This is a genomic window from Pseudoalteromonas sp. BSi20439, from assembly GCF_000241165.1.
Classification (GTDB): domain Bacteria; phylum Pseudomonadota; class Gammaproteobacteria; order Enterobacterales; family Alteromonadaceae; genus Pseudoalteromonas.
In genome coordinates this window covers 1-40,772 of sequence record NZ_BADW01000022.1, presented here as the reverse complement: position 1 = coordinate 40,772, position 40,772 = coordinate 1, and the positions used below count along the sequence as shown (strand labels likewise).

The following is a 40,772-nucleotide window of genomic DNA, read 5'->3' as shown; positions in this document are numbered from 1 at the left end:
CTGATAGCTCTTTAGAAGGATTTGTTTATGAAACTCGAAGATATTCGTCGTGAATACCTGCAAGATGCGCTCAGTGAAGACAACTTGCTTGATGATCCGTTTAAGCAGTTTGAAACTTGGCTTGAGCATGCTGTTGGTAGTAACTTGCCTGATCCTACAGCTATGGTCGTCGCTACGGTCGATGAAACCGGTCAGCCTTCACAGCGTATTGTGTTGCTAAAGCATTTAGATGATAACGGTTTTGTGTTTTTTACTAATACCGGTTCACGTAAAGCACAAGAACTTAAAGGCAATAATAAAATTTCCTTGCACTTTCCATGGCACCCTATGGAGCGTCAAGTAATTGTGTATGGTGAAGCGCAGCCATTACCTACAGCGGCAGTCGCTAAATACTTTTTATCTCGCCCTAAAGAAAGTCAATTAGCCGCATGGGCGTCGCAACAAAGCCGTCCAGTTTCATCGCGCAAGGTGCTAATGGAGACCTTTGCCAACATGAAAAACAAATTCGCTAAAGGCGAAATTCCGCTCCCTGATTTTTGGGGCGGGTATTGTGTTGTGCCGCAAAAAATCGAGTTTTGGCAAGGCGGAGCGCATCGTCTGCATGATCGCTTTATGTATCAGCGTCAGGCCGATAATAGCTGGCAAATAACGCGCTTAAACCCTTAGTTGGCCGCTAGCTTTGCAATTTATAGACTCACACTGTCATCTCGATTTTAGTGAGTTTGATACAAACCGCGAATCACTCATTAATGCCTGTGTAGCAAAGGGCGTTAGACAATTTATTGTGCCAGGTATTAGCTTGGCGCAATCTCAAAAATTACTTGAGTTTAAAGCAACCTACCCACAAGTCAGCATAGCGGCAGGGCTACATCCTTATTTTTTAGCGCAACATCAGCAATCGCACTTAGAATCGCTGTATAACTTTGCTAAAACAAACAAAACTCAGCTGGTGGCTATTGGGGAGTGCGGGCTCGATCGCAGTATTTCCAATCTTGAAAAACAAACTTTTCTGTTTGAGCAACAAATAGCGCTTGCTAATGAGCTTGAGTTACCGCTGATTGTGCATCACAGGCAAAGCCATGATTTAATAGCGCAATCGTTTAAGCGTTGTAGGCCAAAAAATGGCGGTGTGATCCATGCTTTTTCAGGCTCAATACAACAAGCACAGTATTATATAAAAATGGACTTTAAGCTTGGAGTGGGTGGGGTTATAACCTATAAACGGGCTGCTAAAACACGTGCGGTTGTAGCAAAGCTTGAGCCACAGCATTTAGTGCTTGAGACTGATTCACCTTCAATGCCGCTAAATGGTTATCAAGGGGAAATAAATACCCCTCTGCATATTCCTAACGTGTTTAATACGCTTCATAGTTTAAAACCAAATAGCGATAAATATCGATTAGCTGAGCAGCTTTATGATTCGTGCTCTGAGGTTTTTTGTATATAGCGATTTACTTGCCAGCGTTTTAACCCTCGGCCTAATTGCCAAGTAAAAATACAGGCAATCACTAGCATAAGTAATACTTGGCGACCTAAATCGTGAAAATGATTATGGCTTGAAGATACCGCAGCACGCGTTAAATAGGTAATAGATACAAAGCCAATAGGGCGATTGTCGTCAGAAATAACTTGTTCAACAAACGGTGTTTTTAACTTACTAATGCCAGGCGATGAGTCTGGTAGTAAGCCATATACATGATGTGATTGCCAGTTATCGCTGCTTGCAAGCACTACACCTTGTTTATCATAAATGGTGGCTGAAAGAACAAACTCATCTTTACTAATATTGTTGCACAAGGTGGTGAGCTGCGATTTGTTTTTCTCTATCAGCGGGTTTTTGGCATTCAGTGCCATAAACTGAGTGAGTGACTTGGCTGCACTATTAGCACTATCATACAGTAGTTGATGGCTTTGAAAGCTACTGTTTATTCCTACCCAGCTTAATAATACAAAGCAGCCAGCGGCCAATAATAAACGAATTAAACGCTTTTTTTGCGAGGCTGTAAGTGGATTTTTAAGATGGTTATTTTTCATAGTCACCGTTTATGCTGCTGACAGCATTTTGATTTGATGTTACAACTACACTATAACCCTAAATCCCCCCTGATGGCGAATTTTGTATCTCATATCCTTATTATCAATGAGCTAAATGTCAGGAAATATAAACGGAGATCCCATGTCGAACGCGAACATGGCACAGCAAAGCGCTGAGCTATTATCATCATCACTTATTCTTAATAAGTGGTTTAGCTACCAACAAGGTGTTTTTACACCACTAAATACAACACCGAACAGAAACCAAGGGCTATTTGGTATTGCATTTGGCGGTGACTTTAATACGCAGCATATTAATAGCATTATTGAATTTTTTGCGGCTCACCAGCAAAATGTAACAGCAATTTGTCAATATCAGCCAGATTTAGGGTTATCTCCGGCATTGTGCTTCTACATAGAAAATGCAGAGCGCGCAATAAATCCTCTCGAACTTCAAACTTTTGCAAATACCTTGGCATGCCAGTTAGTGCAAGTTACCACCCCTCCTGACTTACAAAAACCGGGATTATTGGTAATGGATATGGATTCAACAGCCATTACTATTGAGTGTATTGATGAAATTGCACGTTTGGCTAATGTATACGACGAGGTTGCCAGCGTGACCGCGCAGGCAATGGCAGGCAAGCTTGATTTTAGTGAAAGCTTATACCAACGTGTTGCTAAGCTTGAAGGCATTGAAAAGAGTTTAATTGATGAGCTTAAAAGTACACTGCCTTTAATGCCGGGAATTAAAGCGTTATGCCAAATTTTAAAACACCACGATTGGTATTTAGCGATTGCATCGGGCGGTTTTGTGCCGTTTGCTGAGCGAGTGCAGGAGCTGATTAATTTAGATGAAGTGCATGCCAATGTGCTTGAATTTAAAGACGATAAACTAACAGGTAAGGTGTTAGGTGGGATTGTTGATGCTGAGCAAAAAGCGGTTGTTTTAAATGCCTTACAACAAAAACTGGGGCTTGAAAAAAGTCAAACTGTTGCCATTGGTGATGGCGCAAACGATTTAAAAATGATGGCTCATGCTGGCTTAGGCGTTGCTGTGCATGGTAAACCTAAAGTAGTTGAACAAGCCCAAGCTGCTATATGCCAAGGCTCGTTATTACAACTGTTATATATGCTGGCGGTTCCGCTAAACCCATCACAGGTTTAACGTAAACGGTTTAACCAAATTAGTTTGCGCCTAGACATTTGCTCAACCTGTTGTTGGTTGAGCGATAAATGCTCAAGCGCTTCATTACTTACATCAATAATGTCGCCAACACCTGATACAGACCACAAGGCATCCTCTAAGTCTTTGGCTTTGTGAATTGCGTATTGGCTTACGTATTTTAGCTCGTTTGCTAAGTAATCAGTATCGAGTCGACCAGTACGTGAAATATATAAACGCATTATAAAAACCAGTTCAGACTTCAGCCCTTTACTTATTTGCTGCTTAAACTCGCTGCAGTCAGTACCTAAAACACATTGACTGGTAATAGCATCGGCTATATTTTCTTTTTTAGGATCGAAGTTAATTACCAAACTAAACTCTAACGGTGGATCTTGGCGGGTGCGATCTTTAATATTAGGTGTGATCACATCAATTATGTGTGCTTTAGTAATAATATTCGATAAGTCTGTTTGAGCATTTAACAGAGCAAAGTTTTGCAAAATAACATGTAATGGGCTTGGGTATAAACCAAATCCCATGGCGCCAATTTCGAAATGTGCCATTGATTTATGTAGATAAATTGGGAACTGACACAGCGTTTTGGTCACCATATTTCTGAGTGCCGTAGAAAGCCCGGGTACTTTAGGTGACTCTTCAGCTACTTTTAATTTTTGTTTATTACTATTAATTAAAAGGGTAAAAAAATCGACCCCAGTATGAGGTGAGCCTTTATCTACATGCGCTTTCAAATTAATAGTAGTCAGCGATTTGCTTACTGCCATTACTTCATACTGAATGTGGCTGAGGGAATAACTTTTGGTAATTTTTTGCAAATCGGGAAATGATAACGAAACAATATCGCCTTTTTTAAAGTTCACTTCTTGATTGCACTCTAGCTGTAAGCCAAATATTGAAAAATCACGGGTATGCCCATGTAGTACCGCATCACGGGTATTAATTACCACATTAGTTTTGTATAAATAGCGCTTATTAGAGCGAAGATTTACATATTCTAGAGGCACAGTATTTAGCTCAGGAGGAGATTCATGCTTACTGTGGCCAAAAAACTTCAGCTTGTTAGCTAAGGCCTTATTAAACTCGTAATGTTGATAATGCTGTTGTTCATGTTTATTACCTACTTGGGTAAGCAGCATTAAATATTTTACGTCTTTTATAGCGCCCTCAACACGCGGTGAAGGCGGCTTGTTTAGTTTTTCAATATTTTTACCCAACGAGTTAGGTAAAGATAAAGGAATATAAGCATCCTCAGTGTGACTTGGCATTAGTTGTAATTTAAAGCAGCGCCAACTGTCTCTGCGGCTACCAAAACCAAAAAATAACGCTTTTAATTGTGCGTGTTGCTCAAGCTCGGAACGAGTTGCTGAGTAGTAATAAATTTTTCCTGCAGAGACATGAGTAAAGGTATATAAGTACTCTTCTTTTACAGCCACTGGTTTTAGTGCCAAGGTACGAATGCGTTTATGGTTTAACACACTGTATAGGCAAGATTTTTTGCCTTCGTCAGTAAAGTAACGCTGAATAAATAAACTGTTTTCGGTGGTTAAGCTCAGGCTCGGATAATAAACGCCGTTTTTCTGGCTAATAAAAACATATAGAGAATTAACCCTAGGGATGTAATATTGTTCATACCCCTTAGAAATAACCGCATCAAGGGTGTTATCTAAGTTCACTTTATAACGGCGTTTATTACCATGAATAAAGCTTTCTAAAAACCGATCAAACGCGCTGTTATTTTCTTCAAATGTACGTTTTAAGCGGATATGATTAAATTCATCTGAGGTGTTTTCTATCGCCACAACTTCATATTTAACACCACTTTTAAGGCCTAACTGAAAGTCTTGCTCTAAGCCTACTAAGTGCATAGTAATAGGCTGACCTTTTTTTAAGCTATATCGCGACGCCAACTTAATTTTACAGCCACTGAGAGAAATATCAGAGGTGCTAGCGTCAATTTTTGCTTGCCTGTCATACTCAATGGTAATTTTTATTGAGTAATTCATTCGCTCTTCACTACGACTTTCATAGGCTGCAAACTTAATAACATTGGTAGTTAGCTTGCGTTGCGGTTCTACTTTTTTTGCTGTGGTTGATTGCTGTTGTAATACCCGATAATTATTGTCGGTATTCATTACCGCTTCGTAAACTGCCAGGGTGTAGCCTTTATGTTGCTTTATTGCCGCTTCGAATACTTCAATTGCGTTGTCATCCATAAAGTGTTGCTTGTTTTTGTATTCATAAGGCTTTACTTGGCCGTTGACTAAACCACGTAGATCAATAAAGCGGTCTATCGGCTGAGATAAACGAGACATTTCCATTTTTATTAAAAACTGCTCGGGTTTAGTTAACTCGGTAGTTTTTGACTTGAAAATGAGATCAAACTTAGCATTTCCCAAATACTGTTTTAATTCATTTACAAGCGCTTCATGCTTAAGCAATACGTCTTCAGCCATTTATAAATCATCACCGTCTAATTTAAAAAGTAGGTATACTTTTGCAACCATTTATTAGAGTATTTAATAAATAGAATCTCGCAAAACCGTCAAATGCGGCCTCGATACTCTGCGTAACTATACTTGTGTTTAACCTGAACTCCGGATAATTAAATCCATCTCAAGCAGCTATTTTCAGCGCTAACTGCGTTTAATTTACTTGCAATAGACTAGAGTTATTGACGCGTAATTTCGCCTTGTTTCACTAAAAATCTCTAGCTAGAGAATAATAAGCACAAATATCTTTTTGATTCAACATGTTAGTAAATATCTTAACCAAAGTTTAGGTTATTTATTGTTATTTTCTAATAGCCAATTAATTGGCAAGGGTTTATTAGTTTTTTAAAGCAAGAAACATGCCTTAAAGTGGACTAAGTGAAACTACATTAATATAGTATCAGTGTGAGACTAAATGCGCTGTTCCACAAGACGTTGTTGCTAAGACAAAGCCTGCAATGGCAAAATAAGCGCTTAACACTGTGTATTTCAAAATAAAGAATAGTAGGTAAGATTTTAAATGGCTAAAGCGGCAAAAGTAGAGTTTGTTTGTACAGAATGTGGCATGAACTATCAACGTTGGCAAGGTCAGTGTCGCTGTGGCGCATGGAACACTTTAGCAGAGTTCAAACCTTCTGCAGGGCAAAACAAAAAGGTAGCTGCTCGTGCCAGTGTAGGTGGCTATGCTGGTGGCATTGGTGGTGGCTCTAAAAAAATTAATGATGTAGCTACCGCAGAGGCTGAAAAACAGCTTACCGAAATTGGTGAACTTGACCGTGTGTTAAGTGGCGGTGTAACCACCGGCTCAGTTAATATTATTTCTGGTGATCCAGGGGCGGGTAAAACAACACTACTATCTGATTTGGTGGCAAGAATGTCTCAGCGTATGCCATCACTTTACTGTACTGCGGAGGAGTCATTATCCCAGTTTAAAAACAGGGTTAATCGGTTAAAACTAAATTACAACGAAGATGAACTCTATTTATTGTCAGAAACCAGTGTTGAAACCATTATTGAAGAGCTTGATAAAAACAAAATTAAGTTTGCCGTTATCGACTCTATTCAAGCTGTTGTCACCGATACCGCTAATGGCAGCCCAGGTTCACCTTCTCAGGTAAAAAGTGCAGCTCAGGCATTAACTCAATATTGTAAGCAAAACGACGTGACTATGTTTATTATTGCTCACGTAAATAAGAATAATGAAATAGCTGGCCCGCAAACCTTAGTACATATAGTTGATGCACTGTTACATATTGATACCAATGATGGTCAAGTGCGTACTCTGCGTGCTAATAAAAATCGCTTTGGTGATATAGACACCGTCGGCATTTTTAAAATGTGTGAACGCGGTATGCTCAGTGTGGATAACCCCAGTGAAATTTTCTTATCGGGTTCAACCACTGAATCACCGGGGTCGACAATTACCTGTATCCGTAAAGGAAATCGTAATTTACTGCTAGAAATTCAGTGTTTAACCACTGAAACCGAAGCAGAGTTTCCACAGCGAGTATGTGTTGGTTTAAATATGAACCGGATCAAAATGCTCACCGGTATTTTACGTAAGCACACCAAAACTAAAATATTCCACGATACGTTTTTTAATATTGTCGGTGGTTTAAAAATTGATGAATCAGAAACCTGTATTGACTTAGCGCTTGTTACTGCACTTTTGAGTAGTTTAAACGAATTCGTTGTTCCACGAACCACCTGTATTATGGGGGAGTTAAGTTTAAATGGTGATGTACGCCCAATCGACAGTGGTGTGCCCCGTGTTAAAGAAGCGGCGCAACATGGGTTTACTGAAATATTTATCCCATTTCGTAACTACCATAAATCCATGGAAGGGCTGGGCGCTAAAATAACGCCAGTTAAAACCGTGCACGAACTACTTAGTTTAATAAATTAACACACAAAAAAGTGCTTAACGACTCATGTTCTCAATGTTAGTCTTGCAAAAGCCACTTATATAAAGAGTTGAATAAGGAAATAACATGAAAAAATTAGTGATTGCAGCCGCGATTATTGCTGCAGGTGTGGGTGGCGTAAGCTATGCAAACTATGTAGCAACACAGGAGGTACGTGCTGAGGTTGATAAGCAGTTGGCTTTGGTTAGCGAACAAACAGGTGCCAGCTTTAACTACGCAGAGTTATCGGCGAGTGTTATTTCAAACAGTGTTGCCATTAGTAACATAGAAGTGACCAGCCCTGAGGGGAAAAATATTGCCACGGTTGAGCATGTTGAAGTGATTGGTTACGAAACCGATAAAATATCGCCACATACCGCTTTTACACTAAAGAACTTCCAATTTGATAAAAGCTTTGTCGATACACTTCCAGCAGATACTAATGCACAACTTGCCTCGGCCAGCTATGATTTACACTCATCATTAGATTACGATGAACAATCTGGTAACAGCGATATAGTTGTTAAATTACACGCCAACGATATTGCCAGCATTGATATGAATATGGGGTTGGCTAACTCTAAAGCGCTTATGGATGCTTCGCTTGAAATAAGCAAAGCTCAGCAAGCTGCAGGTAATACACCGCTTACTTATGAGCAAGAGCTACAACAGCAAACACTTATTATGCAAGCAATGAGCAAGTTAGAGCCACGCACTATGAGTGTAATGCTCGATAACCAAGGTGAGTTAAGTACTTTGCTAGAAAGTGAATTAGCCAAACAAGGTATGACACTAGAGCAGATGCAAATGATGCTAGCTCAACAGTTACAGCAAGCGCCGGTAACCGAAGAAATAGCGCAAGCATTAACTGACTTTGCTAAAGGTCTAAATTCGCTTAGTGTCTCAGCTAAACTACCTGAAGGTAAAACCATGATGGAAGTAAATAAGCAGCTAATGATGTTAGCAGGGCAACCCGAAGAGCTGGTTAAGTTTATAAATTTAGAAGTAAAAGGCAAATAATAGAATAAGTTGCCAGCTTCCAGTTTAATGTAAAAAGCCGTACTTGATTATTCAAGTACGGCTTTTATTATTTTAGCTGATAGCTGATAGCTGATAGCTGATAGCTGATTACTTAGTGCAGAATACGAGCTCTAATTGTGCCTTCAACTGCACTAAGTTCTTTTAGTGCTACTTCAGATTGATCGGTATCTACGTCAATAACCACGTAACCAATTGCTTCATCCGTTTGTAAGTACTGCGCGGCAATATTAATACCGTGCTGAGCAAACGCTTGGTTAATTTGCGTTAGCACGCCAGGGCGGTTGTGATGCACGTGTAACAAGCGGCTGCGGTTGGCAAGTTCTGGCAGTGATACTTCAGGGAAGTTAACTGCAGTAATGGTTGAGCCATTATCTGAGTACTTAGCAAGCTTACCTGCTACTTCAATACCAATGTTTTCCTGTGCTTCTTGAGTTGAGCCCCCAATGTGCGGCGTTAAAATAACGTTGTCGAATTCACGCAGTGGCGAAATAAACTCTTCATCATTCGATTTAGGTTCAACTGGGAATACATCAATGGCTGCACCGCTAAGTTTCTTCTCTGTGAGTGCTTCAGCTAGGGCGTCAATGTCAACCACAGTACCGCGAGAAGCATTGATTAAAATAGCGCCTTGCTTCATTACCGCCAATTCAGCCGTGCCAATTAGGTTTTTAGTTTGCGGAGTTTCTGGAACATGTAAGCTAATAATATCAGCACGTTGCAACAGCTGCGTTAAGTTATGTACTTGTGTGGCATTACCTAAAGACAGTTTGTCTTCAATGTCGTAATACTCCACGTTCATACCAATATTTTCAGCCATAATGCCCAACTGAGTACCAATGTGGCCGTAACCAATAATACCTAAGGTTTTACCGCGCGCTTCAAACGAGCCGTTGGCTGTTTTTAACCAACCGCCGCGGTGGGCAGCGGCATTACGCTGAGGAATACCACGTAATAACAGCAGTATTTCACCAAGTACAAGCTCAGCTACAGAGCGGGTATTTGAAAACGGGGCATTAAATACCGCAATACCGCGCTCACGTGCTGCGTTTAAATCTACTTGGTTTGTACCAATACAAAAGCAACCTACAGCGACTAGCTTTTCAGCTGCGTTTAATACAGATTCGTTAATATGAGTACGAGAACGAAGCCCTACAAAGTGCACATCTTTAATACGCTCTATAAGTTCGTCCTCTGGCAACGATGTTTTAACGTAGTCGATATTGCTATAACCGTTACGTTTTAGCGTTTCAACAGCGCTTTGGTGAACACCTTCAAGCAAGAGAATTTTAATTTTGTCTTTTGCTAACGATACCTTACTCATAACCATATCCTATTTAATTTGTGGCCCATTTTTAGTGCCGATAATTACTTTATCAGCACCGCGCTCTGCAAATAGGCCGTTGGTGACTACGCCAACAATTTGATTTATTTGTGTTTCAAGCTGTTTAGCATGGGTAATTTTTAAATTATGTACGTCTAAAATAACGTTGCCGTTATCGGTTACAACACCGTGGCGATACACAGGGTCACCGCCAAGTTTTAATAATTCGCGGGCAACATAGCTGCGCGCCATCGGAATAACTTCAACCGGCAGTGGGAAGTCTCCTAAGGTATCGACTAGTTTTGTATCATCAACAATGCATACAAACTGTTTTGCTACTGCTGCCACTATTTTTTCGCGGGTAAGCGCCGCACCGCCGCCTTTGATCATTTCATTTAAGGCGTTAATTTCATCTGCGCCATCTACGTATACGTCGAGTGCTGCTACATCGTTAAGCTCAAACACTTCTATGCCAAGCTCTTTTAAGCGCGCTGTAGATGCTTCTGAACTTGATACTGCGCCAACGATGGTGTCTTTAACTGTGCCTAGGGCATCAATAAAGTGATTAACGGTTGAGCCTGTACCTACACCTACTATGGTGTTTTCTTTTACAAACTCGAGTGCAGCCCACGCAGCTGCTTTTTTTAATTCATCTTGTGTCATTGTTGTCTGCTCATTGGTGTCAAAATAGCTGTTAGTTTACAAGATTAGTTGTTACCAACAGTAGGTTTTATCGGGTGTTATGATCGTTTTTAGTGGTACATCCCACGATTCAATCGGTAACTCATCGACTTGTTGGCACGCATGTGCGAGGCCAATAAGTTGCGGTTGTTGCCAGTGTTGTTCGTATAAACGTGCCAATGTTCTATCGTAAAACCCACCTCCCATTCCAAGGCGATTACCAAATTTATCAAATGCCACTAATGGCATTAAAACGTAATCAAGCTCAGGTAATGGGCATATTTGAGAGCAATTCAGCTTAGGCTCCAAGATACCATAGCGATTTGCTCTCATGGGTGAGTTTTTTTCATAGCGTTGAAATAGTAAATTAGCCCCATTAAATGGATGGATTATGGGCAGGTAAATAGCCTGGCCAGTGTTCCATAATTCATTAATTAACAATGAGGTATCTAATTCTCCATCATTACTTAAATAAAGCGCGATATGGCTTTTTTTGGCCGAATTTACGCTTTTTAAGTGTTGAATAAAATTCACTTTAAGCGATTCGGCGGCTAATTCTTGCTGGTTTTTTGATAGGTTATTACGTGCTTTACGAATATCGTGTCTTATTTGTGCGCGATTATTACTCATTAAATAACTTAACCGTAATTAAAAAGAGAATAAATTAGGAAATAATAAGTACATAGCAAGTACAATAAGCAATATTACGGCTGTAGAAATCAGCGAATATAAAACAAGGTTGCCGCGTTTTTTGGGCTCAGTAGAGAGAGGCTCATCAAGCATTAAATCGTCATCTTCCCATACTTCATTATTTTCATCAGGTAATGATAATTCAACTTCAGGGAGGCGTTGCTCAATATCTTCTAGTTTTTCTTCAAGGCGAATTAGGCTACTGGTAATGTAATCTAGGGCGTCAAATAAGCGCTGATCTCGTTGGCTGTCGTAAGCTGTTTGAGACGCCGTTTGTGTAGCCGCAGTTTGCTGAAGTTTACTTTTAATCCCAAGCGTTGAAAGTAACTTGGCTTGCTTGAGTGCTTTATCTTTAGGGCATGGGGCAAATAACGGTTTGCCATTAAAAAATGCAGCCACCTTCTCTGGCGAGGTTTTCAGCTTTTCTGTCAGTGCAGTGGTTACTGCCTGGCTGTCTGCGCCTTCTGCAAGTCCTACAAATATAACACGAAAATTGTCGGCCATTTTTTATCCCTAATACGCTTTATTGTATAAGCAGAGTATATACCTAAAATGTTAAACAGTTCGAGACTGTTTTACGACTAACTTAGTGCACATAGCAAAACGGCCCTAAAAAGGGCCGTTTAAATATTAGCTAAGTGGCTTATAGCCCAGCTGCTGCGCGAAGTGCGTCTGCTTTATCTGTGCGTTCCCATGGGAATTCGTCACGACCAAAGTGGCCATAAGCCGCTGTTGGAAGGTAAATAGGGCGCTCAAGGTCAAGCATTTGAATTAGGCCGTAAGGGCGTAAGTCAAAGTGTTCACGAATAAGTTCGATTAAACGCGCTTCTTCTAATTTACCAGTACCAAATGTTTCAACACTGATAGAAGTAGGCTCTGCAACGCCGATAGCGTAAGACACCTGAAGTTCACATTTATCGGCAAGACCTGCAGCAACAATGTTTTTAGCAACATAACGTGCAGCATAAGCCGCTGAACGGTCAACTTTTGATGGATCTTTACCAGAGAAAGCACCACCACCGTGACGAGCCATACCACCGTAAGTATCTACAATGATTTTACGACCAGTTAAACCACAGTCACCCATTGGGCCACCAATAACAAAACGACCCGTTGGGTTAATGAAAAATTTAGTTGCGCTAGTAATAAGCTCAGCAGGAAGTACTGGCTTAATAATTGTTTCCATTACCGCTTCTACTAAGTCATTTTGCGATACATCTTCGCTGTGCTGAGTAGAAAGTACAACGGCATCAATACCTACTGGCTTGCCATTTTCGTATGCAAATGTAACTTGTGATTTTGCATCTGGACGTAACCAGTTAAGCTCGCCGCTTTTACGAACTTCAGCTTGACGCTGCACTAAACGGTGAGAATAAGTAATTGGAGCAGGCATTAATACTTCAGTTTCGTTACATGCGTAACCAAACATTAAGCCTTGGTCGCCAGCGCCTTGTTCTTCAGGGCTTGTACGATCAACACCTTGGTTGATGTCTGGAGACTGTTTACCAATCGTGTTTAAAATTGCACACGAATCGGCATCAAAGCCCATATCTGAGTGTGTGTAACCAATTTCACGTACTGTTTTACGTGTAATTTCTTCGATATCAACCCATGCGCTAGTCGTGATTTCACCACCAACCATAACCATACCGGTTTTAACGTAAGTTTCACACGCTACACGGGCATGAGAGTCTTGCTCTAGGATAGCATCAAGTACCGCATCAGAAATTTGATCGGCGATTTTATCCGGATGACCTTCAGAAACAGATTCAGAAGTAAATAAATGTTTTGCCATTGTAATTATGCTCACAAATATTGCGCTTCACAAACGTCGGTATTAGCGCTAAAAAATTAAGGCGCGTATTTTATCTAAAACAAGCGAACTTGCATAGTTTTTTTACGCCTAGACGTCTAAATAAAATATCTAATAGTAAATGGTTCTTAAAAAATATTCATAATGTCCTATTTTTATGGGTTTTTAATTGCACACAGCCCCTACAATAAGTAAGAATGGAGGTATATAAATACCCGCGCAAATACATATAAAGGTAGGAGAATTCATGCCATCTCGCAAAGAACTTGCAAATGCTATTCGCGTCTTGTCAATGGACGCAGTACAAAAGGCCAAATCTGGTCACCCTGGAGCCCCTATGGGCATGGCTGATATCGCAGAAGTATTATGGCGCGATTATCTTAAACATAACCCAACAAATCCAGAGTGGGCTGACCGAGATCGATTTATACTCTCAAATGGTCACGGTTCAATGCTAATTTATTCTCTATTGCATTTAAGTGGTTATGATTTACCACTGGACGAAATTAAAAACTTCCGCCAAATGCACTCTAAAACGCCAGGCCACCCAGAATATGGATATGCGCCAGGAATCGAGACTACTACGGGTCCATTGGGTCAAGGGATCACAAATGCCGTAGGTATGGCAATTGCTGAAAAAGCATTAGCCGCTCAATTTAACCGTGAAGGCCATGACATTGTTGATCACCACACTTACGCATTTATGGGTGATGGTTGTTTAATGGAAGGTATTTCTCATGAAGCCTGTTCGCTTGCTGGCACATTAGGCCTAGGCAAGTTAGTGGCATTTTGGGATGACAACGGCATTTCAATCGACGGTGAAGTTGAAGGCTGGTTTAGCGATGACACACCTGCACGTTTTAAAGCATACGGCTGGCATGTAATTAGCGACGTTGATGGCCACGACAGCGATGCTGTAAGTGCTGCAATTAGCGAAGCAAAAAGCGTGACCGACAAACCAACGCTAATTTGTTGTAAAACAGTAATTGGTTATGGCTCACCTAATAAATCAGGTAGCCACGACTGTCATGGCGCACCACTAGGTGATGACGAAATTAAAGCATCTCGCGAGTTCTTAGGTTGGACGGGTGATGCATTTGAAATCCCTGCTGACATTTACGCACAGTGGGATAACAAAGAAAAAGGCCAACAGCTTGAAGCAAGCTGGGATGAAAAATTTGCCGCATACGAGCAAGCCTTCCCAGAGCTAGCAGCAGAATACAAACGCCGTACAAATTCAGATTTACCCGCTGATTGGGCTGAAAAGTCACAAGCGTATATTGAGCAGTTACAAGCAAACCCAGCAAACCCAGCATCACGTAAAGCATCACAAAATGCATTAAACGCGTTTGGTCCGTTACTACCTGAGTTTATGGGTGGCTCTGCCGATTTAGCAGGTTCAAACTTAACAATTTGGGATGGCTCTAAAGGCTTAACATGCGATGATGCAAGTGGTAACTACATTTACTACGGTGTACGTGAGTTTGGTATGTCGGCAATTATGAACGGTATTGCACTTCATAAGGGCTTTATTCCTTACGGTGCAACGTTCTTAATGTTTATGGAATACGCACGCAACGCGGTACGTATGGCTGCATTAATGAAGCAACCAAGCATTTTTGTATACACGCACGATTCAATTGGTTTAGGTGAAGATGGTCCAACTCACCAACCAGTAGAGCAAATTGCCAGCATGCGTTTAACGCCTAACCTTTACAACTGGCGCCCATGTGACCAAGTTGAGTCGGCAATTGCGTGGCAACAAGCTATTGAACGTAAAGACGGTCCTACATCATTAATCTTTACTCGCCAAGGCTTAGAGCAACAAGCACGTGATGCACAGCAATTAAGCGACGTTAAAAAGGGTGGTTACATCCTAAGTTGTGACGGCAACCCAGAGCTTATTCTTATTGCTACCGGCTCTGAAGTACAACTAGCGCAAGACTCTGCGAAAGAGCTACGTGCGCAGGGTAAAAAAGTACGTGTTGTATCTATGCCGTGTACTGATGCGTTTGAAGATCAATCGCCTGAGTACAAAGAAAGCGTATTACCAGCAAGCGTTTCACGTCGCGTAGCGATTGAAGCGGGTATTGCTGATTACTGGTACAAGTACGTCGGCCTAAATGGTGCTGTAGTCGGTATGACTACTTTTGGTGAATCAGCTCCAGCTAACGAGCTATTTGAATTCTTCGGCTTCACCGTAGAAAACATCGTTAACAAAGCAAACGCATTGTTTTAAGCAACTGCTTTAACATTTAAAAGCCCGCGCTGTGTAAACAGGGCGGGCTTTTTTATGAGTTATACTTTTATCACTTCCTCTAAAGCGCAGCGTCTCTTCGTCCTCTTTGTGCATAAATTACCAAAAGATCTGTTCGAAGCTCGTAGCCCGTTGCTCGAAGCAAATTTCCCTATAAAATCGTTAATTTTTTAACCTTTTGGCTTCTAAATGAGTAATTTTCAAAGCACTTAACTTGCAAGCCTTTCTCGTATCAGGCACTGTGAGCATAATTAAAATTATAAACTTAAATAAACAGGAGTGAGGATGTCTCAGTTTGATAATGTAAGTGTCGTTAAACAGGCCAACGTATATTTTGACGGTAAAGTATCGAGTCGTACCGTGGTATTTGGTGATGGCAGTACAAAAACATTAGGTTTTATGCAACCCGGTGAGTTTGAATTCGCAACCAGTAAAAAAGAATTGATGGAATTAAATGGCGGCCAATGGGAAGTGTTACTGCCAGGTGAGAGTGAATGGCAAACAATGTCGGCAGGTGAATCATTTAACGTAGATGCTAATGTTAAATTCCAAGTAAAAGTCGCTGACTTTGCAGATTACTGTTGTTCATACACCGAATAAATATATAGTTGATTAAATTATCAGCACTTCTGAAAGGCCGCTATCACGCGGCTTTTTGCATACTTAATGCTAAATGAATGATCTAAATCAGGTGCGGTAATAAATAATTGCTAAATTTAGCTATTTTCTCTTGTGTTAATTCGTTTAGCCCCCAATACTAACTATGAGGTAACATAAAAAAGGATACCCTATGAAAATTAATCTTTCTGGTCACCATGTTGACGTTACTGATTCTATTAAAGAACACATTAACGAAAAGTTTTCTAAAATTGAGAGTCATTTTCCATCATTGATAGCGCTCGACATTATTCTTTCAAAAGAGCATCACAAGTTCCAAGCAGAAATTAGTACAAATTATGAAGGTGCGCGAATATCAGTTAAAGGGGAAAACGAGGTTATGTACCCAGCCATTTCAAGCGCAGCTAAAAAACTCGATGCCGCACTAAAGCATCGTAAAGGGCAAATAAAAGCAAACTTACATGAAAAGCCTGTAAGTACCACACCTGAAATAGCACACGAAATCATCCAAGAGATGGATTTAAATTAATAACTAACAATGTGTTATTTTTAAAAAGAGCCTAAGGGCTCTTTTTTATTGCCTTTAAATTAGGTAAGTTATGCATTCACACAGTTTATTGATGATTAAAATTAATAATAAAAGCACATAACACACCAAATTTGAGAAGTTAATGCAGTACACACAAAGCACATGGAAGTCTCGGTTAGGGGCGCTCGGCCCAGGTATTTTAATGGCCACCGCTGCCATTGGTGGCTCACACTTAGTTGCATCGACCCAAGCTGGCGCATTATTTGGCTGGCAGCTATTTTGGCTTATTGTGGTGGTTAACGTTTTAAAGTACCCGTTTTTTCGTTTTGGTATGGAATACACACTCGCCACCAAAAACAGTTTAGTGGAAGGGTATAAAAACCAAGGGCCTGGCTATTTTTATAGTTTTATTGCATTGAATATTATTGCCGCAGTGGTAAATACCGCAGGCGTATTGTTGCTTACTGCGAGCTTATTACACTATGCATTACCTATTAGTATTCCTGTTACCTTATTGTGCTGGGTAATATTGGCCGTGTGTTTAATTATATTATTACTGGGGCATTTTAAAGCGCTCGATAACGTTGCAAAAGCTATTATGGGGCTACTTACTATAGCAACCATAACTGCATTAGTTATTGCTATAAATAACGGCCCTGTAGCGTCTGTAAACTATGTTGGCCCCTCACCGTATGAACTTGCCATGTTAGGCTTTATGGTTGCCTTAATGGGCTGGATGCCAGCGCCTATTGAAATTTCGGCTCTGAGCTCGTTGTGGCTTAAAGAAAAACAAACTCAGCAAAGTGTGACTAAAAGCCAAGGCTTATTCGACTTTAATGTAGGCTACTGGTTAACCGCAGGGCTTGCGCTGGTATTTTTTAGTTTAGGTGCGTTAGTGCAATATGGGCAAAGCAGTAATATAGAGCTTGGCGGTGTAGCCTTTGCTAAACAGCTGATTGATATGTATGCACTTACTATTGGCGAGTGGGCAAGGCCTTTGGTATCTGCCATCGCGTTTTTGTGTATGTTTGGCACCACACTCACCGTGCTTGACGGTTACGCCCGAACACTTAACGAATCGCATAAACTTCTTGGTTTTAAGCAATCAAAACACAGCTTAAATACGTGGCTTATATTACAAGCATTGGCTGGTATGGCGGTGATCTTATTTTTTAAATCAGCTCTTGGGCCCATGCTTACCTTTGCCATGACGCTTGCGTTTGTAACTACACCCGTTTTTGCATGGCTTAACTTCAGCCTAGTTCGCTCAGAGCCTGCGATTAAACACAGTCTACTTTTGCGTGGCTTAACCTGGTTAGGCTTGGTGTACTTGGTTGGTTTTGCTGTGGCGTTTGTTGTGTGGAAGTTGATGTGATTTTATATTCGAGGTTCGAGGTTCGAGGTGAAAGGAACAAATCAAACAACCTCTGCATAAATGTCGTTTGTTGTAGACCGTGATAGGCTGCAGCGAACAAGGGTCGACGATCAAAAATTATGATATCTATCCAAATTAGTTAAAATATGAATTAGATAGGGCTGAGCGAATGTACGATAATAATCCAATTGAGTTTATACACCGCTTATTTGGTATTCCTTACTCAGGAAGACGATACTAAAATGGCAAGCTCGGCTAATCAACTCTCACCTACCAACCCTAAAAAGGGGTGGTTTTCTATAGGCGTTTTATGTTTAATCATTACTCTCTATGCCTACAGCTTTAAATTAGAAATTAGCACATTAAGTCTTATTGCTGAAAATGTAATTTCGTTAAAAATTAAACCTGTAGTAATTCCTTTGATAGTTATGATGCCCGCTTTTTTTGTACTCATCTACGGGATTTATCAAAGAATGCATGGTGATATATCAGAGAAATCGATGCGAAGGGGGCTATTTGTTATTATAGGATGCTTCCCTCTATTTCTGATTACCTGGTGGATTTATAGCTGGCAACTTAGTGATAAGCTTGAAAGTGAAGGCTATTCCATTTGTCACTGGTATTCAGGAGCTTCGTTAGGAGCTCCAAAAATTTGGCTTTCAGATCCAGGTTACTGTATTGAAGACGGTTATTTAGTAAGGATTGAATTACTTGAATGGCTCAAGCTGCAGCAGTTAAGTGGAAAAACACCACCCATTGAAGTCTTCGAGAAGCAATTAGAATTCATGCTCAGTGAATACCATCAAAAATATGGTGTATAAATTACTTAAAATGCATTAACTAAGCTCTTTTATCGCTTTACTTACCCCATTTAAACTAAGTGGGTACATGCGGCTGTTCATTAACGCGGTGCGTCGGATTGTTTCTGGTGAATTCATCTTTTTTTGTCGGATGGCGTGGCTTCGCCACTTATTCGACCTACGTCAAAAGGTAGGTTGGTTAAGCCGAAGGCGCCACCCAACAAAGTTATGGGTTCACGCCTGAAGCTCTGCTGTTAGCACTGAACTGTCGTAAATTAACATCTAGCTCAGCTCTTTTATCGCACTGCTAATTCCATCTAAACTCAGTGGGTACATGCGGTTGTTCATTAGCTGCTTTATAAAATCAATTGATTGGTAGTGCGGCTAATGTTCAACGCGTTGTGAGTTAAACGAATCTAGCCTAATTGTTACTCATTTGAGTAAACAATAATTTCATCAGAATTTGGTAATTTATAAAATCCAACATTTTTTGATTGCTTACCCATGAAATCAATAGCATATTTCATCTCTGCAATTGTTCTTACTGTAGAAAATTTATCTTTAAAACATGCTGAGAATTCGTATGTGAAAGATGTTGACTGATCATAACCTCCCAGCTCTAAAAGGTTATATTCAACAAAAGGATCTGGTCCTAAAATTTGATGAGATGTAATAAAAGGCACTCTAAAGTCTTGTGATTTCCAATCATTCAAACATTTAGCTTCAACATTGCTTGCTAATAAATAAATGCTTTCATTTTCTTTAGAATCACTTATAAAGATAGTAATAAAAACCATATTTATAATAAGTGATGCAAACAAAACTAATTTTAATATATTCCTATTACTCATTCTAACTCAGCTCTTTTATCGCGCTGCTTATTCCATCTAAACTCAGCGGGTACATGCGGTTGTTCATCAGCTGCTTTATAAAATCAATTGATTGATAATACGGCCAGTGTTCAACCGGTTGTGGGTTGAGCCACGCGACTTTATCAAAGTGATTAGTGATTCGTGCCAACCACGCACTGCCGGGTTCTTCATTCCAATGTTCTACCGAGCCACCAGGATAGGCAATTTCATATGGGCCCATGGTGGCATCACCGACAAATATGACCTTGTAGTCGCTGGTGAATTTATTGATGAGCGTCATGGTATCGATAACGTTTGAGTGGCGGCGTTGGTTATCTTGCCAAACATGTTCGTATAAACAGTTATGAAAGTAGTAAAACTCTAAATGTTTAAATTCGCTGTGGGCGGCGCTAAATAATTCTTCGCAGGTATGAATGTAGTCGTCCATTGAACCGCCAATATCAAACAGCATCAATACTTTTACCGCGTTGTGGCGCTCGGGTGCCATTTTTACATCAAGCATGCCGCCTTGTTTGGCGGTTGCGCGAATAGTCTCGTTTAAATCAAGGGTGTCGCTTGCGCCAGTGCGGGCAAATTTACGTAGTTTTTTAAGCGCCAGTTTTATGGTGCGTGAGCCAATTTCGCGATCGGAATCTAGGTTACGGTATTCGCGCTTATCCCACACTTTTACTGCTTGGCGATTGCGGTTGCCGTCTTGACCAATGCGTACGCCCTCAGGGTTATAACCATACGCACCAAAGGGTGATGTACCGCCGGTGCCTACCCATTTATTGCCGCCTGCGTGGCGTTTTTGCTGTTCTTCTAGGCGCTCTTTTAGGGTTTTCATTAGCTCGTCTAGCCCGCCCATGGCTTTTAGTTGGGCTTTTTCTTCATCACTTAGATGCTTTTCAAACTCTTTACGCAACCAATCTTCAGGTAAGTTGTGTTGCTGTTTTAAGCTCTCGAGCAGGTCTAAGTCGGCAATACCGCTAAAGTAATCGCTAAAGGCTTTATCGAACCGGTCAAAATGGGTTTCGTCCTTTACCATAATAGTGCGCGCTAAATGATAAAACCCGTCTACATCAGCAAATATAACGCCTTGTTTTAAAGCGTTAATTAAATCGAGTAGTTCGCGCAGGCTCACAGGCAAGCGGTATTTGCGTAGCGTGAAAAAAACTGTACCAACATATTAGCGACGGCTCATAAACGCAAGTTTTTCGATTAGGCTTATGTCTTGCTCGTTTTTAAGCAGCGCACCAAACATCGGCATTAAACCGCCTTTTTGCGCTTTGTCGTGCAGGGTTTTGGCATCTATATCTTCAGCCATTAATAGTTTTAACCAATCCAGTAACTCGCTGGTAGATGGCTTCTTTTTAAGGCCGTTGGCTTCGCGTAAGTTAAAAAATACTTCTAGCGCTTGGCGAACTAAATCTTGTTTAACATGCGGGTAGTGCACATCAATAATTTGCTGCATTTCGTCGCTATTTGGAAAATCAATATAATGGAAAAAGCAGCGGCGTAAAAACGCATCAGGCAGCTCTTTTTCATTGTTTGATGTGATGATCACAATAGGACGCTCTTTGGCCACAATGCGCTCACCGGTTTCGTATACATGAAATTCCATTTTATCGAGTTCGAGTAGTAAATCGTTTGGAAACTCAATATCGGCTTTGTCTATTTCGTCAATAAGCAGTACTGGGCGTTTGCCGTTTAATTCAGCGTACATGAAGGCTTGCCACAGCTTACCTTTAACTATGTAGTTGCTAATATTGTGAACGCGCTCATCACCTAGCTGGCTGTCGCGCAAACGCGATACCGCATCGTACTCGTACAAACCTTGCTGCGCTTTAGTGGTTGATTTTATATGCCACTGAATAAGCTCAGTATCTAAACTTTTCGCTAACTCTTCGGCCAGCATGGTTTTACCTGTGCCAGGCTCGCCTTTAATTAAAAGCGGTTTTTGCAGCATAATAGCGGCGTTTACTGCCTGTTTTAATGCTGAGCTTGCGATGTAATTATCAGTAGAATTAAATTGCACGGGTTATCCTTTATCTGGTCTGAGCAGTAATTATTATGCGTTATAATGCCATAGTTAATCGGCTTCACCAAGGTAGGCAAAACGGGCGATAGTTTTACCGTCTTTTTCTACGGTTTCAGTAAACATACTTAGTGGGCGTGCCCATATGCCGTACTCACCGTATAAGGCTTGGTAAATAACCAACTGCTCGTTGGTTTCGCTGTGGGTCGCCACATGCATAACTTTATATTGTGGGCCTTTGTAGTGTTGATATAAACCCAGTTTTAGTGCTGTAGTCATAGTCTGTTATCTTGTATAATTTGCCTTCGCTTTTTATTATGCCAAAGAATACAGCAATACTATGAATTATATTTCTCTTGATGATTACAAAAAAGCCTGGGTATTTCGCCATAAAGATATTCCGGTTTCAGATATTGATGCAGCCAATATTAAACCTATGACCAGCGAGCGTGCCGCCGTACTGTGGACAACCATGGTGAGTCGCGAACATGATCATCCAGACTTTTTTGATAAAACCGATTGGTGCGCGCAAGAGCAAAACTTTAGCCAAGAAATTAATTGGGAAGATGCTTGGGAAAGCGAAGAACCCCAATTTCCAGATGCTATTTTGAACCACTTAGATTGGCAGGCTAATACCACAGTGTATTTTTGCATGGCACGCGACAATATTATTGAAACGACATTTGATGTGTTTAAACGTAACTGGCAAAACTTTATGTTTTTGGCTGATGGCAGCTTATTAATAGGTAAAAAGCGCAGCACTATGGTGCAATTTTTAGAATCAGGTATTGCAAAATTAGGTGAAAAGCCAAGCGCTTAAATTACTACAAGTGCTTAAAAACTGTGCGTTACTGTGTTATAAAACAGTATTAAAATGTTTTTTTGAGTACAGCGATTGGTTGCTAAAAATAAGCAGTTTAACACAAGCCAGCAAGTTGAAATGTGGCAAACTGATGCACAAAAAGTGCTTTACGCACAATTATGCAATGCTTTTTATCAGCGTGAAGTTCAGCGCTTAGTGGCTGAACCTAATGGTGACCGTTTACGCAGGCAATTAAAAAGCCTGCCTTATTATATTGAACGTGCCGCAACACGTGTAGCGAATGCACCATTGCCTTTTACGCTTGATGCGCAAAATGGAGGCTGGCTTGAAAAACAAAAACCTACACCGCCAGAGGCTAATCCTGCAGCGAATGAACTTTTTTATCAAGCGCATGCCAAAGTAGGGCTAATAATTCCGGTATTATTACAAAGTCACGGTCAAATTCGGGTTAGAATAGATAGCATTGATCAAGTAGCTGATACGCAACTGCATTGTAATGAACTTGGCTGGTTTGATTTTTTAGGCCAAGGACTTGAGCAACAAAGTGCGCAATTGCTTAAACCTAGTAAAACGAGCCTTGCAGCGGCGTGTTGTGGCCACCAGTGGCAGTTTTCAAAGCGTAGCACGCCACGGGTTTTGTCATTACGGGAAATGTTACTAGCTGCCAATATTAATTGGCGCAATGTTAAGCGGCCGCTAGCATAAGTAGATAATTAAAAATTAAAATAAGGAGTGTTTAATGCGATTTTTTCAATTTGGCTTGTTGTGCTTAGCACTTTTTATCCAGTATCGCCTTTGGTTTGGTCATAACGGGGTGCAAGACTACACCCGTTTAAAAAATGCGGTGGCATCGCATCAACAAACTAACGAAAAACTAATAAAGCGTAATAAAGTATTAAAAGCGGATATAGAAGATTTAAAGCTCGGCCACGAAGGCATTGAAGAGCGTGCCCGCAACGAATTAGGAATGATTAAACCGGACGAAACCTTTATTCGTGTTTTACCGGCTCAACACCATGACAAATAAACAAACTATTGCTGCTATTGTTCCTGCCGCAGGTGTTGGCAGTCGAATGCAACACACTACACCAAAGCAATATATTTCCTTAGCAGGAAAAACCATTTTAGAGCATACGCTCGCTAAGTTATCGCAGTTACCGCAGTTAAACTCTATAGTGGTGGCTCTGAGCGAAACCGACCCCTACTTTGACGACCTTACGCTAGCTGATCCTCGCATTGTGCGTGCTATTGGCGGTAAAGAGCGCGCAGATTCAGTGTTAAACAGTTTATTGTTTTTAGCTGCCAACCCACCTGCTTGGGTTTTGGTGCACGACGCAGCAAGACCTTTAGTGGATATTGCTGATATAGAGCGCTTGATAGCACAGTGTATGCAGGCTGATGAAGGCGGCATTTTAGCCAGCAAAGTAAAAGACACTATAAAACGGGGGCAAAGCCATGCACAGCAAACAGTGCCTCGTGATGATTTATGGCAAGCGCTTACCCCGCAACTGTTTAAATACGACGAGCTTAAAACGGCATTGCAAAATGCGCTTAACAGCGGCGTTACTATTACTGATGAAGCCAGTGCAATGGAGTGGGCAAATAAGCCGGTAAAGCTGGTAGCAGGGCGTAGTGATAATATTAAAATCACCACCCCAGAAGATTTAGATTTAGCAGGCTTTTTACTGCAAAAACAAAACAATGAGAGTGCAAAATGATACGAATAGGCCATGGTTTTGACGTGCATAAATTTGGAGGCCAAGGGCCTTTAACTATCTGCGGCGAAAAAATTGATTATCCACAAGGCTTTTTAGCACACTCAGATGGTGATGTAGCTATTCATGCCTTATGTGACGCTATTTTAGGATCATTAGCGCTGGGCGATATTGGTAAGCATTTTCCGGATACGGCCAGTGAATATGAAAATATCGATAGCCGTATTTTACTTCGCCATGTAGTGAACCTAGCCAAGCAACAAGGTTATGTATTGGGCAATGCGGATGTCACTATTGTGGCACAAGCACCAAAAATGCTGCCGCACATTCAAGCGATGCGTGGCAACCTTGCCAGTGATTTAAATGCCGAGCTTTCACAGGTAAATGTAAAAGCTACCACTACCGAAAAACTCGGTTTTGAGGGGCGTAAAGAAGGCATTTCAAGCCATGCCGTGGTCATTATGAGCAAACAAAACGCATGAGCGAATTAAATTATTTATATGGCGCGCCGCTTTCCAAAGCCGACTTTAAAACCACCGCAGAAGACTTTATGGTTGATGAGGATCTCGGTATAGAGTTTACCGGCAGTGGTGAACACGTGTGTTTGCAAGTGGTTAAAAAGGGTGAAAACACCCAATATGTTGCCAAGCTGATTGCACAAAAAGCGGGTGTATCGCCACGTGATGTAAGCTATGCCGGTATGAAAGACCGCCATGGAGTATGCTCGCAGTGGTTTAGCGTAAAAGTACCGATTAAAAAGCATATTGATTTTACTGAGCTGAACAGTGAAAGCGTGTTTGTGGTATCGCAGCAGCGCCATGAGCGAAAATTGCGCACCGGTTGCCATAAAGGAAATAGATTTACTATTACCTTGCGCAATGTTACCGAGCCGCTTGATATTTTGTGCCGTATAAACGCAGTACGCGCAGGTGTGCCTAACTATTTTGGTGAACAGCGCTTTGGTCGTGATGGACACAACCTAGTGATGGCCGAAAAAATGTTTGCCGGTGAGCGTATTCGCGATAAAAAACTACGTGGCATTATTATTTCTGCTGCGCGTTCACATGTATTTAATCAAATTGTTAGTTTACGCGTGGCTGAGCATGGCCTTGCTAAAACCATGCACCGCGAAGTATTTATGCTCAGTGGCAGTAATGCATTTTTTGAAGATGCGATCAGCGATGAAAATATTGCACGGCTTGCCTCTGGCGACATTATGATGTCGGCGCCCATGGTGGGCAAAAGTGAAAAAGGCTTAACCGAACAAGAAAAAACATGGTTGGCACCGTATCAAGCATGGTGTGATGGCTTAGGGGATTTAGGGCTTAAAAACGAGCGTAGAATGCTGCGTTTAATCCCCCAAGAGCTAAGCATAGAAACACTTGATGAACGCACATTAAAACTCAGCTTTGGTTTACCCAAAGGCTGTTTTGCAACGGCTTTACTGCGCGAACTGGTTGATTATACTGACGCCAGCCCACGCGAGCGAAAAGAAAAGGATAACGCAGATGAAGATTCTATTAAGTAATGATGATGGTGTTAATGCCAAAGGTATTGCTGTTTTATATCAAGCATTAACACAAATTGCTGAGGTAACGCTGGTTGCTCCAGATAGAAACTGTAGTGGTGCAAGTAACTCATTAACGTTAATGAACCCGCTGCGTGCTACAACGCTCGACAACGGCTTTATGTCGGTAAACGGCACGCCTACTGATTGTGTGCATTTAGGTGTTAATCAATTAGTGGATGAAAAACCCGATTTGGTTGTTGCTGGTATTAATCATGGCGGTAATTTAGGCGACGATACACTTTACTCTGGTACAGTTGCTGCGGCGACTGAAGGTCGTCATTTGGGTTTACCAGCTATTGCGGTATCTTTGTGCTCTCATCATGGTGAGCATTTTGAAACAGCGGCAGCCGTTACTGTAAATATTATTAAAGGACTTGCCTCGCATCCGTTGCCGAAAGATCAGATCATTAATATTAATGTTCCCGATATTCCGCTCTCTGAGCTCAAAGGCGTTCAGGTAACTCGTTTAGGGGCTCGTCATAAAGCAGAAACCATGACCAAGCAAACCGATCCATGGGGACGCGATATTTTTTGGTATGGCTCACTAGGGCTTGAAAGCGACGCCGGCGAAGGTACTGACTTTTATGCGATTAATAATGGTTATGCATCAGTGACCCCGTTAAGCGTTGATATGACCGCTAAAGACAGTATTAAGGCCGTGGGAGAATGGTTAGCCGAGTTGGAGATTAACCGTGCTGGCTAATTATACCCGCAGTGCACAAGCGCTTTCAGACCTTTTACAGCGAGAGGGCGTAGAAGATAAAGAGGTTTTAAAAGCAATAGCGCAAATTCCTCGGCATATTTTTATTGATGATGTACTCAAGCATAAAGCGTATCAAAATACCGCGCTACCTATAGGGCAAGGGCAAACTATTTCTCAGCCTTATATTGTTGCCCGCATGACCGAGCTAATGCGATTGGCAGGTGTACAACATAAGGTGTTAGAAATAGGCACAGGGTCTGGCTATCAAACGGCGGTTTTGGCTAAAACCTTTGATAAAGTATATTCGGTAGAGCGTATTAAAGCTTTGCAATGGCAAGCTAAACGCCGATTACACCAGCTTGATTTGTACAATGTCGCCATGAAACATGGCGATGGTTGGCAAGGCTGGCAGTCACAAGCGCCATTTGATGGCATTATCGTGACCGCTGCGGCAACCACCATTCCCCCCGAGTTACTCGCACAACTTGCCGATGGAGGCGTATTACTCGCCCCTATTGGTGAGGCGGAACAAAAATTAACCATGGTTATTCGCCAAGGCGATAGCTTTACAGAGCATGTAATTGCGCCAGTTAGATTTGTACCTTTAGTCCCTGGTGATATTGAATAGGAATTCATTTTGAAGTTGTTTACCAAGTTATACGATATGGCGCTAGTGTGGGCTAAACACCGCCATGCAGAACGTTATTTAGCAGGAATGAGCTTTGCCGAATCGGTATTTTTTCCGGTCCCACCCGATGTAATGTTAGCCCCCATGTCGCTAGCGCAACCGAGTAAGGCATGGCGATTTGCAAGCTTTGCCACGGTTGCGTCTGTGCTCGGCGGCGTGCTAGGTTACCTGCTTGGATTTTGGTTGTTTGAACCGGTTGTAGAGCCCTTTATTGCGCAAATGCAATGGCAAGATAAATTTAATACGGCGCTTGCATGGTTCAAAGATTATGGTGTTTGGGTGGTATTTATAGCGGGATTTTCGCCTATTCCTTATAAAGTGTTCACCATTGGCGCTGGTGTATTACAAATGGCGTTTTTACCTTTTATTATTGCTTCTGCTGTTGGCCGTGGCGCGCGTTTCTTTTTAGTTTCTGCTTTAATGAAATGGGGCGGAGTTAAAATGGAACAAAAATTACGTCAATATATTGAAGTACTTGGCTGGGCAGTGGTTGCTTTAATCGCTGTTGCGTACCTATTGTTGCGATAATAGCCATAATATAATGATATTAAAACAGAGGGCAAAACACATTGAATAAACAAATACGCTGTTATGTTGCTTTATTTATTAGTGTTTTGCTTTGTGCATGCTCGTCTCGCCATGTTCCCGCTCCTGTAAGTAGTTTAAATAATAATATTAATGACTATCCTTCACGGATTAATATTAACGGTGGTAAGTACACGGTACAAAAAGGCGATACACTTTATTCGATTGCTTTTAGTGCTGGAAAAGATTTCAGAGAACTTGCAAAAAATAATTCAATTCCATCACCTTACACTATTGTTCCTGGTCAGGTTGTATCCATTTTAGAACCAAGCAGGTCAAGGGTTACACAAAAAAAGCATAAAAAGAAAGCTGCTAAAAAGCCTTCTCATTTACAAAAAAGTAACAGAAAATTAAAGAAAGAGCTTGATAAGCCGAAAAAACGTAGGTATGTTCAAAAACAAGCTAACCAAAAAATTAGTCAGTCTCAAGGTTCTTCAACTAAAAAGTTGAGTTGGTTTTGGCCTGCTAAAGGTAAAATAACAAAACGCTTTTCTAACAAGGAAAATGGTTATAAAGGCCTACAGATTGCTAATAAAAAGGGTACTACCGTACTCGCCGCGGCAAAAGGAACAGTAGTTTACGCGGGAAGTGCGCTAAGAGGTTACGGTAATTTAATTATTTTGAAACATAACGATGATTACCTAAGTGCTTATGCACATAATTCAACGTTACTTGTGAAAGAAAAGCAAATAGTGAAGGCGGGACAAAAAATAGCAGAAATTGGTAATTCAGAGTCTTCAGTAACGGCACTTCGTTTTGAAATTCGTTATCGAGGAAAAGCTGTTAACCCAGCTAAGTACCTACCCTGAACTGAAGGAATTGATTGACTGTTCTGGAGAAGGCTCATGGCTAATACAGCAAAAGCTAATAAAACGACTACAGACCTTAATCATAAAGTTATTGATAGCTTGCTCAGGAGAAGTCTTATGGCTGATGTAGCAAAAGCTGAGAAAACCCCCACTGATGATAAGTTTGACGACTCTAAAGTAGAGGAGACAACGAAGTTACTTGATGACGTGGAAGATGAAGATGTATTTGTAAAAGAAGAAGTCACTAAAAACCTCGACGCCACCCAGTTATACTTAGGCGAGATTGGTTTTTCCCCTCTATTAAGTGCAGAAGAAGAAGTATTTTTTGCACGAAAATCGCTGAAAGGCTGCGAAGCCTCCCGAAAACGCATGATCGAAAGTAACTTACGCTTAGTTGTAAAAATTGCGCGTAGATACAACAATCGTGGGCTTGCTTTACTTGATTTAATTGAAGAAGGTAATCTAGGGCTGATCCGGGCGGTTGAAAAGTTTGATCCTGAACGTGGTTTTCGATTTTCTACTTATGCCACATGGTGGATACGCCAAACTATTGAACGGGCAATAATGAATCAAACCCGTACTATTCGTTTACCTATTCATGTAGTTAAAGAGCTTAACGTTTATTTACGTACAGCCCGTGAGCTAACGCAAAAGCTTGATCATGAGCCAACCGCAGAAGAAATAGCAGAAAGCTTAGACAGACCAGTCGAAGATGTAACAAAAATGCTTCGCCTAAATGAAAAAATAGCGTCTGTAGATATGCCTATTGGTGGTGAAAACGACAGTGCATTGTTAGATGTGATTGCCGACGAAAAAAATGTCGGTCCTGAAGGTGAAGTACAAAGCAATGATATGAATACGCATATTATTGACTGGTTAGGTGAATTGAATCCTAAGCAGCGCGAAGTACTGGCACGTCGCTTTGGTTTACTCGGTTATGAGCCTTCAACGCTTGAAGATGTGGGCCGTGAAATTGGGTTAACCCGTGAAAGAGTTCGCCAAATACAGGTTGAGGCGCTACGTCGGTTAAAAGATATTTTGCAACAAGAAGGGTTAAGTACTGAGAGCTTATTTGAACAGTTCGCTTAATCTAAACACGCAATAAAATTAAATACAGCCCGACTTTTTAAGTCGGGCTGTTTGCGTTTAAAACAGTGCTTTTAATTTATAAAGCAGTTCATGCGCCTGACGCGGTGATAGGTTATCAGGGTCTATCGCGCTCATTTGTTGCTCCAATTCACTTGGTTGAGTGGTTTGTGGTTCACTATCAAACGGTAAAACCTGCTGCTCTGTGGTGACTGTTGTGACACTTTGATGGTTTTCAAGCAAGCTTAGCTTTTGTTTTGCTTGGGCTATAACCGCTTTAGGCACGCCGGCCAGAGCTGCTACTTGTAAACCAAAACTCTTACTCGCTGCGCCATCTAATACAGTATGCATAAAGGCAATGGTATCATTGTGTTCAATAGCATCTAGGTGCACATTAACCAGCCCAGGTGTTTGTTCTGCAAGCTCAGTGAGTTCAAAGTAATGGGTTGCGAACAGAGTTTTAGCCGCGATTTTTGAAGCGAGATGATCCGCCGTCGCGTATGCCAGTGATAAACCATCGTAAGTACTGGTTCCTCGGCCTATTTCATCCATTAATACCAATGATTGTGCGGTGGCATTATTTAAGATTGCCGCAGTTTCTGTCATTTCAACCATAAAGGTAGAGCGCCCAGATGCTAAGTCGTCACTAGCGCCAATACGGGTAAATATTCTATCAATATTACCAATTTTAGCGCTATCGGCAGGGACATAACAGCCAATGTGCGCCATAAGCACAATAAGGGCAGTTTGGCGCATGTAAGTTGATTTACCGCCCATGTTAGGGCCGGTAATTATCAACATTTTACGCTGGCTATTGAGTTCTACAGGATTGGCAATAAACGGGTCTTTCATTACTTGCTCAACCACAGGATGGCGGCCTTGTTTAATGCTAATATTATCGTTATCGCAAAGCTCTGGCTTGGCATAATTAAGTGTTTGGGCACGCTCTGCTAAATTGTTCAGTACATCTAAATCGGCAATGACTGAGGCCATTATTTGTAGCTGCTCAATATGCGGCGCTATAAATTCAAATAACTGTTCGTATAGCTGTTTTTCCAGTGCCAGCGCTTTTGATTGGCTGCCAAGCACTTTATCTTCGTGCTCTTTAAGCTCTGGAATTATATAGCGCTCGTTATTTTTTAACGTTTGACGACGAATGTAATCTGCAGGGACTAAATGCGAGTTAGCGCGGCTCACTTCAATAAAAAAGCCATGCACGCGGTTGTAACCAATTTTAAGCGTACTAATGCCCGTGCGTTCACGTTCGCGTTGCTCTAGTTGTTCAAGCACATCGGTTGCACCTTGGCTTAAATTACGCCACTCATCGAGTTCGCTGTTATACCCTGGCGCAATAACACCACCATCACGAATTAACACTGGTGGGTTATCAATCACTGCACGTTCAAGTAATGCTTGAAGCTCGGGGAGCTCTTTAGAGTGGGCAATAATATGAGAAATACGCGCATCTGTGGCATCGTTTAATAAGCTATGTAGCGGTGCTAATGCTTGAAGCGTACTACGAAGTCTTGTTAAATCACGTGGGCGAGCAGTGTGTAATGCCAAACGAGCAATTACACGTTCTATATCACCAATATCTCTAAGAGCGTCATGCAGCTCACTGCATAATTGCACATCTAAAATAGCACTAATGGCATTTAGACGAGAATTTAACTCGTCTTTATTACGAATAGGGGTATGAATACGGCGCTTCAGTAATCGTGAGCCCATCGCTGTGGCTGTTTTATCAAGCACTTGAGCAAGGGTATTTTCAAAGCCACCTGATAGATTAACGGTAAGTTCAAGGTTTTTGCGAGTTGGCGCATCCAAAATAACCGCATGTTCGTTATGCTCAAGAGTAATTGCACGAATGTGTGGTAATGCAATACGCTGGGTATCTTTTACGTACTGCATTAAACAGCCTGCCGCTACCAAGGCGCTATGTGCTTTATCGACACCAAAACCAACTAAATCTTTGGTACCAAACTGCTCACAGAGTAAGTGTTGCGCGGTATCAAGGTCAAACTCCCAATCAGGGCGACGACGTGCTCCCTTAATATGTTCAATTAAATGAGTGTTTTCAAAGTGTTCACTATATAGTAATTCAGCAGGGGCTAAGCGTTGTAGGGTTGAGCTAAATGCTTCATCAGTGTTTACTTCAACAACATTGAAGCGCCCAGAGTTGATATCAAGATACGCAACACCGTATTGACCTTTTTTATTTTGCCAAACACTGGTTAGTAAGTTGTCTTGGCGCTCTTGTAATAAGGCTTCGTCAGAAATAGTTCCTGGGGTTACAATACGGACTACTTTGCGCTCAACAGGGCCTTTGCTGGTGGCAGGGTCGCCCACTTGTTCACAAATAGCCACCGACTCGCCCATTTGTACTAAGCGGGCTAAGTAGTTTTCTACCGCATGATAAGGCACGCCCGCCATAGGAATAGGATCGCCCCCTGCTTTGCCTCGGTGTGTTTGTGAAATATCAAGCAACTGCGCGGCGCGTTTTGCGTCATCAAAAAAGAGTTCATAAAAATCCCCCATCCGATAAAACAATAAAATATCGCGATGCTCTGATTTTATTTTTAGATACTGCTGCATCATAGGGGTTTGTTGTTTTATAGTGTGCGGTGCATAAAGATCAAACGACATGTATTTACCCAAAGGCTGAATATGGAATTACATCAAGAGATTAAGACACTTGCTGCGCAATTAGGCGCTATTTTAACGGATAAACGCTTATGGATCACTACCGCTGAATCATGTACTGGTGGTGGAGTGAGTTATTCGCTTACCGATACCCCAGGCAGCTCAGCATATATTGACCGTGCATTTGTCACTTATAGCAATAACGCAAAGCATGAATTACTCAATGTGAAGCATGATACCCTAGAGGAATTTGGCGCGGTGAGCGAACAAACAGTCATTGAGATGGCAGCAGGCGCTTGTAAGGCTGCAAATGCTGATATTGGCATTGCTATTTCAGGGATTGCAGGACCCGGTGGTGCTACTGAGGGCAAACTGGTAGGGCTCGTGTGGTTTGGACTGCAAATTAACGGTAAACACTGGACGTTTGAACAAGTATTTAATGGTAACAGGGCGCAAGTTAGGCTGCAAGCTATTGTATTTTCTTTAAAAATCATAATAGAGAAGATAAAATAATAAAATTAGCTTGATACTGTGATTTCATACAGTATACTTGTCTGCATTAGCTGGATTTGGAGAAGAAAATGAACGATAACAAACAAAAAGCGTTGGACGCAGCTTTATCACAAATTGAACGTCAATTTGGTAAAGGCTCAATCATGAAATTGGGTGACAATAAAGCGTTAAACATTGACGCTGTATCAACAGGCTCGCTAGGTATTGATATTGCCTTAGGCATAGGCGGCTTGCCGATGGGGCGTATTGTTGAAGTATATGGCCCAGAGTCATCAGGTAAAACAACGCTAACATTGCAAGTTATCGCTGAAGCTCAAAAAGAAGGTAAAACCTGTGCCTTTGTTGATGCTGAGCATGCTCTTGATCCAATTTATGCACAAAAACTAGGTGTTAACATTGATGAGTTACTGGTATCTCAACCAGATACAGGTGAGCAAGCACTGGAAATTTGTGACATGTTAGTGCGTTCAAGCGCGGTTGATGTAGTGATTGTCGATTCGGTTGCAGCATTGACACCAAAAGCTGAGATTGAAGGCGACATGGGTGATTCACACATGGGTCTACAAGCACGTTTAATGTCACAAGCATTACGTAAGCTTACAGGTAACATTAAGCGTTCAAACACACTATGTATTTTCATTAACCAAATCCGTATGAAAATTGGTGTAATGTTTGGTAACCCTGAAACAACAACTGGTGGTAATGCCCTGAAATTTTACGCCTCTGTACGTATTGATATTCGCCGTATTGGTTCGGTAAAAGAAGGCGATGAAGTTGTTGGTAATGAAACGCGCGTTAAAATTGTGAAAAACAAAGTTGCACCGCCGTTCAAACAAGCTGAATTTATCATTATGTATGGCGAAGGTATTTCTAAGCAGGGCGAGCTGATTGATTTAGGTGTTAAGCACAAAATTGTTGAAAAAGCGGGTGCTTGGTACAGTTACAATGGCAACAAAGTTGGCCAAGGTAAGTCTAATTCGATTAAGTTCCTTAAAGAAAACCCTGAAATTGCAGATGAAATTGAAGGTAAATTACGAGAGATGCTATTGCTAAAAGCAACGGTTGAGCCAGAAGATGGCGAAGACGTATTAGGTGATGAAGGCGACCTTTAAGCCCATTTGTTTTAAAGCTTGATTTGACCCGAGCTTAAAAAAAAGCGCTAACCATTAGGTTAGCGCTTTTTTATTGTTTGCTATAAAGTGACTTAAAACCTAGTTAACCTGAACTCTGGTTAAGAGATTTACTAACATATTGAATCATCGTTATATTTAATTTTATTTTCTCTAGCCAGAGGTTTTCAGTGAAAACAAGGCGAATTTACGCGTCAATAGCTGGTCTATTGCAAGTAAATTCAACGCAGTTAGCGCTGAAAACAGCTGCTTGAGATAAGTTTATTATCCGGAGCTCAGGTTAGTTAGCTTTATAGCTGCCAGTTAACTGACAATGAGTAGTTACGCGGTGCCCCGTAGTAACCTTGCTCCCAATAAAGGCTGTTTATGTACTTTTCATCAGTACTGTTATTAACATTAAAGGTAACACCGACGTTTTGAGTAATTTCGTAGGTGGCCATTAAATCTAATAAGCCATAAGCATCTTGTTTTGTAGTTGCCAATGCGTTGCCTGCTGGATCTTTTACTTGCACACGGCTAATAGAATCTTGCCAGCGGTAATTAGCACCTAAGGTTAAACCATCAATAAATGGCACTTGATAAGTGGCTGCCATTTTTAATTGGTTTTCTGGGGTGTAATCTTTAACGAGTTCATCACCATCAATACTTAAATTACTGAAGCTGATGCTGGCACTTAAATCATCAGTTAAGCGACCGCTTAATTCAATTTCGAAACCATCACTGTTAATACCATCTGCAGCGTAATAACGCGTATCGCTTGGAAGGGAGCCCGGAAGTGCAACAGCAAGTCCATCTTGCTTAGCATCAAAATAGGCCAGTGTTACAAATACTTGCTCATCTAAAAGTTGTGCTTTTAAACCAACTTCAGCACTTTTACCAATAACCGGAGCCAGTTGCTCAGCGTTAATGTCTAACTCTTTTTGTGGCACAAACGTTTCGGTGTAGCTAGCATACGCTGATAACGACTCAGTAAAATCGTACACCGTACCAATGTAAGGAATAACCTCTGAGTCATCGCGGGTTTGCACGACACTATAAGCAGTACCTTTAGTTTCCCAATCGGTATAGCGAACGCCTGCCAAAATGCTTAATGGCTCTGCTAGTTTAATACGAGTTGAAATATAGGCAGATCTTTGTGTATTTTGTACATCACTGCCGTTAGGCGAATCAACCAGTGTTGCCTCAGGGATAACACCATCCCAAGTCGCTAAATCAGGCATCGCAGGGAAACCATTTCCTGTGCTGTAGTCATAAAGCGATTGGTCATTAAAGTCCATGTTTGCTTGGCTAATACCGAATGATAAGTCGTGCTCTAGTGAAAATAACTCAAATTTACCGCTGGCATATAAGTCAAACAAATCTTGGGTGTCTTTGTAATCATAACGACTCGCATAGCCGGTTAAACCTAAACCAGTTTCTTTATCTGGGGTACCATACACATAAAATAATTCAGAATTTTGTTCATTCTTTATGTGGGCATAACGGGCTTTAGCGACCCAGGTAGCCGATAAATTTTGCTCAAGAGTTACATAGATACGTTCAGCGCTATTATCCCAATACGAGCAATCTGCAGCTGTACTAGTTGACTCATCATAGTTAGTGGGGGAGCCATCTGTGTAATAAAGCGGTAGCGCGCCCCATAGAGGGCTGTCGGCATCTTTTTGTTGGTTTACGTAGTTAATGTTCAGAAGTGTATCGTCGGTTAGCTTTCCTTCATAGGCAAGGTAGGCAATGGTTTTATCGGTTTCGTAGCGGTCTAGATATGACTCTTTATCTTGCTTAGTAAATACAGCACGGACAGCATGCTCGTCGTTAATCGGTGTGGAAACATCAATATCTACACGTTTGTTATTCCACGAACCATAAGAAACCGATGCATGAACTTGTGTTGTGTAGGTTGGCTTTTTTAGCACCATATTAACAGTCGCTGATGGGTTACCTGCACCGGTCATCATGCCATTGGCACCACGTACAATTTCAACACGGTCGTAAATTGCAGTATCAAGTGTCCCTTGAATTGAACCAGAGGTTTGCGGTGTGCCTAAGCCATCGATTAAAAAGTTAGTTATTTCAAAACCACGGGCTTTAAAGTAAGTACGATCGGTTTCTATTTGTTCCACTGTTACGCCTGGGGTGCTTTCTAATACCGCATTAATATCATCAAGTGAAAAGTCATCCATCAACGCGCGTGAGACAACAGAAATTGATTGCGGAGTTTCTTTAATGGTTAAACCTAGCTTAGTCGCTGACTGTGCTTCTTCGGTAATATAATTTTTATGATGTTGCCCATAAACGGCAATTTTTTCTAAAGGTAGGTCGTCTTGCGTGTCGTTTGCAACAGCATGCCCAGATAAAACCAGTGAAGTAAGTAGACTCAGTTTAAATGCAGAGTTTTTATGTTTGTACAGCATCATGTTTCCCATAAGATTAAATGTGGGTGGTAATTTAATCTAAATGAGAGTGATTTGCAATTGCGTTTGCTGGGTATTTTACACGTCTTTAATATTTTTTAAGTAAAGCGCATGGATTTGGTTAACTTGAGCTCTGGTTAAAAACAAAAAAAGCGGCCGAAGCCGCTCAGGAAGTAAATCAGTATTTTAATTGGTTAGGAAATTAAAACGCATACTTTACAGAAAATTGTAAACGATCTAGATCGCCATCTACGCCACTTTCAAGCTCGCGTTCTGCATGTTTAAATTCAGCGCCAAAGGTTAGACGTTTAACCGGTGAGTATAAAATATTTGCGCTGTAGCTTTGGCTTGATTCTGTAGGGTCGCCATACATTGCAAGTAGGTTTTCATCATTATCAGCAGACAAGAACGAATATAAGAAAGTAGAGCGCCACTGGCTGTTCCACTTATGTTGATACGCAATAAAACCAGATGTTGAATCAATCGCATCTAGGTCATCACCATTAAGAACCGCACCACGTGCTACGTTTAGACCCACATAACGACCTAGTCCTTTACCTTGGGTAAGCATAAATTTTAGATTGTCTTCACCAAGCTTCACCATACCCGATGCACTAACACCAAATGAGGTTTCATCGGCATCAACACCACCTACTTTGTAGGTCAGTTGACGAGCAAGGGCTGTTACTACAAAGTTACCCCAATCAGCATTATGGGTGTAGCGTGCGGTAAAGTCAGGTAATGAGGCATCATCAGTTACGGCCATGCCACCGCCGGCTGTAGTAATTGTGCTTTCTGGGTTCTCTAACGAGAATGACCATGCACCCGTAGTGTATTTAATTTGAGATTGACGAACAAACACCGTGCCTTCTGCAGGACCAACAAAATCAAGTGCTTCTGGTAATGCACCGACGTTTTGAAAGTTTGACCATGTTTGACCAAATAACCAGCCATCATATGAGATAAATGCATGGCGAATGCGCGGAGAGTATGAATTAGACACACGCTCGTTGCCGCCAGGAGCTGACAATAAAAAGTCTAGCTCTATTTTAGTTTTAACCGTTTTACCGTTATCTAATAAGGTAGCAGTTCCAAAATTAAAACGTGACTCACGAGCGTGCATATCAAATACGGCGTCTGAACTATTATCGTTACCAACGGTTAGTGTACTTGGCACATAAAAATCACGGCCAACACTGGTGCCCGCAGGAGCGCCTGCTGAGTAGTCACTCCACATTGCGTCGAGTTTAATGTATCCACCGTAGGTAAATTCTGTATCACCTATTTTTGCAGCATAAGCTGTGCTAGAAAGTGCACATAGTACAGCACTAGCTGCCAGTGTTTTAATTGGAGTAAATTTCATTGTTGCGTCCTTTTATAGGCTACTTGTTGTATGTTGTTTGCTTATGATATGTATTAATGTGTGTTACTTATATAGTACTAACAGATTGAATTTAATTATCTTTAATCTAATTTGTTAGTAAATACGAATTATTAATAAACAATCAAAGTTTTTAAATATTCAAGCTACTGTTGTATATGTACACAATTTACTCAATCAACTATTAGTCTATTAGACTAAGGTTTAATAATTATTGAGTGTTCATATACTTTTATTTAATAGTATGTTTTTTATGTAAATAGGGTGTAGCCATGAGGATTATAGATAAGATAATCGTTGTTTGAACTCAGATACAACTAATGTCTAATATTTAATAGTGCACTGCTGAGTAATCCTTGATGAAAAGCCTAAGGCAAGTAATATAAATTGGAGACTAATATGTCACAAAGTATCTATCCAGTTCCTGCGCACATTAAAAACGCAGCGCTCGTCGATAATGAAAAATATAATACGATGTATAAACAGTCTATTGAGGACCCTGAAGGGTTTTGGGCTGAGCACGGTAAGCGTCTTGACTGGTTTACTCCATATTCAAAAGTAAAAAACACTTCATTTGATAAAGGCCATATCAATATCAAATGGTATGAAGATGGCTACCTTAATGCCTCATATAACTGTATTGATCGTCACTTAAAAACAAAAGCAGATAAAGTAGCGTTAATTTGGGAAGGCGATGATCCCTCGCAAAGCGAAAATATTACCTACCAACAACTACATGATGAAGTTGCTAAATTTGCCAATGGTTTAAAAAAGTTGGGTGTGAAAAAAGGTGACCGTGTTGCCATTTACATGCCAATGAGCCCACAAGCTATATATGCAATGCAGGCTTGTGCTCGTATAGGCGCAATTCATTCAGTTATTTTTGGTGGTTTTTCACCGTCAGCTATTGCGGATCGTATTAACGACTCGGGCGCTAAAGTGGTGATCACGTCAGATGAAGGCCGACGTGCAGGTAATTGTGTTCCGCTCAAAGCCAATGTAGATGAAGCCGTATTACAAGATTCAGTCACCACTGTTGAACATGTAGTGGTACATAAACTAACGTCAGGCGATGTTGATTGGCACGACCATGATATTTGGTGGCATGACTTAGTTGCAGATCAAGCGCCAGAGTGCGAACCTGAACACATGAATGCTGAAGACCCGCTGTTTATTCTGTATACCTCGGGTTCTACGGGTCAGCCTAAAGGTGTGGTTCATACCACCGGTGGCTATTTAGTCTATTCATCTATGACCCACGAATACATTTTTGATTTAAAAGACGATGATATTTTTTGGTGTAGTGCTGATGTTGGCTGGATCACAGGTCACAGTTATATTGCTTACGGGCCGCTCGTTAATGGGTGTACGCAAGTCGTATTTGAAGGCGTACCAACTTACCCAACTGCTGGTCGTATGGGTGAAGTGGTTGATAAACATAACGTGACAATTTTATACACAGCACCTACTGCCATTCGTGCATTGATGGCCAAAGGCGAAGAGCCGATTGCCAGCTCACATCGCGACAGCTTGCGCATTTTAGGTTCTGTGGGTGAGCCAATCAATCCAGAAGCATGGACCTGGTACTATGAAAAAATTGGTAAATCTAATTGTCCAATTGTAGATACTTGGTGGCAAACTGAAACCGGTGGCATCATGATTGCGCCATTACCAGGTGCAACCGATATGAAACCTGGCTCTGCAACTCGTCCATTCTTTGGTATTGCACCGGCGTTATTTGATGCTGAAGGCAATACATTAGAAGGTGCGGTTGACGGTAACCTTGTGATTTTAGATAGCTGGCCTTCACAAGCACGAACAGTGTATGGCGACCATGAGCGCTTTGAACAAACCTACTTTAGCGCTTATCCTGGTGTGTACTTTACTGGTGACGGTTGTCGTCGCGATGAAGACGGTGATTATTGGATCACAGGACGCGTTGATGACGTACTTAATGTGTCTGGGCACCGTTTAGGTACTGCTGAAATTGAAAGCGCATTAGTTGCTCATGAAGCTGTAGCTGAAGCGGCAGTGGTAGGTTACCCACATGATATTAAAGGCCAAGGTATTTACGTTTACATAACTCCTAATGAAGGCGTTACTGTGAGTGATGAGCTGACCAAAGAGATCCGTAATTGGGTACGTAAAGAGCTAAGCCCAATAGCATCACCCGATATGATTCAATGGTCGCCAGGTTTACCAAAAACACGTTCTGGCAAAATTATGCGTCGTATTTTACGTAAAATCGCGGCAAATGAGTACCAACAGCTTGGTGATACCTCAACACTTGCTGATCCGTCAGTGGTTGATGAGCTAGTAGAAAATCGATTAAATCGTTAATTTCGCGTTAAAAGCTTGATTAGAAGTTGATTCTAAACGTAGTATATCGGCTGTTGTCTATTGGACAGCAGCCGAATTTTTGGGAGTGAACAATGAGTCAGTTTTTAATAGCGGACGATCATCCGTTATTTCGTGAAGCACTAAAGGGCGCTTTGAGTGCAAAGTTTGCGGGTTTGGAAGTATTTGAATCAGCGGATTTTGATAGCACATTGCAGGTGTTAAGCGAACAAGAAGATCTTGATATATTACTACTAGATTTACACATGCCAGGTAACGGTGACTTATACGGCTTGATCCGTATACGTGAAGATTACCCAAGCTTACCTATTGCGGTGGTTTCGGGTAGTGAAGATGTAAATATTGTTTCGAAAGTTATGGGTTATGGGGCAATGGGGTTTATTCCTAAGTCTTCATCATCTGACGATATTGCCAACGCAATTAACCAAATACTTGAAGGCGATACTTGGCTGCCAACCGAGCTAAAAAGTAAAGTGGCTGAAATCGAAGGCGCAGATAGAGAAATTGCCGCACAAGTGGCATCACTTACTCCACAGCAATACCGCGTTTTACAATATTTGCACGAAGGTTTACTGAATAAACAAATTGCGTACGAACTTCACATTTCAGAAGCCACAGTCAAAGCACACATTACTGCCATATTTAGAAAACTCGGTGTTTATAACCGAACTCAAGCTGTTTTAATTGCTGCAAAACTACAACTAGAACCCATAGAGCAAGCCTAAGCAGA

The 40,772-nt window shown here is 41.3% G+C and carries 39 protein-coding genes; 25 read left to right on the top strand and 14 right to left on the bottom strand.

All coding sequences use genetic code 11. The features are described from left to right. The first annotated feature begins 27 nt into the window (after positions 1-27). Together pdxH and P20439_RS02205 are read left to right on the top strand one after the other, a co-directional pair. On the top strand, positions 28-666 hold the full coding sequence (gene pdxH / locus P20439_RS02210; protein ID WP_008110293.1) for a pyridoxamine 5'-phosphate oxidase: 639 nt from the start codon (positions 28-30) through the stop codon (positions 664-666). Between the two features lie 13 nt (positions 667-679). Then, the gene (locus P20439_RS02205) at positions 680-1,447 is read left to right on the top strand and encodes a TatD family hydrolase (RefSeq protein WP_008464245.1); all 768 of its coding nucleotides are present in this window, start codon (positions 680-682) and stop codon (positions 1,445-1,447) included. On the opposite strand, the gene P20439_RS02200 is transcribed toward P20439_RS02205, so the two are convergent. Then, positions 1,414-2,034: an AhpA/YtjB family protein gene (locus P20439_RS02200; protein WP_008110298.1), complete on the bottom strand. Its 621-nt coding sequence runs from the start codon at positions 2,032-2,034 to the stop codon at positions 1,414-1,416. The two genes, P20439_RS02205 and P20439_RS02200, sit on opposite strands and share 34 nt — an antisense overlap. Positions 2,035-2,176: 142 nt before the next feature. On the opposite strand from P20439_RS02200, the gene serB reads away from it, so the two are divergent. Next, positions 2,177-3,202 carry a phosphoserine phosphatase SerB gene (serB, locus tag P20439_RS02195; protein WP_008110300.1) on the top strand — a complete coding sequence of 342 codons (1,026 nt, stop codon included), beginning with the start codon at positions 2,177-2,179 and terminating at the stop codon, positions 3,200-3,202. On the opposite strand, the gene P20439_RS02190 is transcribed toward serB, so the two are convergent. After that, positions 3,199-5,673: a PilZ domain-containing protein gene (locus tag P20439_RS02190; protein WP_008110302.1), complete on the bottom strand. Its 2,475-nt coding sequence runs from the start codon at positions 5,671-5,673 to the stop codon at positions 3,199-3,201. The genes serB and P20439_RS02190 overlap by 4 nt on opposite strands. A gap of 556 nt (positions 5,674-6,229) precedes the next feature. Here P20439_RS02190 and radA point away from each other — a divergent pair. Continuing rightward, positions 6,230-7,615: a DNA repair protein RadA gene (gene radA / locus P20439_RS02185; RefSeq protein WP_008110304.1), complete on the top strand. Its 1,386-nt coding sequence runs from the start codon at positions 6,230-6,232 to the stop codon at positions 7,613-7,615. 85 nt (positions 7,616-7,700) lie between these two features. Then, positions 7,701-8,633, top strand: a complete 933-nt coding sequence (locus P20439_RS02180; RefSeq protein ID WP_008110306.1) for a hypothetical protein — start codon at positions 7,701-7,703, stop codon at positions 8,631-8,633. 112 nt (positions 8,634-8,745) lie between these two features. Here the strand turns inward: P20439_RS02180 and serA are convergent, their stop codons facing one another. The 5 genes from serA to metK form a co-directional block, all read right to left on the bottom strand. After that, positions 8,746-9,975 carry a phosphoglycerate dehydrogenase gene (gene serA, locus P20439_RS02175; protein ID WP_008110308.1) on the bottom strand — a complete coding sequence of 410 codons (1,230 nt, stop codon included), beginning with the start codon at positions 9,973-9,975 and terminating at the stop codon, positions 8,746-8,748. Between the two features lie 9 nt (positions 9,976-9,984). Then, the gene (gene rpiA / locus P20439_RS02170; RefSeq protein ID WP_008110310.1) at positions 9,985-10,638 is read right to left on the bottom strand and encodes a ribose-5-phosphate isomerase RpiA; all 654 of its coding nucleotides are present in this window, start codon (positions 10,636-10,638) and stop codon (positions 9,985-9,987) included. 51 nt (positions 10,639-10,689) lie between these two features. Beyond that, a complete protein-coding gene (locus P20439_RS02165; protein ID WP_008110313.1) occupies positions 10,690-11,286 on the bottom strand; it encodes a 5-formyltetrahydrofolate cyclo-ligase in 597 nt (198 codons plus the stop codon). Between the two features lie 18 nt (positions 11,287-11,304). After that, entirely contained in the window at positions 11,305-11,850 is a 546-nt protein-coding gene (locus P20439_RS02160; RefSeq protein ID WP_008110315.1) for a hypothetical protein, read from the bottom strand. A 139-nt stretch (positions 11,851-11,989) separates the two neighbouring features. Beyond that, positions 11,990-13,141, bottom strand: a complete 1,152-nt coding sequence (gene metK / locus P20439_RS02155; protein ID WP_008110316.1) for a methionine adenosyltransferase — start codon at positions 13,139-13,141, stop codon at positions 11,990-11,992. A 265-nt stretch (positions 13,142-13,406) separates the two neighbouring features. Between metK and tkt the strand changes: the two genes are divergently transcribed. The 5 genes from tkt (at position 13,407) to P20439_RS02130 (ending at position 18,759) form a co-directional block, all read left to right on the top strand. Further along, the gene (gene tkt / locus P20439_RS02150) at positions 13,407-15,398 is read left to right on the top strand and encodes a transketolase (RefSeq protein WP_008110318.1); all 1,992 of its coding nucleotides are present in this window, start codon (positions 13,407-13,409) and stop codon (positions 15,396-15,398) included. A gap of 303 nt (positions 15,399-15,701) precedes the next feature. Then, positions 15,702-16,016, top strand: a complete 315-nt coding sequence (locus P20439_RS02145; protein WP_008110320.1) for a pyrimidine/purine nucleoside phosphorylase — start codon at positions 15,702-15,704, stop codon at positions 16,014-16,016. Positions 16,017-16,206: 190 nt separating this feature from the next. Beyond that, positions 16,207-16,563 (top strand): ribosome hibernation-promoting factor, HPF/YfiA family, encoded by a 357-nt coding sequence (hpf, locus tag P20439_RS02140; RefSeq protein WP_008110321.1) that lies wholly within the window; start codon positions 16,207-16,209, stop codon positions 16,561-16,563. 142 nt (positions 16,564-16,705) lie between these two features. Continuing rightward, entirely contained in the window at positions 16,706-17,938 is a 1,233-nt protein-coding gene (locus P20439_RS02135) for an NRAMP family divalent metal transporter (RefSeq protein ID WP_008110322.1), read from the top strand. A 242-nt stretch (positions 17,939-18,180) separates the two neighbouring features. Further along, positions 18,181-18,759, top strand: a complete 579-nt coding sequence (locus P20439_RS02130) for a hypothetical protein (RefSeq protein WP_008464240.1) — start codon at positions 18,181-18,183, stop codon at positions 18,757-18,759. Between the two features lie 407 nt (positions 18,760-19,166). Here P20439_RS02130 and P20439_RS02125 read toward each other — a convergent pair whose 3' ends face one another. Genes P20439_RS02125 through P20439_RS02110 form a run of 4 tightly spaced genes read right to left on the bottom strand, consistent with a single transcriptional unit; the run spans position 19,167 to position 21,906 of the window. Then, complete coding sequence (locus tag P20439_RS02125) at positions 19,167-19,589, bottom strand: hypothetical protein (protein ID WP_008464238.1); 423 nt, start codon at positions 19,587-19,589, stop codon at positions 19,167-19,169. Position 19,590: 1 nt separating this feature from the next. Then, positions 19,591-20,733, bottom strand: coding sequence for a VWA domain-containing protein (locus P20439_RS02120; protein ID WP_008464236.1), 1,143 nt, complete (start codon positions 20,731-20,733; stop codon positions 19,591-19,593). Positions 20,734-20,778: 45 nt separating this feature from the next. Beyond that, positions 20,779-21,627 carry a MoxR family ATPase gene (locus tag P20439_RS02115; RefSeq protein ID WP_008464234.1) on the bottom strand — a complete coding sequence of 283 codons (849 nt, stop codon included), beginning with the start codon at positions 21,625-21,627 and terminating at the stop codon, positions 20,779-20,781. A gap of 54 nt (positions 21,628-21,681) precedes the next feature. Then, positions 21,682-21,906 (bottom strand): DUF1653 domain-containing protein, encoded by a 225-nt coding sequence (locus tag P20439_RS02110; protein ID WP_008110327.1) that lies wholly within the window; start codon positions 21,904-21,906, stop codon positions 21,682-21,684. A gap of 61 nt (positions 21,907-21,967) precedes the next feature. Between P20439_RS02110 and P20439_RS02105 the strand changes: the two genes are divergently transcribed. The 11 genes from P20439_RS02105 (at position 21,968) to rpoS (ending at position 29,609) form a co-directional block, all read left to right on the top strand. Continuing rightward, positions 21,968-22,447: a DUF2947 domain-containing protein gene (locus P20439_RS02105; protein WP_008464232.1), complete on the top strand. Its 480-nt coding sequence runs from the start codon at positions 21,968-21,970 to the stop codon at positions 22,445-22,447. A 75-nt stretch (positions 22,448-22,522) separates the two neighbouring features. Next, positions 22,523-23,155: a hypothetical protein gene (locus P20439_RS02100; RefSeq protein WP_008464230.1), complete on the top strand. Its 633-nt coding sequence runs from the start codon at positions 22,523-22,525 to the stop codon at positions 23,153-23,155. A 34-nt stretch (positions 23,156-23,189) separates the two neighbouring features. Then, positions 23,190-23,477, top strand: a complete 288-nt coding sequence (ftsB, locus tag P20439_RS02095) for a cell division protein FtsB (RefSeq protein WP_008110330.1) — start codon at positions 23,190-23,192, stop codon at positions 23,475-23,477. After that, positions 23,467-24,168 carry a 2-C-methyl-D-erythritol 4-phosphate cytidylyltransferase gene (gene ispD / locus P20439_RS02090; RefSeq protein ID WP_008464229.1) on the top strand — a complete coding sequence of 234 codons (702 nt, stop codon included), beginning with the start codon at positions 23,467-23,469 and terminating at the stop codon, positions 24,166-24,168. The genes ftsB and ispD overlap by 11 nt, the downstream gene beginning before the upstream one ends. Beyond that, positions 24,165-24,647, top strand: a complete 483-nt coding sequence (gene ispF / locus P20439_RS02085) for a 2-C-methyl-D-erythritol 2,4-cyclodiphosphate synthase (RefSeq protein ID WP_008464226.1) — start codon at positions 24,165-24,167, stop codon at positions 24,645-24,647. The genes ispD and ispF overlap by 4 nt, the downstream gene beginning before the upstream one ends. Then, positions 24,644-25,693: a tRNA pseudouridine(13) synthase TruD gene (gene truD, locus P20439_RS02080; RefSeq protein ID WP_008464223.1), complete on the top strand. Its 1,050-nt coding sequence runs from the start codon at positions 24,644-24,646 to the stop codon at positions 25,691-25,693. Before ispF ends, truD begins: the two co-directional genes overlap by 4 nt. Next, positions 25,674-26,438 carry a 5'/3'-nucleotidase SurE gene (surE, locus tag P20439_RS02075; protein ID WP_008464222.1) on the top strand — a complete coding sequence of 255 codons (765 nt, stop codon included), beginning with the start codon at positions 25,674-25,676 and terminating at the stop codon, positions 26,436-26,438. The genes truD and surE overlap by 20 nt, the downstream gene beginning before the upstream one ends. Then, on the top strand, positions 26,428-27,066 hold the full coding sequence (locus P20439_RS02070) for a protein-L-isoaspartate(D-aspartate) O-methyltransferase (protein ID WP_008464221.1): 639 nt from the start codon (positions 26,428-26,430) through the stop codon (positions 27,064-27,066). Before surE ends, P20439_RS02070 begins: the two co-directional genes overlap by 11 nt. 9 nt (positions 27,067-27,075) lie before the next feature. Next, positions 27,076-27,654: a YqaA family protein gene (locus P20439_RS02065; RefSeq protein ID WP_008464217.1), complete on the top strand. Its 579-nt coding sequence runs from the start codon at positions 27,076-27,078 to the stop codon at positions 27,652-27,654. A 41-nt stretch (positions 27,655-27,695) separates the two neighbouring features. Continuing rightward, a complete protein-coding gene (locus P20439_RS02060; RefSeq protein WP_008464215.1) occupies positions 27,696-28,520 on the top strand; it encodes a peptidoglycan DD-metalloendopeptidase family protein in 825 nt (274 codons plus the stop codon). 117 nt (positions 28,521-28,637) lie between these two features. After that, positions 28,638-29,609, top strand: coding sequence for an RNA polymerase sigma factor RpoS (gene rpoS, locus P20439_RS02055; RefSeq protein WP_008464213.1), 972 nt, complete (start codon positions 28,638-28,640; stop codon positions 29,607-29,609). Between the two features lie 57 nt (positions 29,610-29,666). Here rpoS and mutS read toward each other — a convergent pair whose 3' ends face one another. Beyond that, a complete protein-coding gene (gene mutS / locus P20439_RS02050) occupies positions 29,667-32,252 on the bottom strand; it encodes a DNA mismatch repair protein MutS (protein ID WP_008464211.1) in 2,586 nt (861 codons plus the stop codon). A 21-nt stretch (positions 32,253-32,273) separates the two neighbouring features. Here mutS and P20439_RS02045 point away from each other — a divergent pair, with 21 nt between their 5' ends. Beyond that, complete coding sequence (locus P20439_RS02045; RefSeq protein WP_008110341.1) at positions 32,274-32,762, top strand: CinA family protein; 489 nt, start codon at positions 32,274-32,276, stop codon at positions 32,760-32,762. A gap of 68 nt (positions 32,763-32,830) precedes the next feature. Then, positions 32,831-33,874 (top strand): recombinase RecA, encoded by a 1,044-nt coding sequence (gene recA, locus P20439_RS02040; RefSeq protein ID WP_008110343.1) that lies wholly within the window; start codon positions 32,831-32,833, stop codon positions 33,872-33,874. 308 nt (positions 33,875-34,182) lie between these two features. On the opposite strand, the gene P20439_RS02035 is transcribed toward recA, so the two are convergent. Both P20439_RS02035 and P20439_RS02030 read right to left on the bottom strand, forming a co-directional pair. Further along, positions 34,183-36,303 (bottom strand): TonB-dependent siderophore receptor, encoded by a 2,121-nt coding sequence (locus P20439_RS02035; protein ID WP_008464209.1) that lies wholly within the window; start codon positions 36,301-36,303, stop codon positions 34,183-34,185. Between the two features lie 202 nt (positions 36,304-36,505). Next, positions 36,506-37,666, bottom strand: a complete 1,161-nt coding sequence (locus P20439_RS02030) for a DcaP family trimeric outer membrane transporter (protein ID WP_008111542.1) — start codon at positions 37,664-37,666, stop codon at positions 36,506-36,508. A gap of 417 nt (positions 37,667-38,083) precedes the next feature. Between P20439_RS02030 and acs the strand changes: the two genes are divergently transcribed. Together acs and P20439_RS02020 are read left to right on the top strand one after the other, a co-directional pair. Beyond that, a complete protein-coding gene (gene acs, locus P20439_RS02025; RefSeq protein WP_008464207.1) occupies positions 38,084-40,024 on the top strand; it encodes an acetate--CoA ligase in 1,941 nt (646 codons plus the stop codon). A gap of 92 nt (positions 40,025-40,116) precedes the next feature. Further along, positions 40,117-40,767: a response regulator transcription factor gene (locus P20439_RS02020; protein WP_008111545.1), complete on the top strand. Its 651-nt coding sequence runs from the start codon at positions 40,117-40,119 to the stop codon at positions 40,765-40,767. Positions 40,768-40,772: the final 5 nt, after the last annotated feature.

Coding starts and splice junctions, on each gene's coding strand:
- ispD (WP_008464229.1), top strand. CDS start 23,467: ATGACAAATAAACAAACTATTGCTGCTATTGTTCCTGCCGCAGGTGTT.
- P20439_RS02165 (WP_008110313.1), bottom strand. CDS start 11,286: ATGAGTAATAATCGCGCACAAATAAGACACGATATTCGTAAAGCACGT.
- P20439_RS02035 (WP_008464209.1), bottom strand. CDS start 36,303: ATGCTGTACAAACATAAAAACTCTGCATTTAAACTGAGTCTACTTACT.
- P20439_RS02020 (WP_008111545.1), top strand. CDS start 40,117: ATGAGTCAGTTTTTAATAGCGGACGATCATCCGTTATTTCGTGAAGCA.
- serB (WP_008110300.1), top strand. CDS start 2,177: ATGTCGAACGCGAACATGGCACAGCAAAGCGCTGAGCTATTATCATCA.
- rpiA (WP_008110310.1), bottom strand. CDS start 10,638: ATGACACAAGATGAATTAAAAAAAGCAGCTGCGTGGGCTGCACTCGAG.
- P20439_RS02145 (WP_008110320.1), top strand. CDS start 15,702: ATGTCTCAGTTTGATAATGTAAGTGTCGTTAAACAGGCCAACGTATAT.
- rpoS (WP_008464213.1), top strand. CDS start 28,638: ATGGCTGATGTAGCAAAAGCTGAGAAAACCCCCACTGATGATAAGTTT.
- P20439_RS02045 (WP_008110341.1), top strand. CDS start 32,274: ATGGAATTACATCAAGAGATTAAGACACTTGCTGCGCAATTAGGCGCT.
- recA (WP_008110343.1), top strand. CDS start 32,831: ATGAACGATAACAAACAAAAAGCGTTGGACGCAGCTTTATCACAAATT.
- pdxH (WP_008110293.1), top strand. CDS start 28: ATGAAACTCGAAGATATTCGTCGTGAATACCTGCAAGATGCGCTCAGT.
- metK (WP_008110316.1), bottom strand. CDS start 13,141: ATGGCAAAACATTTATTTACTTCTGAATCTGTTTCTGAAGGTCATCCG.
- mutS (WP_008464211.1), bottom strand. CDS start 32,252: ATGTCGTTTGATCTTTATGCACCGCACACTATAAAACAACAAACCCCT.
- P20439_RS02030 (WP_008111542.1), bottom strand. CDS start 37,666: ATGAAATTTACTCCAATTAAAACACTGGCAGCTAGTGCTGTACTATGT.
- P20439_RS02180 (WP_008110306.1), top strand. CDS start 7,701: ATGAAAAAATTAGTGATTGCAGCCGCGATTATTGCTGCAGGTGTGGGT.
- P20439_RS02190 (WP_008110302.1), bottom strand. CDS start 5,673: ATGGCTGAAGACGTATTGCTTAAGCATGAAGCGCTTGTAAATGAATTA.
- tkt (WP_008110318.1), top strand. CDS start 13,407: ATGCCATCTCGCAAAGAACTTGCAAATGCTATTCGCGTCTTGTCAATG.
- radA (WP_008110304.1), top strand. CDS start 6,230: ATGGCTAAAGCGGCAAAAGTAGAGTTTGTTTGTACAGAATGTGGCATG.
- P20439_RS02160 (WP_008110315.1), bottom strand. CDS start 11,850: ATGGCCGACAATTTTCGTGTTATATTTGTAGGACTTGCAGAAGGCGCA.
- P20439_RS02110 (WP_008110327.1), bottom strand. CDS start 21,906: ATGACTACAGCACTAAAACTGGGTTTATATCAACACTACAAAGGCCCA.
- P20439_RS02125 (WP_008464238.1), bottom strand. CDS start 19,589: ATGAGTAATAGGAATATATTAAAATTAGTTTTGTTTGCATCACTTATT.
- P20439_RS02105 (WP_008464232.1), top strand. CDS start 21,968: ATGAATTATATTTCTCTTGATGATTACAAAAAAGCCTGGGTATTTCGC.
- surE (WP_008464222.1), top strand. CDS start 25,674: ATGAAGATTCTATTAAGTAATGATGATGGTGTTAATGCCAAAGGTATT.
- P20439_RS02135 (WP_008110322.1), top strand. CDS start 16,706: ATGCAGTACACACAAAGCACATGGAAGTCTCGGTTAGGGGCGCTCGGC.
- serA (WP_008110308.1), bottom strand. CDS start 9,975: ATGAGTAAGGTATCGTTAGCAAAAGACAAAATTAAAATTCTCTTGCTT.
- acs (WP_008464207.1), top strand. CDS start 38,084: ATGTCACAAAGTATCTATCCAGTTCCTGCGCACATTAAAAACGCAGCG.
- truD (WP_008464223.1), top strand. CDS start 24,644: ATGAGCGAATTAAATTATTTATATGGCGCGCCGCTTTCCAAAGCCGAC.
- P20439_RS02130 (WP_008464240.1), top strand. CDS start 18,181: ATGGCAAGCTCGGCTAATCAACTCTCACCTACCAACCCTAAAAAGGGG.
- ftsB (WP_008110330.1), top strand. CDS start 23,190: ATGCGATTTTTTCAATTTGGCTTGTTGTGCTTAGCACTTTTTATCCAG.
- P20439_RS02200 (WP_008110298.1), bottom strand. CDS start 2,034: ATGAAAAATAACCATCTTAAAAATCCACTTACAGCCTCGCAAAAAAAG.
- ispF (WP_008464226.1), top strand. CDS start 24,165: ATGATACGAATAGGCCATGGTTTTGACGTGCATAAATTTGGAGGCCAA.
- hpf (WP_008110321.1), top strand. CDS start 16,207: ATGAAAATTAATCTTTCTGGTCACCATGTTGACGTTACTGATTCTATT.